Source organism: Agrobacterium sp. 16-2014-1-2a, from assembly GCF_053522705.1.
On sequence record NZ_JBNWBX010000002.1, the window covers coordinates 283,376 to 338,602 of the forward strand.

The 55,227-nt window shown below is 59.4% G+C and carries 58 protein-coding genes (1 of these 58 running past the window's edge); 31 read left to right on the top strand and 27 right to left on the bottom strand.

The features are described 5' to 3' along the window. Positions 1-218: the start of a TonB-dependent hemoglobin/transferrin/lactoferrin family receptor gene (locus ACQZ45_RS10205; protein ID WP_003513609.1), read on the bottom strand. Its footprint begins 2,023 nt before the window's first position; 218 of the gene's 2,241 nt are visible here — the first part of the coding sequence; the start codon lies at positions 216-218; its stop codon lies off the left edge, out of view. A 359-nt stretch (positions 219-577) separates the two neighbouring features. Here ACQZ45_RS10205 and ACQZ45_RS10210 point away from each other — a divergent pair, with 359 nt between their 5' ends. Then, entirely contained in the window at positions 578-1,099 is a 522-nt protein-coding gene (locus ACQZ45_RS10210; protein WP_013636634.1) for a TIGR00645 family protein, read from the top strand. A 100-nt stretch (positions 1,100-1,199) separates the two neighbouring features. Further along, positions 1,200-1,916, top strand: coding sequence for a helix-turn-helix transcriptional regulator (locus ACQZ45_RS10215; RefSeq protein WP_013636633.1), 717 nt, complete (start codon positions 1,200-1,202; stop codon positions 1,914-1,916). A 26-nt stretch (positions 1,917-1,942) separates the two neighbouring features. On the opposite strand, the gene ACQZ45_RS10220 is transcribed toward ACQZ45_RS10215, so the two are convergent. The 3 genes from ACQZ45_RS10220 to ACQZ45_RS10230 form a co-directional block, all read right to left on the bottom strand. Continuing rightward, positions 1,943-3,100 carry a DUF2333 family protein gene (locus ACQZ45_RS10220; protein WP_013636632.1) on the bottom strand — a complete coding sequence of 386 codons (1,158 nt, stop codon included), beginning with the start codon at positions 3,098-3,100 and terminating at the stop codon, positions 1,943-1,945. A 238-nt stretch (positions 3,101-3,338) separates the two neighbouring features. Continuing rightward, positions 3,339-3,791, bottom strand: coding sequence for a pseudoazurin (locus tag ACQZ45_RS10225; protein ID WP_003513601.1), 453 nt, complete (start codon positions 3,789-3,791; stop codon positions 3,339-3,341). Between the two features lie 115 nt (positions 3,792-3,906). Continuing rightward, on the bottom strand, positions 3,907-4,488 hold the full coding sequence (locus tag ACQZ45_RS10230; protein WP_003513599.1) for a thymidine kinase: 582 nt from the start codon (positions 4,486-4,488) through the stop codon (positions 3,907-3,909). Positions 4,489-4,775: 287 nt separating this feature from the next. Here ACQZ45_RS10230 and ACQZ45_RS10235 point away from each other — a divergent pair, with 287 nt between their 5' ends. The 4 genes from ACQZ45_RS10235 to ACQZ45_RS10250 all read left to right on the top strand — a co-directional run bounded on the left by ACQZ45_RS10235 (position 4,776) and on the right by ACQZ45_RS10250 (position 8,712). After that, on the top strand, positions 4,776-5,678 hold the full coding sequence (locus tag ACQZ45_RS10235; RefSeq protein WP_233283658.1) for a choline ABC transporter substrate-binding protein: 903 nt from the start codon (positions 4,776-4,778) through the stop codon (positions 5,676-5,678). A gap of 293 nt (positions 5,679-5,971) precedes the next feature. Further along, the gene (gene choW, locus ACQZ45_RS10240; RefSeq protein WP_003513593.1) at positions 5,972-6,823 is read left to right on the top strand and encodes a choline ABC transporter permease subunit; all 852 of its coding nucleotides are present in this window, start codon (positions 5,972-5,974) and stop codon (positions 6,821-6,823) included. Then, a complete protein-coding gene (choV, locus tag ACQZ45_RS10245; protein WP_003513591.1) occupies positions 6,820-7,866 on the top strand; it encodes a choline ABC transporter ATP-binding protein in 1,047 nt (348 codons plus the stop codon). The genes choW and choV overlap by 4 nt, the downstream gene beginning before the upstream one ends. Positions 7,867-8,388: 522 nt before the next feature. Continuing rightward, on the top strand, positions 8,389-8,712 hold the full coding sequence (locus tag ACQZ45_RS10250; protein ID WP_003513586.1) for an ArsR/SmtB family transcription factor: 324 nt from the start codon (positions 8,389-8,391) through the stop codon (positions 8,710-8,712). A gap of 120 nt (positions 8,713-8,832) precedes the next feature. Here the strand turns inward: ACQZ45_RS10250 and ACQZ45_RS10255 are convergent, their stop codons facing one another. Then, on the bottom strand, positions 8,833-10,008 hold the full coding sequence (locus tag ACQZ45_RS10255) for a DUF3095 domain-containing protein (RefSeq protein WP_111790660.1): 1,176 nt from the start codon (positions 10,006-10,008) through the stop codon (positions 8,833-8,835). Positions 10,009-10,295: 287 nt separating this feature from the next. Between ACQZ45_RS10255 and ACQZ45_RS10260 the strand changes: the two genes are divergently transcribed. The 4 genes from ACQZ45_RS10260 (at position 10,296) to queF (ending at position 13,441) form a co-directional block, all read left to right on the top strand. Next, positions 10,296-11,402: a branched-chain amino acid ABC transporter substrate-binding protein gene (locus ACQZ45_RS10260; protein ID WP_013636629.1), complete on the top strand. Its 1,107-nt coding sequence runs from the start codon at positions 10,296-10,298 to the stop codon at positions 11,400-11,402. Positions 11,403-11,471: 69 nt separating this feature from the next. Then, complete coding sequence (locus ACQZ45_RS10265) at positions 11,472-11,900, top strand: glyoxalase superfamily protein (RefSeq protein ID WP_013636628.1); 429 nt, start codon at positions 11,472-11,474, stop codon at positions 11,898-11,900. A gap of 156 nt (positions 11,901-12,056) precedes the next feature. After that, a complete protein-coding gene (locus ACQZ45_RS10270) occupies positions 12,057-12,959 on the top strand; it encodes a cation diffusion facilitator family transporter (protein ID WP_065702295.1) in 903 nt (300 codons plus the stop codon). Positions 12,960-12,976: 17 nt separating this feature from the next. After that, positions 12,977-13,441 (top strand): preQ(1) synthase, encoded by a 465-nt coding sequence (queF, locus tag ACQZ45_RS10275; protein ID WP_013636627.1) that lies wholly within the window; start codon positions 12,977-12,979, stop codon positions 13,439-13,441. Between the two features lie 25 nt (positions 13,442-13,466). Here the strand turns inward: queF and ACQZ45_RS10280 are convergent, their stop codons facing one another. Together ACQZ45_RS10280 and ACQZ45_RS10285 are read right to left on the bottom strand one after the other, a co-directional pair. After that, entirely contained in the window at positions 13,467-14,222 is a 756-nt protein-coding gene (locus ACQZ45_RS10280; RefSeq protein WP_113292397.1) for a DUF2076 domain-containing protein, read from the bottom strand. Positions 14,223-14,322: 100 nt separating this feature from the next. Beyond that, complete coding sequence (locus ACQZ45_RS10285) at positions 14,323-14,913, bottom strand: HupE/UreJ family protein (RefSeq protein ID WP_003513569.1); 591 nt, start codon at positions 14,911-14,913, stop codon at positions 14,323-14,325. 233 nt (positions 14,914-15,146) lie between these two features. Between ACQZ45_RS10285 and ACQZ45_RS10290 the strand changes: the two genes are divergently transcribed. Further along, positions 15,147-15,728 carry an ATP-dependent Clp protease proteolytic subunit gene (locus tag ACQZ45_RS10290; RefSeq protein WP_003513567.1) on the top strand — a complete coding sequence of 194 codons (582 nt, stop codon included), beginning with the start codon at positions 15,147-15,149 and terminating at the stop codon, positions 15,726-15,728. Positions 15,729-15,844: 116 nt separating this feature from the next. On the opposite strand, the gene ACQZ45_RS10295 is transcribed toward ACQZ45_RS10290, so the two are convergent. Next, positions 15,845-16,093 (bottom strand): pentapeptide MXKDX repeat protein, encoded by a 249-nt coding sequence (locus tag ACQZ45_RS10295; protein ID WP_003513561.1) that lies wholly within the window; start codon positions 16,091-16,093, stop codon positions 15,845-15,847. 218 nt (positions 16,094-16,311) lie between these two features. Between ACQZ45_RS10295 and ACQZ45_RS10300 the strand changes: the two genes are divergently transcribed. The 4 genes from ACQZ45_RS10300 to leuA all read left to right on the top strand — a co-directional run bounded on the left by ACQZ45_RS10300 (position 16,312) and on the right by leuA (position 20,753). Then, entirely contained in the window at positions 16,312-16,827 is a 516-nt protein-coding gene (locus tag ACQZ45_RS10300; RefSeq protein WP_003513560.1) for a sigma-70 family RNA polymerase sigma factor, read from the top strand. Beyond that, a complete protein-coding gene (locus tag ACQZ45_RS10305) occupies positions 16,824-17,468 on the top strand; it encodes an NrsF family protein (RefSeq protein WP_003513559.1) in 645 nt (214 codons plus the stop codon). Before ACQZ45_RS10300 ends, ACQZ45_RS10305 begins: the two co-directional genes overlap by 4 nt. 88 nt (positions 17,469-17,556) lie before the next feature. Continuing rightward, positions 17,557-18,744 carry a benzoate/H(+) symporter BenE family transporter gene (locus ACQZ45_RS10310; RefSeq protein WP_025594186.1) on the top strand — a complete coding sequence of 396 codons (1,188 nt, stop codon included), beginning with the start codon at positions 17,557-17,559 and terminating at the stop codon, positions 18,742-18,744. A gap of 299 nt (positions 18,745-19,043) precedes the next feature. Further along, complete coding sequence (gene leuA / locus ACQZ45_RS10315; protein WP_003513556.1) at positions 19,044-20,753, top strand: 2-isopropylmalate synthase; 1,710 nt, start codon at positions 19,044-19,046, stop codon at positions 20,751-20,753. 208 nt (positions 20,754-20,961) lie between these two features. Here leuA and ACQZ45_RS10320 read toward each other — a convergent pair whose 3' ends face one another. After that, complete coding sequence (locus ACQZ45_RS10320; RefSeq protein WP_003513555.1) at positions 20,962-21,912, bottom strand: metallophosphoesterase family protein; 951 nt, start codon at positions 21,910-21,912, stop codon at positions 20,962-20,964. Positions 21,913-21,978: 66 nt separating this feature from the next. Between ACQZ45_RS10320 and ACQZ45_RS10325 the strand changes: the two genes are divergently transcribed. Continuing rightward, the gene (locus ACQZ45_RS10325) at positions 21,979-22,470 is read left to right on the top strand and encodes an NUDIX domain-containing protein (RefSeq protein WP_019565194.1); all 492 of its coding nucleotides are present in this window, start codon (positions 21,979-21,981) and stop codon (positions 22,468-22,470) included. Positions 22,471-22,487: 17 nt separating this feature from the next. On the opposite strand, the gene ACQZ45_RS10330 is transcribed toward ACQZ45_RS10325, so the two are convergent. Further along, positions 22,488-23,480 carry a glutathione S-transferase family protein gene (locus tag ACQZ45_RS10330; RefSeq protein WP_113291211.1) on the bottom strand — a complete coding sequence of 331 codons (993 nt, stop codon included), beginning with the start codon at positions 23,478-23,480 and terminating at the stop codon, positions 22,488-22,490. 296 nt (positions 23,481-23,776) lie between these two features. Here ACQZ45_RS10330 and ACQZ45_RS10335 point away from each other — a divergent pair, with 296 nt between their 5' ends. Then, complete coding sequence (locus ACQZ45_RS10335) at positions 23,777-24,346, top strand: GNAT family N-acetyltransferase (RefSeq protein ID WP_013636617.1); 570 nt, start codon at positions 23,777-23,779, stop codon at positions 24,344-24,346. Between the two features lie 243 nt (positions 24,347-24,589). Further along, positions 24,590-25,903, top strand: coding sequence for an MFS transporter (locus ACQZ45_RS10340; protein ID WP_448742241.1), 1,314 nt, complete (start codon positions 24,590-24,592; stop codon positions 25,901-25,903). Positions 25,904-25,936: 33 nt separating this feature from the next. On the opposite strand, the gene ACQZ45_RS10345 is transcribed toward ACQZ45_RS10340, so the two are convergent. The 5 genes from ACQZ45_RS10345 to ACQZ45_RS10365 form a co-directional block, all read right to left on the bottom strand. Beyond that, a complete protein-coding gene (locus ACQZ45_RS10345) occupies positions 25,937-26,350 on the bottom strand; it encodes a GNAT family N-acetyltransferase (protein ID WP_013636615.1) in 414 nt (137 codons plus the stop codon). Between the two features lie 87 nt (positions 26,351-26,437). Continuing rightward, positions 26,438-28,525, bottom strand: coding sequence for a hypothetical protein (locus ACQZ45_RS10350; RefSeq protein WP_448742242.1), 2,088 nt, complete (start codon positions 28,523-28,525; stop codon positions 26,438-26,440). A 1-nt stretch (position 28,526) separates the two neighbouring features. Continuing rightward, a complete protein-coding gene (locus tag ACQZ45_RS10355) occupies positions 28,527-31,337 on the bottom strand; it encodes a DUF4159 domain-containing protein (RefSeq protein ID WP_448742243.1) in 2,811 nt (936 codons plus the stop codon). Next, positions 31,334-32,248, bottom strand: coding sequence for a DUF58 domain-containing protein (locus ACQZ45_RS10360; protein WP_003513542.1), 915 nt, complete (start codon positions 32,246-32,248; stop codon positions 31,334-31,336). Before ACQZ45_RS10360 ends, ACQZ45_RS10355 begins: the two co-directional genes overlap by 4 nt. 111 nt (positions 32,249-32,359) lie before the next feature. Further along, on the bottom strand, positions 32,360-33,370 hold the full coding sequence (locus ACQZ45_RS10365) for an AAA family ATPase (RefSeq protein WP_003513541.1): 1,011 nt from the start codon (positions 33,368-33,370) through the stop codon (positions 32,360-32,362). 175 nt (positions 33,371-33,545) lie between these two features. Here ACQZ45_RS10365 and ACQZ45_RS10370 point away from each other — a divergent pair, with 175 nt between their 5' ends. Genes ACQZ45_RS10370 through ACQZ45_RS10380 form a run of 3 tightly spaced genes read left to right on the top strand, consistent with a single transcriptional unit; the run spans position 33,546 to position 36,063 of the window. Then, a complete protein-coding gene (locus ACQZ45_RS10370; protein WP_013636611.1) occupies positions 33,546-34,175 on the top strand; it encodes a DUF1285 domain-containing protein in 630 nt (209 codons plus the stop codon). After that, entirely contained in the window at positions 34,172-34,810 is a 639-nt protein-coding gene (locus ACQZ45_RS10375; protein ID WP_003513539.1) for an NUDIX hydrolase, read from the top strand. Before ACQZ45_RS10370 ends, ACQZ45_RS10375 begins: the two co-directional genes overlap by 4 nt. Next, positions 34,807-36,063, top strand: coding sequence for a CCA tRNA nucleotidyltransferase (locus ACQZ45_RS10380; protein ID WP_113291208.1), 1,257 nt, complete (start codon positions 34,807-34,809; stop codon positions 36,061-36,063). The genes ACQZ45_RS10375 and ACQZ45_RS10380 overlap by 4 nt, the downstream gene beginning before the upstream one ends. Positions 36,064-36,089: 26 nt before the next feature. On the opposite strand, the gene ACQZ45_RS10385 is transcribed toward ACQZ45_RS10380, so the two are convergent. From ACQZ45_RS10385 to hemF, 3 genes are all read right to left on the bottom strand, one after another. Continuing rightward, positions 36,090-36,275 (bottom strand): DUF1059 domain-containing protein, encoded by a 186-nt coding sequence (locus ACQZ45_RS10385; protein ID WP_003513537.1) that lies wholly within the window; start codon positions 36,273-36,275, stop codon positions 36,090-36,092. Positions 36,276-36,394: 119 nt separating this feature from the next. Then, on the bottom strand, positions 36,395-36,661 hold the full coding sequence (locus tag ACQZ45_RS10390; protein ID WP_003513532.1) for a hypothetical protein: 267 nt from the start codon (positions 36,659-36,661) through the stop codon (positions 36,395-36,397). A 122-nt stretch (positions 36,662-36,783) separates the two neighbouring features. Further along, positions 36,784-37,695, bottom strand: a complete 912-nt coding sequence (hemF, locus tag ACQZ45_RS10395; RefSeq protein WP_003513531.1) for an oxygen-dependent coproporphyrinogen oxidase — start codon at positions 37,693-37,695, stop codon at positions 36,784-36,786. Between the two features lie 129 nt (positions 37,696-37,824). Here hemF and ACQZ45_RS10400 point away from each other — a divergent pair, with 129 nt between their 5' ends. Then, positions 37,825-38,100: a hypothetical protein gene (locus ACQZ45_RS10400; protein ID WP_003513530.1), complete on the top strand. Its 276-nt coding sequence runs from the start codon at positions 37,825-37,827 to the stop codon at positions 38,098-38,100. Positions 38,101-38,103: 3 nt separating this feature from the next. Here ACQZ45_RS10400 and ACQZ45_RS10405 read toward each other — a convergent pair whose 3' ends face one another. Next, positions 38,104-39,756, bottom strand: a complete 1,653-nt coding sequence (locus tag ACQZ45_RS10405) for a Na/Pi cotransporter family protein (RefSeq protein WP_065662220.1) — start codon at positions 39,754-39,756, stop codon at positions 38,104-38,106. A 172-nt stretch (positions 39,757-39,928) separates the two neighbouring features. After that, positions 39,929-40,402 carry a tRNA (cytidine(34)-2'-O)-methyltransferase gene (locus ACQZ45_RS10410; RefSeq protein WP_003513525.1) on the bottom strand — a complete coding sequence of 158 codons (474 nt, stop codon included), beginning with the start codon at positions 40,400-40,402 and terminating at the stop codon, positions 39,929-39,931. A 225-nt stretch (positions 40,403-40,627) separates the two neighbouring features. On the opposite strand from ACQZ45_RS10410, the gene ACQZ45_RS10415 reads away from it, so the two are divergent. From ACQZ45_RS10415 to ACQZ45_RS10425, 3 genes are all read left to right on the top strand, one after another. Further along, positions 40,628-40,783 carry a hypothetical protein gene (locus ACQZ45_RS10415; protein WP_421477277.1) on the top strand — a complete coding sequence of 52 codons (156 nt, stop codon included), beginning with the start codon at positions 40,628-40,630 and terminating at the stop codon, positions 40,781-40,783. 384 nt (positions 40,784-41,167) lie between these two features. Continuing rightward, positions 41,168-43,018 (top strand): ABC transporter ATP-binding protein, encoded by a 1,851-nt coding sequence (locus ACQZ45_RS10420; protein ID WP_013636605.1) that lies wholly within the window; start codon positions 41,168-41,170, stop codon positions 43,016-43,018. A gap of 253 nt (positions 43,019-43,271) precedes the next feature. Continuing rightward, positions 43,272-45,248, top strand: coding sequence for an ABC transporter ATP-binding protein (locus ACQZ45_RS10425; protein WP_003513518.1), 1,977 nt, complete (start codon positions 43,272-43,274; stop codon positions 45,246-45,248). 13 nt (positions 45,249-45,261) lie between these two features. Here the strand turns inward: ACQZ45_RS10425 and ACQZ45_RS10430 are convergent, their stop codons facing one another. Then, positions 45,262-46,194: an endonuclease/exonuclease/phosphatase family protein gene (locus tag ACQZ45_RS10430; RefSeq protein WP_065659149.1), complete on the bottom strand. Its 933-nt coding sequence runs from the start codon at positions 46,192-46,194 to the stop codon at positions 45,262-45,264. 310 nt (positions 46,195-46,504) lie between these two features. On the opposite strand from ACQZ45_RS10430, the gene petA reads away from it, so the two are divergent. The 5 genes from petA to ACQZ45_RS10455 all read left to right on the top strand — a co-directional run bounded on the left by petA (position 46,505) and on the right by ACQZ45_RS10455 (position 50,393). Then, complete coding sequence (gene petA, locus ACQZ45_RS10435) at positions 46,505-47,083, top strand: ubiquinol-cytochrome c reductase iron-sulfur subunit (protein ID WP_003513514.1); 579 nt, start codon at positions 46,505-46,507, stop codon at positions 47,081-47,083. 14 nt (positions 47,084-47,097) lie between these two features. Then, positions 47,098-48,381 carry a cytochrome b gene (locus ACQZ45_RS10440; protein ID WP_019565206.1) on the top strand — a complete coding sequence of 428 codons (1,284 nt, stop codon included), beginning with the start codon at positions 47,098-47,100 and terminating at the stop codon, positions 48,379-48,381. A gap of 22 nt (positions 48,382-48,403) precedes the next feature. Then, entirely contained in the window at positions 48,404-49,288 is an 885-nt protein-coding gene (locus ACQZ45_RS10445; RefSeq protein WP_003513510.1) for a cytochrome c1, read from the top strand. A 79-nt stretch (positions 49,289-49,367) separates the two neighbouring features. Further along, entirely contained in the window at positions 49,368-49,760 is a 393-nt protein-coding gene (locus ACQZ45_RS10450; RefSeq protein ID WP_113291206.1) for a GFA family protein, read from the top strand. A gap of 90 nt (positions 49,761-49,850) precedes the next feature. Then, complete coding sequence (locus tag ACQZ45_RS10455; RefSeq protein WP_019565208.1) at positions 49,851-50,393, top strand: adenine phosphoribosyltransferase; 543 nt, start codon at positions 49,851-49,853, stop codon at positions 50,391-50,393. A gap of 13 nt (positions 50,394-50,406) precedes the next feature. Here ACQZ45_RS10455 and ACQZ45_RS10460 read toward each other — a convergent pair whose 3' ends face one another. The 4 genes from ACQZ45_RS10460 to ychF form a co-directional block, all read right to left on the bottom strand. Next, entirely contained in the window at positions 50,407-51,042 is a 636-nt protein-coding gene (locus ACQZ45_RS10460; RefSeq protein ID WP_113291205.1) for a class I SAM-dependent methyltransferase, read from the bottom strand. A gap of 63 nt (positions 51,043-51,105) precedes the next feature. Beyond that, complete coding sequence (locus ACQZ45_RS10465; protein ID WP_003513502.1) at positions 51,106-51,573, bottom strand: MaoC family dehydratase; 468 nt, start codon at positions 51,571-51,573, stop codon at positions 51,106-51,108. After that, the gene (locus tag ACQZ45_RS10470; RefSeq protein ID WP_003513500.1) at positions 51,570-52,043 is read right to left on the bottom strand and encodes a MaoC family dehydratase; all 474 of its coding nucleotides are present in this window, start codon (positions 52,041-52,043) and stop codon (positions 51,570-51,572) included. The genes ACQZ45_RS10465 and ACQZ45_RS10470 overlap by 4 nt, the downstream gene beginning before the upstream one ends. Positions 52,044-52,364: 321 nt before the next feature. Then, positions 52,365-53,468, bottom strand: a complete 1,104-nt coding sequence (gene ychF / locus ACQZ45_RS10475) for a redox-regulated ATPase YchF (protein WP_113291204.1) — start codon at positions 53,466-53,468, stop codon at positions 52,365-52,367. 253 nt (positions 53,469-53,721) lie between these two features. On the opposite strand from ychF, the gene clpS reads away from it, so the two are divergent. Then, positions 53,722-54,033 carry an ATP-dependent Clp protease adapter ClpS gene (clpS, locus tag ACQZ45_RS10480; RefSeq protein ID WP_003513495.1) on the top strand — a complete coding sequence of 104 codons (312 nt, stop codon included), beginning with the start codon at positions 53,722-53,724 and terminating at the stop codon, positions 54,031-54,033. 11 nt (positions 54,034-54,044) lie between these two features. Here the strand turns inward: clpS and ACQZ45_RS10485 are convergent, their stop codons facing one another. Together ACQZ45_RS10485 and pth are read right to left on the bottom strand one after the other, a co-directional pair. Beyond that, positions 54,045-54,497 carry a GNAT family N-acetyltransferase gene (locus ACQZ45_RS10485; RefSeq protein WP_113291203.1) on the bottom strand — a complete coding sequence of 151 codons (453 nt, stop codon included), beginning with the start codon at positions 54,495-54,497 and terminating at the stop codon, positions 54,045-54,047. A gap of 6 nt (positions 54,498-54,503) precedes the next feature. After that, entirely contained in the window at positions 54,504-55,220 is a 717-nt protein-coding gene (gene pth / locus ACQZ45_RS10490; protein ID WP_113291202.1) for an aminoacyl-tRNA hydrolase, read from the bottom strand. Positions 55,221-55,227 lie beyond the last annotated feature (7 nt).

Sequence of the window (55,227 nt, forward strand, 5' to 3'; positions counted from 1 at the left end):
TTCTTCCTGATGTCTTCCGCCGTCGTCTGGCTTGCAAGCGGTGTGTCGGCGGCTGCATTCGCGCTTTTGACGCGCTTGCCCTTGACCACGATCTTCTCCAGCGTGGTGGTGTCGTTCGTCTGCGAAGCGGCATCCTGCGATTGCGCAGGTCCGGCAAAGGGCAGAAGAGACATGGCAGTGCACAAAAACAGCGCCGAATGTGTGCGCGAGATGGACATTAAATACCCCCGGATAAGGCGTGCGCAGAAGCTATGGCGCGCAAAAACGCGCCGCGCTTGCTGTCGCGGCTGAAACTGTTTTGATTTGTTACGGGCAAGCCGATTGCTGAGGACTAAAAAACATGATCATAACTGTCAACATATTATATATGACTTTTATCATCATGTTTTAAAGCATAACGGTGCGTGGCAAAAATGTGACGCCCCGTGAGACTGCATCCGGACCGGTGGAGAGGCGCGAAAATGCCGGGTTCCGGCCAAAGTCCCGACATTGACGCTTGCTAGGATATTCGCAGCCAGTTTAGATGGCGGAAGAATGCATGCTCCAACAATATACAAAAAAGTAATCGGATACGGAAATGAAGTCACTTGAACTGCTCGTCGAGCGGATCATTCTCTCCAGCCGCTGGCTGCTCGTCGTGTTTTATCTCGGGCTCGTCGCGGCGCTGGCGGTTTATGCATTTTCCTTCGTGCTGAAATTCCTGAAGGTCGCCAAAAACGTTTTCACTTACGACGAATCGGACATGATCCTCGCCATGCTCGGGCTGATCGATGCGGCGCTGGTCGCGAGCCTTATCGTCATGGTGATGATTTCCGGCTACGAGAATTTCGTCAGCCGTTTCGATGAGGCGGATGACGAGGTTTCGTTTCTGGGCAAGCTTGATGCCGGCAGCCTGAAAATCAAGGTCGCATCGTCGATTGTGGCGATTTCGTCGATCCACCTGCTACAGATATTCCTCAACGCCAGTCAGTATACGGATAGCCAGTTGATGTGGTTCACCATCATCCATCTGGCCTTTGTCGTCTCGGCGGTCATGCTCGGTTTCCTGGAGAAACTGATGGCCAAGCCGAAGGATAAACCCGAAAAACCGGCACTTTAGTCAAGGTGGTCCGTCCGATATGAAGGTTGCAACACTGTTTGCCCATGCCGCCTGGTCGTCGCTTCTGGGTGTCCTGCGCCCACCGCCGGGTGGCGCCTGAATGCCAAAGACGGAGCGCCAGGCCAGACTTTGCCGCGACCTTTCGGCTGCCATTGACAGACCCCAATGGCTGGCGGCGCTGCAGCAGGTGATGCAGGCGTTCAGTTATTCCTACGTGACGTTGCTGAAGCTGCCGAGCATTCGCAATGCCTATGCCCTGCCGATAGTGGTGGAAAGCAGCCTGCCGGTGTGGGTGGTGAATGCGATGACCCGGGACGGTGAACTTGCAGATTGTCCCGTCATAAAGCGCGGCGCTTCATCGATGATGCCGCAATACTGGTCTCTTGACGATAAGGACATCAACTGCGGCTCGCTGCTGGAAGTCTCAACCCTGCTGCGCGGCATGGGCATCACCTCCGGTCTTCTGGTGCCGGTGAACGGCATGGACGGAAACCGGCATCTGATGAATTTCGCAGGCGATTGCGATGTCCTGTCGCAGGGTTCGCTAAACGAGCTGTGCATGATCGCCCTTCACGCCCTGGAGGCCTATGACCGGCTTTGTCGTGCAGGCTCAAAACTCCCCTCACCACTGACGAAGCGGGAACTCGACGTGGTTCGCTGGACTGCGCAGGGCAAGACCTCCGTGGAGATTGCCGAGCTACTGTCCATCTCGGAGCACACCGTCAATACCTATATGAACAACGCCATTCGCAAGCTGGATTGCGTCAACCGCGCGCAGCTGGTGGCCAAGACAATACGCCTTGGCCTGATAAGCTGATTTTCATGCCGGTCCAAGCCGTTGACTTACCTGTCGAGAACGGAGCGGAGCTCGACGAGGTTGGAGCGAACGCGCAGAACATAAAATCCCATGGTGGCAAGGTGCGAGGGCATGATCCAACCGCTTTCGTCGCCGTTGGAAATGATCGCCGGCTGGATGCGTAGCGCCGCACGGGTCTGTCCCAGGGTGTCGTTCCAGAGATTGGTCAGATTGCGTTCGCGAATAACCTGCGCGAAGTCCGATCCGGCTGCTGATAGCACGCCGTAATAACCATAGAGCTGGCCATAGGCGAACCAGAAACGGTCGTCCGCGCGAGTGTCGAACCAGCCGCCATTATAGTTTTCCGAACGCTCGCGCAGAATGGCCGATGTCGAGCCGATATCGCCGGCAATGCGGTCGATGAACTGGATGAGGTTATCGGCGCGGGTATCGAAGACGGCCTTGCAGGCGGTGAGTTCACCGTTAAATGCCTGGAAGCTGCGGATGGCGGCGCGATAGTAGCTCGGTGTCGGTGTTTTGGGGCCAAACGGATCGAGGCCGAAATACCAGGAATATTCGCTGAACTGCATGTTCCCGCGCGCTTCCTGGAGATTGTTGTTAATACCGGATGTTCCACGAACGCGACCGAGCGTATCCACCAGTTCCACCGCGGTGCGGCGCACCGCCTGGTTCACGCCGCGCTGGAAGGACGCCTTGTTGTCCAGAAATGGCGTGCTGTCCCAGTCCATGCCGAAAAGGCCGAGACGATAGAGCAGCATGGAGGAAATCCATGCATTCTGATTGACGTTGAAATCGGTGAGATCGGCGGCGGCATCGACGATAGCCGAGCGCTGGCATACCGGTGCGGAGGTGTTTGCGGCAGCACCGGTGGCGCCGGCGGCGGCCGTGGGTGTCGCAGCCGGCAATTCCTGCCCGGGCGGCACCGTGCGTTCGGCAAGCTTGTAACGGGAAATATAATCCGGGTCGAAATTCGTCCAGACCTGCGTTTGCCAGAAGAAGTATCCGTAAAAGCCGGCCAGAAGGATGAGCACCAGAGCGATCGGACCCTTGATGATCCAGTTGCGGTCGCGGTACCAGCCGTGGGCGGCCATGAAAGGCCACAGAAGCCAGGCGACGACCAGACCGGCGGCCTTGCCGATGGCGTTGAAGGCTGCCTGAATCAAAGCGGTTATCCGGTCGATCATGTCGTCATAGTCTCCTCTGCCCGTGGGGCTGAACGCCGGAAGGAACAACCGCGGTTCGGCCATGCGCCTTTTGGCGCTTCGCAACAACCGCGGTCGTTTACTGTCTTCCAGATATGTCCCTACCCACCGGGATACAACATGATTGCGAAACTTTTCTCAACCTGCGGTCCGCGCGGGTCGTTCCCGTGTTCCGGAACTACGCGTGGAGCATGTATCGCCTGGACAAGGTGACAGGCGGTTACAGACCGAGCTTGGCAATTTCGGCGTCCAGCCGCTCCCGCGCCTTTTTCGGCAGCTTGCCGGTCTTTATGGCATCGAGATTGGCCGGTGCGGCATCGCCGACCACAACGAGGGCGACCATGCCCATGCCGAGATGCGGCGTGCATTTGACGACGTATGCGCCGTCCTTCTCGACAGTCAGTTTCACCGTCTCGTTCATCTTGCCCTTGAAGTCCGCAACGCCCTCGGGAAGCATTTCCTTGACGGCAGCCGCATCATGACCCTTGTCGACGGGCACGAAGGAAATGACGTCGCCGACAGCTGCCTTGACGGTTGCCGGTTCAAAGACCATCGCCTGGCCATCGCTGCCCTTGTTGAGCATCTTCACCTCGATTTCGGCCGACAGGGCGGGAAAGGCAAGGAGGGCAGCAGCGATGGCAAGGCTGGCGACGGTGGCAGTTTTGTTGTGCATATCTTTTGCTCCTGAGAGAAAGCACATCCCACGCGAATGTGTCCGCATGGTCTTAGCGCAGGAGCAGGGGAGCCATCCTTGCGAAAAATCAAATGCGGCAACCGGCCGCAGACGGTCAGTCGCCCTTGACCGTTTCGACCCAGTGGCGGCGGCAGAAGGAGACGTATTTTTCGTTGCCGCCGACATCGATCTGCGCGCCTTCCTTGACCACATTTCCTTCATTGTCGAAACGGGCGACCATCGTCGCCTTGCGGCCGCAATGGCAGATGGTGCGGATTTCGCGAAGCTCGTCGGCAATGGCGAGCAGTTCCCTGGAGGCCGGGAAAAGCTTGCCCTGAAAATCCGTGCGCAGGCCGTAGGCCATCACCGGAATGTTCAACCGGTCGGCAATACCGGCAAGCTGCCAGACATGGTGTTCGGACAGGAAGTTGGCTTCATCGATGAAAACGCAGGCAACGGGCGCTTCGGCATGCAGGGCCTCCACTTCGGAGAAGATATCGGTGTTTGCGTCGAAGGTCCGTGCGTCGGACGACAGGCCGATGCGCGACGCGACCCGGCCGAAGCCGGCCCGGTCGTCAAAGGCGGCCGTGAAAATCAACGTGCGCATGCCGCGCTCGTGATAATTATAGGATGCCTGTAACAACATGGTCGACTTGCCGGCGTTCATCGCCGCATAATTGAAATAGAGTTTTGCCATCGTCCACTCCCTGTACACCTTCGCGTCTTTTGACGGCGAAGGGCCGGGTTGAAAAGTGCCGCAACGGGAAAAACACAGATTTCCGCATCCCGCAGCTGTCCGTATCGCGGACTAAAAAGCCGGAGATTTTCATCGTCGTGTCGCAAACGGCGGGCCAAAGCACGCAAATGCACGCGAGTTGATTGTGTCCGGCAGATATTGATAATGGCAAGGGAACGAAAAAAAGGGAGCAAGCGATGTTTGCAAATAGAAGTCGCTGTCTGGCTTTGGCCGCAGCAATCTCCGTCATGACGTTCAATGCAGCCGGCGCTGCGGAGCCGGCAAGTTGTGGCAAGGTTCGTTTTTCCGATGTGGGCTGGACCGACATCACTGCCACCACAGCGACTGCCACGGTGCTGCTGAAGAGCCTCGGTTATGAAACCGACGTCAAGCTTCTCTCGGTGCCCGTTACCTATACATCCCTGAAAAACAAGGACATCGACGTGTTCCTCGGCAACTGGATGCCGACCATGGAAGGCGATATCGCGCCTTACCGCGACGACAAGTCGGTTGAAACGCTGCGTGAAAACCTGACCGGCGCGAAATACACGCTCGCGACCAATGCCAAGGGTGCTGAACTCGGCATCAAGGATTTCAAGGATATCGCGGCCCATAGCGGCGATCTCGGCGGCAAGATCTACGGCATCGAGCCCGGCAATGACGGCAACCGCCTGATCCTCGACATGGTCGCCAAGGACACCTTCGGGCTGAAGAGTTTCGAGGTGGTCGAATCCTCCGAACAGGGCATGCTGTCGCAGGTTGCCCGCGCGGGGAAATCCGGCGAACCGATCGTGTTCCTCGGCTGGGAACCGCATCCCATGAATACGAATTTCAAGCTGACCTATCTGACCGGCGGTGACGAGGTTTTCGGCCCCAATCTCGGCGGTGCGACGATCTACACCAATGTCCGCAAGGGTTACACCGAGGAATGCCCGAATGTTGGCGTCTTTCTCAAGAACCTGGAATTCTCCCTGCCCATGGAAAACGAGATCATGGGCAAGATCCTGAATGATGGCCTCGAGGGGGAAGCGGCGGCGACTGCCTGGCTGAAGGCCAACCCGGCCGCGATCGAACCCTGGCTTGCCAACGTCAAGACCAAGGATGGCAGCGCTGACGCCTTGCCCGCCGTCAAGAAGGCCTTGGGCCTCTAGGTTGCAGACAACGCATGTATCCGGCCTAAGCTTGTTAACAGGCCGGATACTGCAGGAAATTACGATGTCCTTTGCATGATCTCGGTCCGCGAATTTTTCTCGCATCCGGGGTCACGCGCCATCCCAGTGTCCGGTAATGCTGTTGCCGGCCGTCGTTTCTGCATTAGCGGCATTTCCGGTGAAACGGGATCACCTTCAATGCCTGTTCTTCTTATTTTTTTGCAATTCCGGGCCCAAAACCGTTACGCATTTTTACTGGAATTGCTCTGGTTCACGAAAGGTCTTGTCTTACCGTGGAATGGCTCAGCGCTCCTGAAAACCGCCTGCCCGTCGGCCGATATGCCAAGGAGGCCATTGACTGGCTGACCGGCAATCTCGCTTTTTTCTTCGATTGGCTTTCTTTCATTTTCCAAAGCGTCATTAACGCCCTGCTTTACGTTTTGCAGGCGCCGCATCCGCTGGTCATCGTCGCGATTGTGACGGCTCTTTCAGCCTGGACGAGGCGGTCGGTCGGCATGCCGGTCTTTACGGCGCTTGGTCTGCTGTTCATCATCAATCTCGGGTACTGGAAGGCGACGACGGAAACGCTGGCGCTCGTTCTTGCCTCCAGCGCCGTCTGCATGATCATCGGCATACCGCTTGGAATACTGGCGGCGCGGCGCAAATGGATCTATGCCGGCATGCGCCCGGTGCTGGATTTGATGCAGACCATTCCGACCTTCGTCTATCTCATTCCGGCGCTAGTGCTGTTCGGCCTCGGCATGGTTCCCGGTCTTATCGCCACCGTCATCTTCGCCATTCCCGCGCCCGTGCGCCTGACCCGTCTCGGCATCGTTTCGACGCCGCCGGCGCTGGTGGAAGCGGCCATCGCCTTCGGTGCCACGCCATCGCAGGTTCTGCGCAAGGTGGAGCTTCCCTTCGCTGCGCCGCAGATCATGGCGGGTCTTACCCAGACGATCATGCTTTCGCTTTCGATGGTGGTCATCTCCGCCCTCGTTGGCGCCAACGGCCTGGGGGTGCCGGTGGTACGCGCATTGAACACAGTCAACATCGCCATGGGCTTCGAAGCGGGGTTGTGCATCGTCATATTGGCGATCGTTCTCGACCGACTTTTCCGCCTTCCCGGCACGGAGCATGATCTATGAGTGATGCAATCATCTTCGGAAATGTCGATATCGTCTTCGGCGACCGGCCCGAGGCGGCGCTGGCGCTGATCGACAAGGGCAGCACGCGTGACGAGATCAACGAGCAGACCGGACTGGTCCTCGGCGTTGCGAATGCCTCGCTTTCGGTAAATGAGGGCGAGATACTCGTGCTCATGGGGCTTTCGGGCTCCGGTAAATCGACGCTGCTCAGGGCCGTTAACGGCCTTGCGCCTGTGGTGCGCGGCAATGTCAGCGTGAAGACGGCGTCCGGTTTTGTCGACCCCTATCGGGCGACGGCGAAGGCGCTGCGCGATCTGCGCATGCATACTGTTTCGATGGTCTTCCAGCAATTCGGCCTGCTGCCCTGGCGAAACGTTGCCGACAATGTCGGTTTCGGGCTGGAGCTTTCCGGGACGCCGGAAGCGGAGCGCAAGCGCATGGTGGCCGAGCAGCTTGAGCTGGTGAACCTGTCCGCCTGGGCTGACCGCAAGGTGGGGGAGCTTTCCGGCGGCATGCAGCAGCGCGTGGGACTGGCGCGCGCCTTCGCGACCGGAGCGCCCATTCTCTTAATGGACGAGCCGTTCTCGGCGCTCGACCCGCTCATCAGAAGCCGCCTTCAGGACGAACTTCTGGAGTTCCAGAGCCGGTTGAAGAAAACCATCCTCTTCGTCAGTCACGATCTGGACGAGGCATTCCGCATCGGCAACCGCATCGCCATGATGGAGGGCGGGCGTATCATCCAGTGCGGCACGCCGCAGCAGATCGTCAAGCAACCGGCTACGCAATATGTCGCGGATTTCGTTCAGAACATGAACCCGATTTCCATGTTGACCGCCGCGGACGTGATGAAGCCAGGCGTGGACGAACAAAACGGCCGGTTGAATGTGGCCGCCACCGCCCGTCCGACATCGCCGCTTATCGATATCCTCGATGCGCTCTCGAAACATTCCGGCGCGATCGGTGTTGTCGATAATGGCGCAATTATAGGCACGATTTCCGCAGACGAAATTGTGACAGGCCTCACTCGCCACCGCAAGAAATGAGAAACACTCGCATTGGTCGAGAAAACGAAAGGCCTTCCTCCCCGGAAGGCCTTTTTGTATTACCTAATGCTGGTATAAAGAAAAAGAATACCCAAGACATTATAAGTTATGCATTAAAATAATTACGAATAAAAAGCATATTGCAAACTTTGAGAAAATTGCGCAAAGTAAAACTAGATTCTGTACCTCCTTGCTAAATTTAAGGTGGTGTAAGGTAGTGGTCACGAAGCCAGACATTGGAAGACAAGATTTGTGTGCTCAATTTTTGATTGTTTTTTGCTCCAAATACTACTGAGAATGTAGCAGTTTGTTGCTAAAATGACGAAAAACAGGCGAAAGTCTGAAAATTTGATCAAGATGTCCAGGTAAATGATCAATGAAGAATAGTCTTGGAGGGGGACACGATATAAGCAAGATTTAGGTATATACAACGTATCGACTGAATTATAAAAAACACCTTTTGGACCACCTATAATAGCCACCATGACGGTCTTTCCGACTGTCATCAGGAGACTTGAGCGTATGGATAACCAATCTCTGTCGGAACATAGCATCGCCGCTGCAGACTTGCTCTCAGCGATGGCAAATCCCAAGCGCCTGATGATCTTGTGCACGCTGGTGGATACGGAAGTGCCGGTCGGTGTTCTCGCCTCCCAAGTTGGTCTCAGCCAGTCCGCGCTCTCGCAACATCTTTCGAAATTGCGTGCCCAGCGGCTGGTGAAAACAAGACGGGATGCTCAGACCATCTATTATTCCAGCAATTCCGAATCCGTCAAAAAAATCCTCGCTTCCCTCGAGGAGATTTATTGCCAGGTGCAGAAGAGCAGCAAGACTGCTGCCGCTTGATCTAACGGCCATCCCACGGCCCGGCGGTGCCATTCCGTTGAAACCGGCGCATGACGCCGGTTTTTTCTTTTTTTTGGCGTCTGGCTCGCATGTAATGCGGTGAAAAGTCGCCCGCCCCACTCACGGCGAAGACGCAGCCTGTATCTGTTGCTTTAGCCGGCTTGCCGCAGCCGCATATCCACCGTCGGCACCGTCGACGAAATGCATATGGTCCTTCGAAAGCGGGGAGGGCACGATACAGGTCATCAATGCGGCGTCCTGCTCGTGCAGGCCGAAATAGCAGGTGCCGGAGAGGCGCCCCAGCTCCAGCCGCGCACGGATCTTTTCGAGCCTCTCGGCGTCGATATCAACCGTCATTTTCAGGCCATCGTCGAATTTCCGGAAATCGGTGTTGCTGGCAACCGAGCGCCGATAGCGATCCGCATTAAACCGTCCGAGCGACAATCCCGTCATGCCTAGGAAATTCACGAGGAAGCTCTCACCGAGAATGCGGAGCGAACGGCGCACCTTGCCCCAGCTATCGTGATAGGCCGCACCTGCCCTGGCTTCCAGACCGAGGCCTTCCCGCACGAAGCCCAGTTTCGGCCCATCCTCCGGCACGGGGTGGCCTTGTCTTGCGTCCTGCGTGGCCAGATCGACGAGATCGATGACCAGCTGGCGGAATGCCGGCATATCCAGTGAGGGTCCCGGCATGGCGATGATCGACACCACCTTGCCATGGGTTGCCGGAATGGGGTTCCAGCGGCATGAAAGGCCGGTCAGGTCCGGCCGCCCGCCTGTCGCAACTGCGGGCAGGGCATATTGCCCCTCCTTCATCCGCGCCTCGGCCCAGCTGTTGCCGCCGCCCGAAAACATGGCGTAGGAAACATCCTCGCTTGCCTGAAAGCGCGCGACGCGAACATCGAAGCCGTTGTTGCGTATGTCCTCCACCGGAACAAGCGCCACACGCATCGAAAGGTCGAGATCGTCCTTCACCCAGCGCTGCACGTTCGAAAGGGCGGTGCGCGCAAGGGATATCCCGTTCGGTGGCACCGCAACGGCGGCTCCATCGCCACCGAACACGAAGGGCAGGTCGTGACGCCCGAGGCTGTTCGATATGCCTGAGATGACCGCAGCGCCCGCCATGTTAACGGACTTATATCTGCCGGTGCCGATCGCCCCTGTCGAATCGATGATATCGGCAATTGCCAGCGCCCATCCCGGCGGCAGGGCGCGATAAAGCGCCGGGTCGGCCACGTCTTCGAAATGTCGGAAGACGGGCAGACCCGTCAGAAATTCGTCATCTGCTGTTATCATGCCGCCATTATCCTCCTGCGGCGACCAAACGCCAAGCGTTTACGCCGTTGCGCTCGCCCGTTTCGATGACACGATCGAGGCTGGGCTGACGATAGATTTACCGCGAATAGACCTTATCCAGCAAAGGTGACTTGCATAAGCCATCAAACCTTCCGTATGAGTTGAAATGAAGGCTCGGAATTCAAAAATGGAACGGGTTTTCGCCGGGAGGCGTCCGCGAAGTTTCATTCGGTCGGCGCCCAAGGCGCTCATCGGGGCTGAGACCCCATTTCCAAGGAGACACCAGGATGAAACTGAAGACATTGACCAGCGTGACGCTTGCAGCGTCCTTCGCATTCGCACCGCTTGCCCATGCCGAAATCGTCATCGGCCTGATTGCGCCGCTTACCGGTCCCGTCGCCGCCTATGGCGACCAGGTCAAGAACGGCGCCCAGACGGCAGTCAATGAAATCAACAAGAAGGGCGGCATTCTCGGAGAGCAGGTCGTTCTGAAGCTTGCAGACGATGGCGGCGAGCCGAAGCAGGGTGTGTCGGCTGCAAACCAGCTGGTTGCCGAAGGCATCCATTTCGTCGTCGGTCCGGTTACCTCCGGCGTTGCGATTCCGGCATCGGACGTGTTTGCTGAAAACGGTGTCCTGATGATCACCCCCACGGCGACCTCGCCGGGCCTGACGAACCGTGGCCTTACCAATGTTTTCCGCACTTGCGGTCGGGACGACCAGCAGGCAGAAGTTGCGGCGAAATACGTTCTTGCCAAGCTTAAGGACAAGAAGGTCGCCATCATTCACGACAAGGGCGCTTACGGTAAGGGTCTGGCGGACGCCTTCAAGACCACGCTGAATGCCGGTGGCGTTACCGAAGTTCTCTATGACGCGCTGACACCAGGCGAAAAGGATCTCGGCGCGCTGACGGCCCGCCTCAAGTCTGAAAATGTCGATATCGTCTATTTCGGCGGTTACCATCCGGAAGCCGGTCTTCTGGTGCGTCAGTTGAACGATATCGGCGCCAAGGCTGCCGTTATCGGCGGTGACGGCCTGTCTAACAGCGAGTTCTGGAACATCGGTGCCAAGGCTGGTGAAGGCACGATCTTCACCAACGCCTCCGACGCCCTGAAGAACGCGGATTCCAAGGCTGCTGCCGAAGCTCTAAAGGCCGCCAACATTCCTGCGGAAGCCTTCACCCTTAACGCTTACGCTGCCGTCGAAGTGCTGAAGGCCGGCATCGAGAAGGCTGGAAGCGCAAAGGATTCCGAAGCGGTCATCACGGCTCTGAAGAGCGGTGACGCTTTTGCCACGGCGATCGGCAAGGTCACCTATGGCGAGAGTGGCGACCTGTCGTCGCAGGCTTTCTCGCTCTACAAGTGGCAGGACGGCAAGATCGTCGCAGCCGAATAAGGATAAGGCGTACCGGCCGCATCCGTTGCGGCCGGTACCATCTCCGTCGCCTGACAAGGGGCAAGCAGAATGGGCAGTGACGTGGACGCCCGGGATGCAAGCGCGGCGGGTGGGGAAAACCTTCCTCACATTGGCTTTGCGCGGATATTCCCGATTCTCAGAATTTTCGATGAGGCCAAGGCGCGGGAATTCTATGTTGATTTTCTCGGTTTCAAGGTCGACTGGGAACACCGCTTCGGCGAAAACTTCCCGCTCTACATGCAGGTTTCGCGGGCCGGAATGGGGCTTCACCTCAGCGGCCATCATGGCGACGCGACGCCGGGCTCCAATATCTTCGCCACCATGCACGGCGTGCATGCCTTCCAAAAAGAGCTGGCGGGCAAAGACTACCGCTTCCTGAAGCCTGGTGTCGAGGAATTGCCCTGGGGCGATGTCATGGAAGTCATCGATCCATTCGGCAACCGTATCCGTTTCTGTGAGCAGAAAAGCGAGGGGTGACGTCTTCGACGTGACCTCATGGGTCTTGACCTCGGCTGCGGTTTGAACGATAGGAAGCGCAAATAGCGAACCGCGTGCACGGAGACCCCGTGCGCGCGGTTCGTGCGTTTTGGCGGTCAGTTCTGCAATTCGTTCGCATCCGCACGGGGGCAAAAAATGAACACTGAAGGCAATGCACTGGTAAGGAAGCTCGCATTCTGGGGCATTCCACTTTCTTTCGGCGTGCTTGGCCTCAAGCTCGTGGCCTGGTGGGTCACAGGGTCGGTAGCGCTGCTGTCGGACGGGCTGGAATCGACCGTCAACGTTGTTGCGGCCTTCATTGCCTATTTCGTCATCCGTTATGCGCAGAAGCCCGCAGATGACGATCACCAGTTCGGCCATCACAAGGCGGAATATATCTCGGCTGTCGTCGAGGGCGTGCTGATCGTCGTCGCCGCACTTCTGATCGTGCAGGAAGCCTGGGGTGGTCTCTTCAACCCGAAGCTGCCGGAAGCGCCGGTTCTCGGTCTTGCCATCAACGCGTCAGCGGGCGTCATCAACGCCGTCTGGGCGACAATCCTCATCCGCGTCGGCCGGAAATACGCTTCACCAGCCCTCAAGGCGGATGGTCATCATATCATGTCGGATGTCATAACGTCCGCAGGGGTTCTGGTCGGTCTGGTTCTGGCGCTTCTGACGGGTTACGCCATTCTCGATCCGCTGCTCGCCATTCTGGTGGCCATCAACATCCTGTTCCAGGGATCGAAGGTCATTTTGCATTCGCTCGGCGGGTTGATGGACCGGGCGGTGGAACCGGAAGAAGACGAGGCGATCAAGAAGGCGATCGCCGAAAATTCCGTCGGCATCATCGGCGTGCATGATCTTAGAACCCGCCGCGCCGGTTCGGCCGCCTTCATCGATTTCCACGTCGTTGTTCCCGCCCCGATGACGGTGCGGGAGGCGCATGATATTTGCGACCGCCTTGAAGATGCCATAAGGGAAGTCATACCGGGTGCCAGCCTTGCCATTCACGTCGAGCCGGAAGGCGAAAAGGCGCATGGCGTCAAAGTGATCGTTTGAATAAGCAGGAGTTTTCCATGTCCGTGACGGATGTTTCCAGCCTGTCGCAGCTGGGCGCGAAGGTCGATACGCCAGAGAGCCCGGAAAAGGCCATTCTCGAAAAGGTGCCGAACGGCAATGCCGGTACCGATTACGTGGTGCGGTTCACAGCACCCGAATTCACCTCGCTTTGCCCGATGACCGGACAGCCGGATTTCGCCCATATCGTCATCGACTATATTGCCGGTGATTTTCTGGTGGAATCGAAGTCGCTGAAGCTGTTCCTGCAATCCTTCCGCAACCACGGGGCATTTCACGAGGATTGCTCGGTCTATATCGCCAGGCGGCTGGTGGAACTGTTGCAGCCGAAATGGCTGCGCATCGGCGCTTACTGGTATCCGCGCGGCGGTATTCCGATTGACGTTTTCTGGCAGACCGGACCGGTGCCCGAGGGCGTGTGGTTGCCGGATCAGGGTGTGCCGACCTATCGCGGCCGCGGCTGATCCGGCTTTTCACGGTTGAAAACGTTCAGGCGAACGACCCGTCGTCGCCTTGATCGAAATCGTCATCGGCGCTGTCGTCGTAGTCGGCCTGCTGGACATCGTTACTATTGTCCGGCTGGGAGGAACTGTCGCCGTAGTAGTTGTTGATGACGGTTTCTTCGACCGGTGCATTGTTGCCCAGCGGATTGCCGCCGCCGAATGGCGAGCCAATGCCGAGCGACGATGCGTGGTTGCCGAAAATACCGCTCAGCGAATTGGCGAGCAGCATGCCGCCGGCAACACCTGCAGCAGCGCCGAGCGCACCTTGCAGGAAACCGCCGCCGGACCGTCCGGCTCCTGCGGGTTGCTGGCTCCAGAGGCCACCGGGCTGCTGATCAGGTGCGCGGCCTGCTGGTGAGCCCCAGGGACCGGCTGTCTGGCCTGCGGTATCGTTGCGCCATGATGTCTGGGGCGGTGGCGAGACGGGCGCCGGAGCAGGTGATTGCTGTTGGCCGGTGCCGAAGATCGAACTCAGAAAACCACCCTGTGCGGCTGCTTGCGGGGCCGCATTACCGCTTTCCAGCGCATGGATGCGGTCTTCGAGCTGTTGGATGTGTGCTGCTGCCGCTTCCAGACCCTTTTCCTGAACAATCACCGCCTGGGCGAGATAATAGGGGGCTGCGGGCTGATCGCGCACGGCATCTGCGATCAATATTTCCGCCTCGCGGTCGCGCGGAGTGGCGGATGCGGCTTTTGTCCTGTCGAACAGGGCCTTGAGAAGTTGGCTTTCTTCCGGTGACATATGATGCCTCCTTACCGTGAAGCGGAAATCAACGATAAGGAGGTAGGTCCAAATTCAGGCTTTTCAAAGCGGCCGAAACTTTAAATTTCGGTAATGATCGTCACCCGCCGAAGGCAAGCGAAAGGCCCGCTATTGCCGTCAGCGCGCCGGCGGTACGGCTTGCGGCCGAGCCGAAACGGGCAATTCGCAGGCCAAGCACGATGCCCGCGAGATGCAGGATCGCGGTTGCTATCATGAAACCGATGCCGAATTGCAGGGCGCCGGCGCTGCCGAGTTCACCGCCATGGGCATGGCCGTGGAAAAGGGCAAAAGCGCCGACCACGGCCGCAGCGGCTGCCGTCGGCAGCTTTGCAGCAATCGTGACCAGCAGGCCGAGGCCGATGACGGAGGCCAGGATGGCCGGTTCGACAAACGGAAGGCCGATGCCATAAACGGCCATCAGGAAACCAATGGCCATGGTGCCGACGAAGGCGGCAGGCACGATCCACAGCGCCTTGCGGTCATTCTGCGCCATGGCGATCTGCGATGCCCAGAGACCGACGGCAACCATTGCAAGAATATGATCCGCACCGAAGAAGGGGTGGGAGACGCCAGCCATGAAGGAGCCGTGTTCTTCGGGGTTCAAATGGGCGAAAGCGGGCAGGGCGGTGGCGCCGAGCGCTGCGGCAGCAAGGCTTAGTCTTTTCAGCATGATTCCCTCTTTTGATTATCGCCGCCAGCAAGGGGATCTTGGGATTCCCGCAATCGGCGGCACTGCAATGAGGACCTGACGATACCGCGAACCCGGAGAGGCTGTCCATGCGTCATCTGCCGGGGGCGATGTTTATTGTTGGGGCGCAAACCTTGCCTTTTTTGCTCATTGCCTTACGTAACAAGTCGCACTATGTCCGAAGGGCATGCATGAATTACGCTGGAGAGCCGCTGATGAACGAAGACGAAGACGACAAGAGCAAGGAACTGCCGATCGGCAAGGAAACGGAAGCGAATCTTTTCAAGTCGCGTTCGATCTTCATCTATGGTGGCATCACGCAGGAACTGGCGCAGAAGGTCTGCACGCAGCTCGTGGCACTTGCCGCCGCCAGCGACGACGACATTCGCGTTTACGTCAATTCGCCGGGCGGCCATGTCGAATCGGGTGATTCGATCCATGACATGATCAAGTTCATCAAGCCGAAGGTTTATATCATCGGTACGGGCTGGGTCGCTTCCGCTGGCGCGCTGATCTATGTTTCGGTGCCGAAGGAACGTCGCCTTTGCCTGCCGAACACCCGCTTCCTGCTGCACCAGCCCTCCGGCGGCACGCGCGGCATGGCATCCGACATCGAAATCCAGGCCCGCGAAATCATCAAGATGAACCAGCGCCTGATCAAGATCTTCGCCAAGGCCACCGGCCAGAGCGAAGAAAAGATCGCCAAGGACATCGATCGCGATTACTGGCTCGGCGCTGAAGAAGCCAAGGGCTACGGCCTCGTCGGCAAGATCGTCGAGAGCCAGTCGGAAGTTTAAGGTTTTGATTTTTAGTTGAGAGAGCCCGTGCCGGTGGAAACCGGCACGGGCTTTTTTCATTCAGGCCGGATGATACGTGCCGCTCTCGGTCATGTGCATTGAATGTTCGGCCGGCATCACTTCATCGTGTTGCAGGCCTTCATCATGTCGGCTTTTTTCATCTTGTTCATTTCCATGTCAGCCTTGTGCATGCAGTCCTTTTTGGATGCCATGGACATGTCGCCTTTTTTCATCGTCTGCGTCTTCATGGTGTCGTTGTGCATTTTCGTCATATCGGTCTTCATGCCGTCGGCATGGGCGATGCCTGCGAAAGAAAGAACAGACAGCATGGAAGCGGTGGCGATGGTGGTAAAAATGCGGGTCATGAAAGATCTCCTCTGGACGTCATTAAATGTCCGCCGGCGTTGCACCGGGGCTCACGATTGTCCATTCGGTGGGGATCCGTGTGTCGTTACACGCTCACGCGTTTGTGACATCATATTCGGGCGAGATTCTTTTCACGCCATTATGTAACAATATCCCGCCGATTGCGAATAACCCGATAGTGACGATGACAGGCAGCCTTTCGGAAGAGACATTAAAAATGCTGATGCTGCGTTCCCTCGATGGGGACGAGGGCGCTTACAGGCATTTGCTCCATGCCCTACGCAGGCTGCTGACAGCCTATTTCGACCGGCGCATGAGGGCCGCTTCACGGGGGGATGTGGAAGATCTCGTTCAGGAAACCCTGTTGTCGCTTCACGCCAAACGCGAGACCTATGATCGAGCAAGGCCGTTTACCGCCTGGTTCTTTTCGATAGCGCGCTACAAACTCATCGATCACTACAGGGGCAGGGGTGCGCGCCAGCTTTCGGAAGTGGAACTTGATGAGACGCTGGAAGCGGGATCGTCCGTCGATCAGGTCACGGCACGTATGGATGTGGAACGGTTGCTCGACGAGTTGCCGCAGCGGCAACGCGACCTCATTCGCAGGGTAAAACTCGAGGGTCAGTCAATCGCCGAAGCGGCCCAAAAATCCGGCCAGACCGAGCTTGCGGCGAGGGTCGGCATTCACAGGACGCTTAAAATGCTGGCGGCAAAGTTGCGAGGCGAAACGTGAGGAAGACGGAAGACATCATTGAACAACTGGCAAGCGGACTCAAGCCCGTGCCTGCCTTGTCACTGGAGCGTCGGCTGGCGCTGGCCGTCCTGCCCGGCCTTGGCGTTTCGCTGTTGCTGATGCTTGCCATTCTCGGGCCGCGGGTCGACATGCACGACGCCTTGACCGAGCTGGGTTTCTGGATCAAGTCCGCCTATAACGCCCTGCTGGCCCTGACTGCGTTTTTCGCGGTCGGCCGCCTTACCCGCCCCGAGGGGAACAGCGGCTGCCTTTTCATTTGGCTTGCGCTAATTTTCGTTGTGATGGCGGCGATAGCGCTCGTACAGCTGGGGTTTGCCTTTCCGGACAATTACAGGACGCTTGTTCTGGGGTCGTCCGCGCTGCATTGCCCGTTTTTGATCGTCGCTTTCGCGCTTCCGGTATTCCTGGCGAATTTTTCAGTTCTCAAACGCTCAGCCCCGGCTGATCCAGCCTTGGCAGGTTTTGTGGCGGGCATTGCGGCGGGTGCAGCCGGAGCCTGGGTTTATTCCTGGTTCTGCACCGAAAACGGGATGGCTTTCGTACTGATCTGGTATTCGCTTGGCATTTTCATCACCGGCCTGATCGGCGCTTTTGCCGGTTCGCGTTTTCTGCGCTGGTAAAAGGCGTACCTGTTCAGCCTGCGGGCATCTTGCCAGCGGTTGGGTTTTTTGATCTTCAAGGGAAACAGAAGATCCGGGAACCGCCATGTTGATGAAAGACCTTTCCGTACAGAGCCTGTTCATGGGGTGCCTGACCGCCTTTGTCGGCTTTGCCAGTTCTTTCGCCGTGGTGTTGCAGGGCCTGAAGGCTGTCGGTGCGACGGATTTCGAGGCGGCGTCTGGGCTGATGGCGCTTTCGGTGGCGATGGGGGTTTGCGCGATAGCGCTTTCAGTCGCGACGCGGATGCCTGTCAGCATCGCATGGTCGACTCCTGGTGCAGCCTTGCTGGCGACCACAGGCGTGATCGAGGGCGGTTTTCCGGCCGCCGTGGGCGGGTTCATCATCTGCGCCATATTGATCATCATTGCCGGCCTGTTCCGGCCGCTCGGAAAGGCGGTGGCCTCCATTCCAGCGCCACTTGCCAACGCCATGCTCTCCGGGGTCATCATCGGCCTGTGTTTTGCGCCGATCAAGGCGATCGGCTTTAACCCGGCGCTCGGATTGCCGATCATTCTTGCCTGGATCGTGGTGGGAGCCTTTAAACGACTTTTCGCCGTGCCTGCGGCACTTGCCGCTTTCGTGCTGGTGATGATCTTCGGTGTCGATATTCCGGCGGGGGCGCTTGACCGTGTGGCGCAATCGCTGACGCCTCCGATGGAGTGGGTGACGCCCGTCTTCAGCCTGCACGCCGTCATTTCCATCGCGCTGCCGCTCTTCATAGTTACCATGGCGTCGCAGAATATTCCCGGTATCGCAGTGCTGAAGGTCAATCACTACGATCCGCAGCCCGGACCGCTTTTCGCGGCGACCGGCTTCTTCTCACTGCTTTCCGCACCCTTCGGCGGCCATGCAGTCAATCTTGCCGCGATTACGGCGGCGATGTGCGCTGGCGAGGACGCCCATCCCGATCCGAAACGGCGCTATTGGGCGGCGATCATCGGCGGTGTGGGCTACATCGTCTTCGGCCTGCTGGCGGGCGCGGTCACGGCTTTCGTGGCACTGGCGCCGCCTGTCCTCATTCAGGCGGTGGCGGGGCTTGCACTGGTGGGCGCCTTTTCCGGCTCTGCCGTTGCGGCTTTCAAGGATCCGGAAACACGCGAGGCTGCGGCGATCACCTTCCTCATCACCGCCTCCGGCCTTTCCTTCGCCGGTGTCTCCGGTGCCTTCTGGGGGCTGATCGGTGGCGGGTTGATGATGGCGTTGACCGGTTTCGTAAAAGGATTGAAGAGACAATAGCCCTTGCATCCAAATATTTCGCCGATTATAAGCTTGCCCATGAGCAACAGCATCGCAACCATTTCCGGCATGAGCGCGCAGATTTCTGCGATTGCCTCTCCGTGCGGTGCACTCTCGCTTCTTAGCCTCGACCTTACACGCGGTTGCCGGGTCCAGTGAGGAGCGCCCGGCGGCCGAAAGCCCGCTGGCGCAAACGCTCCTCATCTCGAAATCTCATTTTATACTGGATTTAGGCCCTTGAGGGCCGCGCATCCGCCGATGGCTCGAGAAGCACGCGGAATGCGCAAGGAGGAAGCGAAATGGACGGAAAGATCACCAATATTTCCAAAGGCATGTCGGACGCGAACGTCAAGTATCGCCCTTACCCGACCATCAATATTCCTGACCGCACGTGGCCGGGCAAGACCATCACCAAGGCGCCGATCTGGTGCTCGGTGGACCTGCGTGACGGCAACCAGTCGCTGGTCAACCCCATGGGCCACGACCGCAAGGCCCGCATGTTCAAGCTGCTGCTCGAAATGGGCTTCAAGGAAATCGAGATCGGTTTCCCTTCCGCTTCGCAGACGGACTTCGATTTTGCCCGCTGGTGCGTGGAGCAGGGCAATGTGCCTGAGGATGTTTCCCTGCAGGTGCTGGTGCAGTGCCGTCCGGAACTGATCACCCGCACCTTCGAAGCGCTGGAAGGCGCCAACAAGCCGATCATCCACTTCTACAACTCCACCTCGGAATTGCAGCGCCGCGTGGTATTCGGCAAGGACGTGCACGGCATCAAGCAGATTGCCGTCGATGCCGCCAAGATGATCACCGACATGGCGGCCAAGGCCGGCGGCGGTTTCCGCTTCGAATATTCTCCGGAAAGCTTTACCGGCACCGAGCTGGAAGTGGCGCTGGAAATCTGCAATGCCGTGGTCGAGGTGGTGAAGCCGACGGCGGATAACAAGCTGATCCTGAACCTGCCTTCCACAGTCGAAATGGCCACGCCGAACATCTATGCCGACCAGATCGAATGGATGTGCCGCAATATCGACAATCGCGAAAACGTCATCATTTCGCTGCATCCGCACAACGACCGCGGCACTGGCATCGCTGCGACGGAGCTGGCTCTGATGGCCGGTGCGGACCGCGTCGAGGGCACGCTGTTCGGCAATGGCGAGCGCACTGGCAATGTCGACGTCGTGACGCTGGCGCTGAACATGTATACGCAGGGCGTCGATCCTGAGCTGGATTGCCGCGATATTGAGCGCATCAAGGCGGTGTACGAATATTCGAACGAGATGACGATCCCCGAGCGCCACCCTTATGTCGGCGAACTGGTCTATACGGCGTTTTCCGGCTCGCATCAGGATGCGATCAACAAGGGTATGAAGGCGATCAAGGTTGCCAATCACCCGGTATGGGAAGTGCCCTATCTGCCGATCGATCCGAAGGATGTCGGCCGCTCCTACGAAGCGATCATCCGCATCAATTCGCAGTCCGGCAAGGGCGGAATCGCCTATATTCTCCAGCAGGATTACGGCATCAACCTGCCGCGCAACCTGCAGGTGGAGTTCCGCGAAGACATCCAGCGCATCACCGATGAAGAAGGCGTGGAACTGCCGGCCAAGCGCATCTACGAGCGCTTCATGGAGCGTTACGTGACGCAGCCGAATGCGCGTATCAAGTTCGTCGATCACCACACCTATCCGGCGGGCGATTTCAAGGGCGTGCGCATTGTCGCCGCCGAAATCACTGATAACGGTGAGGTGAAGCGCATCGAGGGCAAGGGCACCGGTCCTATCGACGGGTTCATCAATGCGCTGTCGGTCTATCTCGGCATCGATCTGTCGGTGAATGACTATTCCGAGCATTCGCTGCAACATGGGTCCAATGCTTCCGCCATTGCCTATGTCGAGATGGAGCATCCGGGCGGAAAATTGTTCGGCGCCGGGGTGAATACGAATATTGTTGGCGCTTCGCTGGAAGCGATTGTTTCGGCGGCCAATCGGGTGCTGGAAGAGCGAGCTAGGTAAGTGGGGGTTTGAGGGTGGGTTTACCCCCCTCTGTCCTGCCGGACATCTCCCCCACAAGGGGGGAGATCGACCTGAGGCACGGTCTCGCCCATCTCAACGCTCAGAATGAATTGACGAAAGAGCGTCTTGCCGATCTCCCCCTTGTGGGGGAGATGCCCGGCAGGGCAGAGGGGGTGAGCCACAGACTCTAACCTCAACACTCCGGAGTTTATCCCCCCAGCCGCGAAAACCCCAACGGCCTACCATTCTCATAAAATACCCTGATATCTTCAAGCCCGATACCCGTTCCGGTGTCGTTGAGACTGTGGCGTTCGCAGGCGACGTTCCAGGTGCCAGGGCCACCGGAAATATGGAAGAGATTATAGGCCGCGCGCGGTTTTTCGCCGCCCGGTCCCTGGCTGGCGGAGGCGATGCCGACGACCGGGATGTGCTCTTGCCCGTGGTGAGTGTTCAGCCAGTATACGGTGTTCAAATGGGTGTGGCCATGCAGCACGAGTTCGGCGCCGCCAACGCCAAGCGCTGCCGCGAAACGGCGAATGCCGAACATGCGCTTATGCGCAGCCGCCGCACCGCGGATCGGTGGGTGATGGATCATCACCACGCGGAACAGCCCTTGTTCACCGGCTTTTTTTAAGAGTTCCGCGGTTGCGCGTGCTTGACGGTTGCCGAAATAGCCGGTGGCCGAGAAGGGCGGCGTTGCAATCGAGGTGGAGCAGCCGATCAGTGCGACGGGACCGCGCACGCGCATGTAGGGGAAAATCTTGCGGTCATCGTCCCATTCTGCCGGGTCGCCATCGCCACGCACATAAGGATACCAGGCGCGCATGGCCTTGTCGTGCGCGCCGGAAACATAGGCGTCATGATTGCCGGGAACGACCGAGATCTTTTCAGGGTCGCCGACTTCTTCCAGCCAGTCGGCGGCGGCACGAATTTCAATGCCTGTCGCAAGATTGACGAGATCGCCGGTAATAGCCAGATGATCCGGCGATTTGGCTTCGAGATCATCGAGCAGCTTTTCCAGAGTGTCGGTGAAAAGGTGCTTGCGGCGGTTGCGGTGCCAGTTGACGAAACCGGTGATACGCTTGGATGCAAGTTCCCGGAAAGTGAGTTTTGGCAATGGCCCGAGATGGACGTCTGAAATATGCGCAAGTTTGAACATGGCGGCAGAGATAACCTATGATATGCGGCACGTCCAATAAAAGCCTGCCGGCAAGGAGAAACCAGGGTGAATGACGAGAGAACCGAGCGGCAGGCCCGTCCGTTCCACACGCGTATCCTTATCCGCCTGCTTCATTTCGTTTTTCTGTTCACACGCGGTGCCACCCTCGGTGTACGTGCGCTCTGCTTCGATGATGCGGGACGGATTTTTCTGGTGCGGCATACCTATCTGCCCGGCTGGTATCTGCCCGGCGGCGGGGTGGAACGCGGTGAAACGCTGCTGATGGCGCTCAACAAGGAAATCCGCGAGGAAGGCAATCTCGAGGCTGCGTCGATCCCCGAGCTTGTCCATGTCTACCTCAATCTGGAAGGCAGCAACCGCGATCATGTGGCGCTCTACCGGCTTCAGGTCACCCAGACCACGCCAAAAAAACCGGATCATGAAATCACCGAAAGCGGTTTTTTCGATCTCTCGGACCTGCCGGAAAATGTGACGCCGGCCACCCGCCGCCGCCTTGCCGAACTTTCCGGCAAAGCGGCGATTGCCGACTACTGGTAGCGGCGGCGTCTCTGCCGTCAGGCAAGCGTCTCACGGCCATGGGCCATGGTAAGGTCCAGTTCCGGGCCAACGGGCACGATACCTGTCGGGTTGATGGTGAGGTGGCTGCGGTAATAATGTTCCTTGATGTGGCGGATATCGACTGTGTCCGGCACGCCTGGTGTCTGGTAGAGGTCGCGGAGGTAACCCGTGAGATGCGGGTAATCGTGAATGCGGCGGATGTTGCACTTGAAGTGGCCGACATAAACAGGGTCGAATCGCACCAGCGTGGTGAAGAGACGCCAGTCTGCTTCCGTCTTTTCTGCACCGAACAGGAAACGGCGGTCCTCCAGCCGGTCTTCCAGCATATCAAGCGTTTCAAACACCTTCACGGCATTTTGCTGATAAGCATCCTGGGTGGTGGCGAAACCGGCCTTGTAGACGCCGTTGTTGACGGTGTCGTAGATAACGTCGTTCAGCGCATCGATGTCGGCGCGCAGTGCTTCGGGATAATAATCCGCCGCCGATCCGGTGAGGTCGTTGAAGGCCACGTTGAACATGCGGATGATTTCGGCCGATTCATTGGAGACGATGGTGCCGTGTTCTTTGTCCCACAGTACCGGCACGGTCACCCGTCCCGAATAGTTGGCATCCGCTTTGGTATAGACCTGCCAAAGTGCGGAGAAGCCGAAGAGGTGGTCCTCGGTTGCACCCGGAGTGCGTTCGCCTTCCGGTCTGAACTCCCAGCCGTTTTCCAGCATCAGCGGATCGACGACGGAGACGGAAATCAGGTCTTCCAGCTTTTTCAGTTTACGGAAAATCAGGGTGCGATGCGCCCAGGGGCAGGCGAGCGACACATAGAGGTGGTAGCGATCCTTCTCGGCCTTGAAGCCACCTTCGCCGGAAGGCCCGGGCGCGCCATCCACCGTTACCCAGTTGCGAAATTGCGAGGCGCTGCGCTTGAAGTGCCCCTTGGTTTCCTTGGTGTCGTACCAGACGTCTTTCCATACGCCTTCCACCAGCATGCCCATGATGATCTCCTTGATTGTTTCCTTGACCGCAATCCTAACCGTTTAGCGCGGTGCCGCGAACCCGTGGCGCATTGAACAATGCGTTTCCGGTCTCGCATGGGCTGAATGGGATAGTGCCGAGATTTGTTCTGGACGGGTGGGAATTTTCCTGATAATTGCGATTTTCACAAATCTGAGGAAATCGTAGATTATGATCGAAACACGGATGCTCCGACGACGCTGACGCTCCTGAACGCCTTTACCGGCGCAGCCGTCATCTATTGTCGCATCCGCATTTTGGAAGTTTCGGTCTCTTCATGTCCAAGCACGATCTTGTCTACCTCACCGAGGACGCGTCGCACGACGCCATCATCGAAATCATCAACGAAGAAGCATTCGGCCCCGGTCGGCACACCCGTGCCGCCGCGCGTATTCGCGAGCAGGGTCCGCATGACCGGTCGCTGTCCTTCGTCTGCGCCGATGATGGCGAGACGATCGCTTCGGTGCGCATGACGCCGGTTCTGGCCGGTGGGGTGAAAGGCCATATGCTCGGCCCGCTTGCCGTGCGGCCTTCGCACAAGAACATGGGCATCGGTCGTGAACTCGTCCGGATTGCTATCGCTGCCGCCCGGCGGAAGGGTTCGGAGGCCGTCATTCTGATTGGCGATCCGCCCTATTACATGCCGCTTGGTTTCGAAAAGGTCGCCTACGCCGCGCTTGATTTTCCAGGCCCGGTGGATCCGAACCGGGTGCTGGTCGTGCCTGTTGGTGACGACGTGCACCAGCGGCTGAAGGGCAAGATCGGCTGGCGCAAATGCGAGGCCGCCATGCCTGCAGCCCAGGCGGAAGACGACGGCTTCGAAGAGCCTCTTCGGGTTTACGGCTGACGGATTTCGTTACGTCGGATTTCCCGCCCTTCACCAGTGCGCACTTTTTCCCTCATTCCTGTGACAGGCACAGAAATGAGGGAAGGGGCGTTGAGTCGCCCATACACTGGCCGGTTATTTCGCTAAAGATGACGGGACGGTGCTCTGCCTTGAAACCATGCATCGTACTTCGCAAAATTCAATTCCGTTTCTTTCCCCTATGCGATAGCACTCGATAGTCGATTTCGGCACGGGGGCGAGCATATGACGGCAATCACCATGAACGATGCGCTGGAACGCGCAGGTGCGGGCGCCTATCAGCGGCGGTTGATGGGTATTTTCGGCCTCGTCTGGGCAGCGGATGCCATGCAGGTGCTGGCGGTCGGCTTCACCGCCGCCTCGATTGCCCTAACGTTTGGCCTGACTGTTCCGCAGGCCCTTCAAACCGGAACGGCCTTCTTCTTTGGCATGCTTTTAGGTGCTGCCGGTTTCGGGCGTCTGGCGGACCGTTACGGTCGCCGCCGTGTGTTGATCGTCACCGTGGCCTGCGATGCCGTGTTCGGTGTGCTTTCCGTCTTTGCGCCGAACTTTGCCATTCTTCTTGTCCTGCGCTTTTTGACGGGTGCGGCTGTCGGCGGCACCCTGCCGGTGGATTATGCGATGATGGCGGAATTCCTGCCCGCAAAGAACCGGGGGCGCTGGCTGGTCATGCTGGAAGGCTTCTGGGCCATCGGAACCCTGATCGTGGCGCTTGCAGCGTGGGGCGCCAGCCTTGCCGGTGTTGCCGATGCCTGGCGTTATATTTTCGCGGTGACGGCTTTCCCAGCCGTTGTGGGTCTGGGTTTACGGTTCATGGTGCCCGAATCGCCGCTTTACCTCGTGCGGAGAGGCCGATCGGACGAAGCCAAGGTCATCGTCAACCGTATGCTGGCGGTAAACGGCCGCGCGCCACTCGATGCAGGGACAGGGCTTTTTCAGCCGGAGGTTTCAAAAGGGCAGGGGATATTTTCGCCGGCGCTCAGACAGCGCAGCATCATGATCCTTGCCATCTGGTTCCTTGTCTCCGTTTCCTATTATGGCGTCTTCACATGGATGCCGGCAAAACTGGCGGGAGACGGTTTCGGCTTCGTGCGCGGTTATGGTTTCCTCGTGCTGGTGGCACTGGCGCAAATCCCCGGCTATGCGCTTGCCGCCTATGGCGTTGAAAAATGGGGCCGCAAGCCGACGCTGATCGGTTTCTGCCTGCTGTCCGCCCTCGGTTGCCTGCTCTTCACGCTCGCTACAGGCGGCGCAATGATCGCCACGTCGCTTCTGATCATGAGCTTTGCGCTGCTCGGCACCTGGGGTGCGCTTTATGCCTTCACGCCCGAATTGTACCCGACGGAATCGCGTGCGACCGGCATGGGGGCTGCGGGCGCCATGGCAAGGCTGGGCGGCCTTCTGGCGCCGTCGTTGCTGGGTTATGCCATCGCGCAGGGCTTCGGTTTCGCCATCGGCATTTTCGCCGGGCTGCTGGTGCTGGCTGCGATTGCCGCAACGATGATCAACGCGGAAACGCGGCGGGTGGCGCTCACCTGACACTGCTGCGCCAACCGCTTTCTTTCGAACGGATTAGAACCGCTTTTCAAGCCATGTGATCGCCTGGCCGCTGGAGAGCGGGGCAAGCGAGCCGATCTTGGTGAAACCGCAGCGCTCATAAAGCCTCAGCGCATCCGGGTTCATCGTGTCGATATAAGCGCCCATACAGCCGCGCTTTTTCGCTTCCTCTTCCGCCATGCCGAGAAGCTTCGCGCCTGTGCCTTGACCGCGTAAGGTCTCGGGGATGAAGAGAAGCTGCACATAAAGCCAGCCGCGGCCGGTATAGCCGACAAGACCGCCGGTGACGGTGTTCTCATCGTCGCGGATTGTGATGATGAGTTCGCGTTTGTCGCTTTCGCCAAAACGGGCGAGATTATAGGCCACCAGGGGATCGCGGATGGCCTTTTCAGCTTCTGCATCCGCGATGTCGCTCAAAACGAAATTCATGATTATCTTTCCCAGGTCGCCGAGCGGCGGCGGTTTCTCGTTTGCACTGCGAGACGTGAAAGCGCCTGAGCTTCCACCGGGAAGTTCCTACCGGCCCTCACGCCACCAGAGCGCGGAGAAAGCAAGGAGCAGGGCGGCAAGCCCGGCAAAACCGGCAAACAGCGGTAGGGTGTTGACACCTTTCAGCACCGTCTCGTCGGTCATGCGTATCAGCATGCGATCCTCATCGGCAACCCTGATATCGCCCCTGACAGGCAGGATATCGGGTAGTACCACGCGGCCCGAATTGTCGGCGACACGGTGCACGCTGCCCTTGGTGGCGTCGGCAAGCGGCTTCAGCGTTTCGGTTGTCGAAATCATTGCCTTGAATTCCGGCGCATCCACCGCGCCGACATGGACGAGCGTAGTGAAATCGCCGTTCTTGATTTCGAACAGGCCGGTCTCGTCCATGCGACGCTCGATCTTGTAAAGACCGGGCTCGGTGTTGTTGAAGGCCATGTTTTCGGTTTTACCCGAGGGGAAATGCACGCTTGCCTGACCGGGGTCGTCGCCGATGGTCTGGCGGGTAATTTGCAATGTGCGGCCGTTGGCGCGCGCCGTCAGCGCCTCTTCCTCAAGCTCCGGTTCCTTCATCAGCCAGTGGGCGATGCGCCGGTAAAGTGCCACATGCGGGCCGCCGCCTTCGTAGCCACGCGCCCAAAGCCAGCCCTGATCGGAAAGCAGCATGGCGACACGGCCTTCACCCTGGCGGTTCAGCACCAGCAGCGGGTCCTGCCCGTCACCCAGCATCACGGTCTGGCCCTGCGGCGGCTCGACGCTGACGGTGCGGAACCAGCGGCCCCAATGCGGCGGCTCATCGCCCGACCCTTCCAGCCCACGGGTAACGGGGTGTTTCTTGCCCGCTTCCGAGAGGCGAGGATAAAAGGCGGACTGATGCACCTGGCCTGTCGGCTGGGCCGGCAGCACGGATGCAAGCGGCGTCATGGCGATCGAATCCTGACCGGCATGTTCCGGGCCGGCTGCGATCAATAGCGCGCCGCCCTTTTCGACATATTGCGCGATGTAATCGTAATAGAGGATCGGCAGCACGCCGCGATGCTGGTAGCGGTCAAAGATAATGAGGTCGAAATCCTCGATCTTTTCCACGAACAATTCGCGTGTGGGGAAGGCGATCAGCGACAGTTCGTTGATCGGCGTACCGTCCTGTTTTTCCGGCGGGCGCAGAATGGTGAAATGCACCAGATCAACCGAGGCGTCGGATTTCAGGAGGTTGCGCCAGGCGCGCTCGCCGGCATGCGGCTCGCCGGAGACCAGCAGCACGCGCAGGTTCTGCCGGATACCTTCTATCAGGTGAACCGCACGGTTGTTCGCGGCCGTCACTTCGCCGGGAAGCTTGGCGACGGAAAATTCCATGACATTGTTGCCGCCGCGCGGAACCTTGAAAGTGAAGGGTGTCGGCTGGCCGGGTGTGGCCTGCAAGGTGGCGATTTCTTCGCCGTTCATCTTCACGGTTACTTCCGCCGAACCACCACCTGCGGCTGCACGGCCATCATCGAAGACGCGCAGCGTCAGTTGCTGTTCCTCGTTGACGATGCCAAAGCGCGGCGCGCGGACAATCTCGATACGGCGGTCGAATTCATCGGCCTTGCCGGTGATCAGCCCGTGGAGGGGAGCGCGGAAACCAAGCGCCTGTTCGGCATTGGGCAGAGCATTCGGAATATCATGGATCTGGCCATCGCTGAGGAAAATCGCACCGCCGACGCGGGAGGGCGAAACATCAGAGACGGCGGAGGAGAGGGCCGAGAAAAGCTGCGTCGAAGGTGAATCGCTCTCACCATCATCACGCACTTCCACGATGCGCGGTTCGATGCGCGGGAAGCGCGACAGCCGGTCTTTCAGCGCGGCAAGCGCCGTATCCGTCATCTGCGGTCGGTCCTGCACGTCCTGGCTCTGCGATCGATCGACGATAACGGGGACGATTGTGGAGAGAGGCTCGCGTTCCTCCTGCGTCAAAAGCGGATTGGCGATGGCGGCAAGCAGGGCGACAAGCGCCAGCCCGCGCAGCCATGCGCCGCGCACGCCGCGCCACAGGCCGATGAAGGAGAGAAGAAGGGCGGCGACGGCCAGAACGGCAATCACGATCCACGGCAGGAAGGGGGCGAATGTCAATGTCATGTCACTGCCCCAACCGTTCGAGAAGTGCGGGAACGTGTACCTGATCGGCCTTGTAGTTGCCGGTCAGCATATACATCATGATGTTGACGCCAGAGCGAAACGCACGTTCGCGCTGCAACTCGTCCGGCGGCACAGTGGGCAGCACCGGTGCGCCCTGCGCATCGACGGCCCATGCGCCGGCAAAATCATTGCCTGTTATCATGATCGGCGTCACGCCATCGCCGGAGGAGGAGAGGCCGGATGTCGTCTTCGCCGCCCCTTGGCGCGATTCCACCCAGAGCGGCGAGCCGTTGTAACGGCCGGGGAAATTGGTGAGCAGGTAGAAAGACCGCGTCAGGACGTGGTCTTCCGGCACGGGCTCCAGCGGCGGAATATCGATATTGGCGAGGATCGCCTGCAAACGTTCGCCATTGGGGCTGGTCGCGCCAGTGTCGAGCGACGAAAACTGATCGCGCGTGTCGAACAGAACGGTGCCACCGGCGCGCATATAGGCATCGATGCGCGATATGGCAGCGCTCGACGGCATGGGGGCGGAGGCCGACACCGGCCAGTAGATGATCGGGTAAAAGGATAATTCATCCTTGGATATATCGAGGCCGACCGGCTGGCCGGGCTCCAGCGTCGTGCGCCAGGTCAGGAATTCGCTCAATCCCTGTAAACCCTGCTCGGAAATGCGGTCGACATCGTCCTCGCCGGTGCGGACATAGGCGAGATGCGTCGTGTCCAGCCGCTCGAAAATCTGCTCGTCACCGGGTTTGGGGTCGTCGGCGCGCGCATCGCTCGGGGACATCGCGGCGAAGGCGCCAATGGCCAGCAGCACGGTGGCAGCTGTGGCGCTGCGGGCTTTCGGCAAGCGTGCGAAGGCGCCGTTCATAAAGAGCACGATGAGACTGTCGGCAATCAACATCAGGAAGGCGGCGATGAACAAGGCCGGGCGCAGCGATTTCGCCGTTTCGCCGATCAGTGCTTCGCTGGTGGTGTTGACACCGGCGAGCGAGGTATCGAGCGGGCGAAGCGTGGCGCCAGCCGGTAGAAGATTGAGAGCCACGAAACCATCCTCTGTGCCATAAAGGCCGGGGGGATTGTCGAAACCGGTGCGGGGAGCCTGACCGGGGCGCATTTCCAACGGCCGGGCGGAGCCGACATCGGCTGACAAAGCACCTTCGGCCGTCAGTAGCCGGAAGGGCGGTAATGCTGCGGCCGGGGCATTCGCGGAGGTGGAAGCACCGCCTGCCTTGGACAATTGCACGATACGGCGCAACATATCGACGAAGTGGCCTGATATCGGCAGATCGGACCAGCTTGCCTCGGCGCTGACATGGAACAGCACGATGCGGCCCGCCTCGACATTGCGGGTGGTGACGAGTGGCGTGCCGTCGGCAAGGCTCGCCCAGGTGCGCTCGGCAAGGTCGGGTGTCGGTTCGGCCAGAACCTGCCGTTTTACGAGCACGCCATCGGCCTTCGGCATTCCGGCAAAGGCGCCGAAATTCGGGAAATCGGCAAGCGGCTGTGGCTCGGCCCATGAGAGCGCGCCGCCAAGCGCGCGTTCACCCTGCCGCAACGTCACCGGCACCAGCGGATCATTGGTGGGGGCTGCGGCAAGGCGCGGTCCGGCAAAACGGATCAGCGTGCCGCCGGCGGCAAGCCAGCGCTGCATCGGCTCATAGGTCTCCTGCGGCAGACGTCCGATATCGGCCATGACGATAACGGAAGGATTGGATTGCAGGATTTCCGGGATTGCCTGCGCAAGATCTGCCTGTCGTTGCGGGATGAGATCGACAAAAGGCTGAAGGGCGCGGCTGATGTAATAAAGCGGCTGCAGCAGCGGCTGGAAATCATTGCCGGTTTCACCGGCCAGCAGCGCCACGCGGCGGCGGCGGAAACCGTCATCCAGAAGATGCACCGCGCCCGCCGTCGAAACTGCCTCGATGGAGAGGCGGGCGAAGTCGTTGCGCAATTCGAAAGGCGCTTCCACCGTCGCGGTCGTTTCCGCTTCGCCGGGGGCGAAACTGGCGGTGCCAGTGGCAAGGATGCGGCCCTGGCTGTCCTGCGCATTGACGGTCAACCGGCTGGGGGAGGCCGTGTCGAGCCGCGATAGCGTGACACTCATCGCATCGGCATTGTTGGCGGCGCCGGTAATGGCGGCGATGGATTTCCCATCACCCGTGACGATGCGGAACTCGGCAGCTGAGAGGCTGGCCAGCGTTTTGAGTGCGCTTTCATCCTGCGCGGTGGCAACGCCGTCGGCAATATAGGCGAGCGTGCCGGGGGAGGTGCCGTTGAGCGCCTCGGTAATGGCTTCCGCCGTGCGCACGCGGTCGGGCGCAAGCGGCTTCGGCTTGGCGGCGGCGAGCTTGTCCAGCGCCACCGCCGTGGTGGCCGGCACGGCGTCGTGTTCGGCATCTGCGGTGAAGCTGATGGAAACGGGGCGATCAGCCCTTTCCGCATCGCCGATCAGGGTCTGAGCGGTGTCGACGCGTCTCTGCCAATCAGTTGCGGAGGCCCAGCTATTATCGACCACAAGCACCAGGGGACCATTGCCGGCAATGCTGTTGTTGCGTGGGTTCACCACCGGATCGGCCAGCGCGAAAATCACGGCGGCGGCGAGCGCGATGCGCAGCAATGTCAGCCACCACGGGCTTTTCGAGGGCGTTTCCTCGCGCTTCAGCACGGTGGCCAGAATTTTCAGCGGCGGAAAAACCTCCGCCTTGGGGCGCGGCGGGGTGAGGCGCAGCAGCCACCAGATGGCTGGAAGCGCCAGAAGGCCGAAGAGAATATAGGGGCTGATGAAGACGAAGGGCAATGCGCTCATCGGTTGCCACCGCCTTGCGCGGGCGCACCGGACAAATACATGTGAACAGCCACAAGCGCCTCGGAGGCGAGATGATCGGTGCGGTGAAACACGAAATTCCAGCCTAGACGGCGCAGCGAAGAAGACAGCGCTTCTCGGCGGGCGAGATAGGCGCGAGTATAGTCCTCGCGAATGGTTTCTGCGCGACCGGAGACGAGTTTTTCACCGGTTTCCGGATCGGTAAATTCGGTGCGGCCCGAATAGGGGAAGGTTTCTTCGGCCGGATCGGCGATTTCCACCACATGGCCGCGCAAGCCGCGCCGCGCGAGTGGCGAAATCCGCTCCATCACGTTTTTCGCATCGTCGAGAAAATCGCCTATGAGGACGATGTCGCTTGCACCGCGGATCATGCCCGTTTCCGGCATGCCTGTGGTTAGCGGCGCATGCATGATGGCGGCAGCCAGACGTTCGGCGGCGTTTCTGGCCGAGATGGGCTCCATGATACCGGGACAACCGATACGCTCGCCCGAGCGCGCAAGGATTTCCGCCAGCGCCAGCATCAGCACCAATGCGCGGCTTTCCTTGGAAACAGAGCCGAGGGTGGATTTGAACATCATCGACGGCGACATGTCGGCCCAAAGCCAGATGGTGTGGGCGGCTTCCCATTCGCGATCGCGCACATAGGTGTGGTCGTCGCGGGCCGAGCGTCGCCAGTCGATGCGCGACAGGCTCTCGCCTTCGGCATAGGGGCGGAACTGCCAGAAATTCTCGCCGATGCCGCGCTTGCGCCGGCCGTGCCAGCCGGCGGTGACGGTGTTGGCGATGCGCTTTGCCTCGACCATGCAGTCCGGCACCAGTGCGGCACGCTGGCGCGCGCGCGCCAGGACTTCGCTACCCGGTGTCTTATCTACGATCTGGCCGATGGATGCCACAGGCACTCCTTTCGAGAAAGCTTAGGCAGATGTCAGAGCGGCGGGCCGCTCCGAGTTTTTGTCGAGCATCGGATTTTCCGAAAACAGCGTCACACTTTTCGGTCCGATGCCTTAGTTCTTCGCCTGCTCCACAAGGGCTGCGATGACATCGCGCACCGACATGCCTTCGGCGCGGGCGGCGAATGTCAGCGCCATGCGGTGCTCCAGCACCGGTTCGGCCAGCGCATAGACATCGTCCAGCGACGGCGCGAGCCTGCCTTCGTAAAGCGCACGGGCGCGTGCCGTCAGCATCAGGGACTGGCCGGCGCGGGGACCCGGGCCCCAGACAACGTGTTTGTCGGTCAATTTGTTGCCGTGGCCGGGGCGGGCAGAGCGGACAAGCGAAAGGATCGCGTCCACAACCTTGTCGCTGACCGGCATCTGGCGGATGAGCGCCTGGATTTCCATCATGCGTTCGGCGTCGATTACCTTGCGTGCCTCGCCCGATGCGGTGCCTGTCGTGTCGAGCAATATCTGGCGTTCGGCGGCAAGCTCGGGATAGCCGACATCCACCTGCAGCAGGAAGCGGTCGAGCTGCGCTTCAGGCAGTGGATAGGTGCCTTCCTGTTCCAGCGGGTTCTGGGTTGCGAGAACGTGGAAGGGTTTCGGCAGGTCGTAACGCTGGCCGGCCATGGTGATGTGATATTCCTGCATGGCCTGCAGCAGTGCGGACTGCGTGCGCGGGCTGGCGCGGTTGATTTCATCCGCCATCAGCAATTGCGCAAACACCGGACCTTTTATGAAACGGAAGGAGCGCCGCCCGTTTTCATCCTGATCCATGACTTCGGAGCCGAGAATATCCGATGGCATGAGGTCCGGTGTGAACTGGATGCGGTTGGCATCGAGCCCGAGAACCGTTCCAAGCGTGGTGACGAGCTTGGTTTTGGCAAGGCCAGGAACGCCGACAAGCAAGGCGTGGCCGCCCGAGAGTATGGCGAGAAGCGTGTTCTGCACCACTTTTTCCTGGCCGAAGATGACCTTGGATACCTCCGCGCGGATCGCGGCAATATCCGAAAGCGCCTTTTCGGCCGAGGCGACGATGGCTTTTTCGTCGAGGGTTTCGCCGGTATTCATCACGCCCATGTCGCTCTCCTCATACCTTTGCCGCCGACCCATTCCTGCCCCGATCTTGATCGCCATTGGCCGGGGCGGATTTCGCGCTGCAACTAGCTTATTGCTCTCTTGGCCGCTGACAAGCGCCATTCGAATGACTATGTCGTGACTTAGTATTTCCTTATCGGCAAAGCGAGACTCGAATATGGCAGCGGAGACGATAAATTCGGCAAGCGATGCAGCAGGGCTGGCGGCGATGATTTCCCGCGCCGCCGAGCAGACCGGCGACGCCAAACGTGGACCTGCGCCGGTGGAGCGCTGGAATCCCCCCTTTTGCGGCGATCTCGACATGGAAATCCGCGCAGACGGCACCTGGTTCTACATGGGTACGCCCATTGGCCGGGCGCCGCTGGTGCGGCTGTTTTCCACGGTCCTGCGCAAGGATGACGACGGCAAGACCTATCTTGTAACTCCTGTGGAAAAAGTCGGCATCCGCGTGGTGGATGCTCCTTTCGTGGCCGTCGAGATGAAGGTGACGGCGGGCGAGAAGGATGGCGGGCCGCTGCTGACCTTCCGCACCAATGTCGGCGATGTGGTGGAGGCCGGGCCGGAGCATCCGCTACGCTTTACGATTTTCGGAGAAAACCGCGAATTGAAACCCTATATTCTGGTGCGCGGCAGGCTGGAGGCGCTCGTCTCGCGGGCGGTGATGTATGATCTCGTGGCACTCGGCGAGGTGATCGATGTGGACGGCGTCGAGATGTTTGCGGTGCGCTCGGGCGGGGTTGTCTTTCCCGTGATGCCCGCCAATGAACTGGAACGGCTTTCGCAATGACAATGACGACAACCCGCCTTGAAACTTTTACCGCCGCCGATTTCCGCCGCCGGGTGCTGGAGGAAGGCGAGGGCGTGGCGGAACGCGAGAATGGCGATCATCTGCTCAATCCGGGCGTGGTGCTTTCGGGAAACGGCATAAGGCTAAAGGACGCCGCCGTGCTGGTGCCTGTCATCGACGACGGCAACGAAGCGCGGGTGATCTTCACCCAGCGCACCGCAACCCTGCGCAAACATTCCGGCCAGATTTCCTTTCCGGGCGGTGGCATCGATGCCGGGGACCGCACACCGGAAGAGGCGGCCCTGCGCGAGACGGAAGAGGAGATCGGCCTCTCGCGATCTTTCGTGGAAACAGTCGGGCGTCTGCCGGATTACATTTCCGGTACCGGTTTTCGCATCAAGCCGGTGCTGTCGGTCGTTCGTCCCGGCTTTGACCTGACGCTCAATCCCACGGAAGTGGATGAGGTTTTCGAGGTGCCGCTGTCTTTCCTGATGGACCCAGCCAATCACGGGCGCGGCAGTCGCATCTTTCAGGGGAAGGAGCGGTTTTTCTACGAAATGCCCTATGGCGAGCGCTACATTTGGGGCATTACGGCGGGCATCGTACGGACGATTTACGAGAGGTTTTATTCATGAGCAGCCTTGCCGGGCGGGACTGGTTTGAAAAGCCGGCGCTGAAGCGCATCTTCGCGCTGTTGAACGCCGATGGCGGCGAGGTGCGGATCGTCGGCGGCGCCGTGCGCAATGCACTGATGGAACAGCCGGTCGTCGATGTCGATATGGCGACGACGCTTACCCCCGATGTGGTGGTTGAGCGCGCCAAGGCGGCGGGCATCAAGGCGGTACCGACCGGCATTGAACACGGCACGGTGACGCTGGTGATCGACGGCGAGGGTTTCGAGGTGACGACGCTGCGCCGCGATGTCGAGACCAATGGCCGCCATGCGCAGGTCGCTTTTGGCACAGACTGGCAGATCGATGCCGAACGGCGCGATCTCACCATCAACGCACTTTACGCTGACGAGAAGGGCAAGATCATCGACCTCATCGATGGCCTTCCCGACATTGAAACCGGCACGGTGCGTTTCATCGGCGATGCGGCAATGCGGATTTCGGAAGATTATCTGCGGATTCTTCGCTTCTTCCGCTTTTTCGCCCATTATGGTTCCGGTCGTCCCGATGCCGATGGCTTGCGCGCCAGTGCGCGAGCCAAGGACAAGCTGGGGACGCTCTCGGCCGAGCGGGTGTGGAGCGAGCTGAAAAAGCTGCTTTCCGCGCGCGATCCCTCCCGCGCCTTGCTGTGGATGCGGCAATCCGGCGTGTTGGCGCAAATTCTTCCCGAAACGGAAAAATGGGGTATCGACGCCATTCACGGGCTGGTGGCAACCGAACAGGCGCTTGGCTGGACAGTTGACCCGATGCTGCGGCTCGCTGCGATAGTGCCGCCCGACAGGGAGAGGCTAGCGGCGCTTGCTGCGCGGCTGCGGCTGTCCAAGGCTGAAGCTGCATATCTCGCCCACTGGGCTTCCGCGCCGGTGATCGAGCCGGAGATGAAGGAGACGGCGCTCGACCGGCTGCTTTACCGGCAGGGCGTTGACGGTGTGAAGACGCGGCTGAAACTGGCGCTTGCCTCGGCCCGCGCCGACCTTTCAGGCGGTGAGGCGGCGATGCAGAAAGTCGCGCGGCTTTCGACGCTGCTGACGAGAGCGAATAAGTTCCACAAACCCGGCTTTCCGCTGAGCGGCGCTGATGTGATGGCCGCGGGCGTGGAGTCCGGTCCGAAGGTAGGCGAGGTGCTGAAAAGCCTCGAAGAAAAGTGGATCGACGTCAATTTCTCGCTAGACCGGGCAGCGCTGACCGCCCGGCTGAAGGATATGCTGGAGAATTGAGATCGCAGTGCCGGAGGCGTTGCGGCTCAGGCCGCGTTTGCCTCGTCGCGGATGCGGGATTTGATGTTTTCGATCATGTTTTCGCGGATGATGGTTTCGCCGTGGGCCGATCGCATATGTTCCACGGTGCGGCGTACGACTTCCGCGTCGTCATCCGCGCGGGTGTGCCAGGCACAGCCGGGCACGAGCGTTCCACATTCAAACAGTCTCATGGTCTTGCCTCCCTGTTTTAGACAGAGGGACAGCCTGCAAATGCCTGCTGTCCCTCTGACAAGAAACGAACGGTCGCCGCTAATGTTCCAGAGCGGCGTCCGCTGACCCTGTTCAGGCCCTATTCGGGCATCGCCCAGCACTGGAAAACAGAGGATGTGCCGGCTGCCGGGATTTTTGTACGAGGCATTTCGTCATTGTCGGCCCGCGTCACCGCTTTTCCGGCAAGCGTGCGTTTTACTTGTTCGACATAAAAGGAATGCGGCAGTTCGCGATCGCCGGTGGCACGCATTTCCGCTGCCATGCGGTCGATCAAATCAGGGGTATCGATGGAATGCGAGGCTCCCTCAGCGGAAGCGGATATAGGCATGCTGTTCGAAGTAATCATGACGATAGCTCCTCCAGTACGTCTGCACGCAGGAGATTATCATTGCCTTTATTTTTCCATAAGTCCTAATTTGCGCGATTTGCGCCCAAATTCCTGACGGGCGTCAAATTTACGTGAGTATTTCAGGGCCAGCGGACCACGGGCGGCAGGGAAGACAGAATCGATTCGACATTGCCGCCGGTCTTGAGGCCGAAGATCGTGCCGCGGTCGTAAAGCAGGTTGAATTCCACATAGCGGCCACGGCGAATAAGCTGCTCGTCGCGGTCCTCTTCCGTCCAGGGCTGGTTGAAGTTGGACCGCACGATTTTTGGGTAGACCAGGTTGAAGGCGCGGCCAACATCCTGCACGAAGGCGAAATTGGCGTCCCAGCCGCCCTTTTCCTCTTCCGGGTGCAGCCAGTCGAAAAAGATGCCGCCGGTGCCGCGCGGCTCGTTGCGGTGCTTGAGGAAGAAGTACTCGTCGCACCACGACTTGTAGCGCGGATAGTCGGCCACGGGATGGCGGTTACAGGTGATCTCGAAGCCGCGGTGGAAAAGCTGGGTGTCCGGATCCTGTTCCGTCCGCCGGCGTCCAAGCACGGGCGTCAGGTCCGCGCCGCCGCCGAACCAGTGGCTGGTGGTGACGACCATGCGGGTATTCATATGAACAGCCGGCACATTGGGATTGACCGGATGGGCGATCAGCGAAATGCCCGAGGCCCAGAAGCTGGGGTCTTCTTCCGCACCCGGTATCTGCTGGCGGAATTCCGGCGAGAACTCACCATAGACGGTGGAGGTGTGGACGCCGACCTTTTCGAAGACGCGGCCCTCCATCATCGACATCTTGCCGCCGCCGCCCGCGCCATTGTCGCGCAGCCAGTCCTTCTGCACGAAGCGTCCCGGTTCCTGATCGGCGAGCGGGCCGCTCAGCTCGTCTTCAAGGGTTTCGAAGGAGGTAACGATGGTGTCGCGCAGATGCTGGAACCAGGCCTGGGCGGCGGCCTTCTTGTCTTCTATGTCCTCGGGCAAGCCCTTCGGCAAAGATGGCCGTTCCATGCATGTTCTCCTTTGGTGAAGTCGATTCCCTGTCGCATCTAGCAGGTGCTGGCCTTGCGCACAAATTCGACTCGCCAAGTTCACATGCGGGCACTATCTTTAGCGATGTAGGTGCCAGAGGTGAATATCATGACGAAATTTGCCGGACCGCCGCCCCTGGACGGGCTGAAGCGCAGGATCGCCAATCACCGCAAGGCGCGTGAAAGTGACGGCGGCGATCCGATGCGCAACGGCATGTTCGTGCGGCAGACCTTTTGTCTCAACCGTGAAGAAGCCCGTGCCAAGGCGCGCGAGTGGTTCGACAGTTTTCCGAAGGCCGCCTATTGGACCGAAGTGGAAAGCTGGCGGCAGCTGGAAGGCGACCGCATCGAATTCACCATGCGGCGGCTTCCTTCGGCAGACTAAGCTTTAAGCACGCGGTTCGGCGTAACGCAGGCGGCTTTCGATCAAAACGCCGCTTTCATCCAGAATGGGATGCGCCACAGACACGATATGGGCGTTTATGCGCTTCAGGTCGCGCAGCATGTCGAGATGCAGTGAACTCGTCTGCATGCTTTCCGTCAGCCCATCGCGCAGCCGCTCCAGATGGCGGTTGGACGACTGTTTTTCGAGGCGGCGTATATCCACCTTGCTTTCCATCAGCCGGCGGGCGAGATCGAAATCGCCGGTCACCAGAATGCTCTGGGCGGCCCGCAGATTTTCGATTGTCATGTCGAACAGCGTCTTCAACTCCTCATAACCGTCGTCGGAAAATTTGAAGCTGTTCAGCACCTTCTTGCGGATCTGCTCGCAAATGCCTTTTTCGATGATGTCGCCGATATGTTCGAGATTGATCGCGTAATCGATGATGGCGATCGAACGGCGCGCTTCGTCGTCTGCAAGCCCTTTGCGCCCCAGTTGGGAAAGATAGACCTTCACCTCCTGCTGACGGCGATCGACCTTCTTTTCGAGCAGGGACACTTCCTGAAGGGGTGCCAGATCATTATGCTTGAAGGCGTTTTCGGCGCGGATCAGCATGCGCTCGATAGCATCGCCGACGCTCAAGACCTCACGCGTGGCATTGGCGAGCGCCACAACAGGCGTATCCAGCGCCTGCTGATCGAGGAAATTCGGGCCATCTTCGGCTTTCGGATCGCCCGGCACCAGCTTTGCCATCAGGTCGGATATGAGGGCTGAGAACGGCCAGGCAACCGCTGCCAGAATGACATTGAAGATGAGATGCGCATCAACAGGCAATTTGGCGGGCGAAAGCGGCAATTGCTGCAAAAGCGTTGCGCCATAGGATGCGAGTGGCATGGCGATGAGGCAGCCGATGGTGCGCACCACAAGGTTGCCGATGGTGATGCGCCGCGCCGAGGCCGGGCCGGAGAGCGTGGCGATGACCGGCGGAATGGCGCCGCCGAGATTGGCGCCGAGAATGAGAACGATGATGAGACCGGCGGACAGCGTGCCGGTAGCAGCAAGCGACAGGATAAGCACCACGACAGCGAGGCTGGAGGAGGAGACGAAGGCCAGCACGGCGGAGAAGATCAACGCGACGGGCCATGCGCCATCAAGCAGACCGATGAAGACGCCAAGGGCTGGCGAGGCACGCATCGGTTCGGTCGCGCCGCTCAACAGATGCAATGACAGAAGCATCAGGCCGATGCCGATGACGGCGGTTCCGCCACCTTGTCGGGCGTTTGAGCTACCCTTTTTGAGCACGATACCGGAGAGGATCAGCAGCGGCGACAGCCACTCCACACCGGCCGCGACAATCCAGGCGGTGACGGCGGTGCCGACATTGGCGCCGAGCAGCACGACCTGCGCCATGCGCGGCTTTATGAGATCGCGTTCTGCGAAGGAGGCGACGGTAAGCGCGGTTGCCGTCGAGCTTTGCAGCGCGACAGTGGCGAAAAAGCCGGAAAAGAAGGAACGCGGGCCGCTCTGGGTGCCGGTCGCCAATACACTTCGCAGTTTCATGCCGAAGGCACGGGTAACCCCGTCCTTGACCTGGGCAAGACCAAAGAGCAGCAGCGCGACTGCGCCGAGAAGGTTGACGATGACAATGGTGGATTGCATGCGACGTCTCCTCACACCCGCCGGCGGATGGCTGCGGCGAGGGCGATTTTTGTTGTCCGGCTAATAAGTATAGGAGCCTGAACGCCTTCGGTACAGGCCGGGTTGCGACAGTTTTGAAGCAAAAACGGTCAATTTTTGTATTTGCACGAAAAAATGGCGCTAAAAAAGGCGCTTAAGACCATGCGGTCTGGCGCAAAGCCTCGCCGGTGATCATCGCGGCGGACATTGCGACGTTGATGGAGCGCTGCCCCTCGACCATCGGGATGATGATTCGCTCCTGCGCCTTCTCATGCACGTGGTCTGGCACACCAGCACTTTCACGGCCGAAAAGCAGGATATCGTCGTGGCGATAGGCGATTTTCGTATAGGGCAGGGCGGCCTTGGTGGAGGCGAGAACGAGGCGGCGGCCGGTGGTTGCGCGCCACTCCTCAAACCGGTCCCAGCTGACGTGGCGCGTCAGCGCCGCCGCTGCGATATAATCCATGCCTGCCCTTTTCAGGTTTCGGTCGGAAATATCGAAACCGGCCGGCTCGATGATATCGACGCCGAGGCCGAGACAGGCCGCCAGCCGCAGGATCGTGCCGGTATTGCCGGGAATATCCGGCTGGTAGAGGGCAATCCTGATTTCGGGTCTGATATCGCTCATGGTCTTCTCACCGCGTTTGGAATGCCGGAGCGCTTATCACGGGCGGCGGGTTTGTGACAGATGCAGCCCGAGAAGACCGTTTCGAAGAGTGCCGTATTCATTCGCGTGACACACAGTCGGGCTACCCATTAACCAACGTGTCGTCAGGCCGATCCGGCATATCCGGTTGCGTCGGATCGGCGTTGTTTCGATCCGGGTTCCGCGCAGCAAAAACAGGAAGATATCATGTCCGAACGGGTGAATTTCGTCCATTTGACCGATCTGCATGTGGGCAATCTGCAGGTGCAGGATGATGATCTTTATTCCGACACCTCGGCCACGCTGGCCGATACTCTGGCGCAGATCAAGGCGCTCGGGCAGGCGCAGGACGCCGCCGAGTAAGCTGCGCATCCAGGCCTTACAACGGGCGGAGACCCTCGCGGGTCATCTCCGCCCGTTCGGCAGAATTGGTCGCAATCGAGAGCTTTTCTGACGCGTTCGGCATCTTTGCGGCTGGTCAACGATTAATTTTTGCGCTACAAGGCGACATCTTCAACACCAGCTAGGGAGGTTCTGATGCAAAATGACATTCGTATTCGCCTCCCGGCCCCAGTAGTGCTGCTGCTGGCCTAGGTGTTACCCCCCCGCGGTTCGACCGCGTTTCCCATAGTTTGATTCGTCATGTGGCTGTTGCGGCCATATCCAATACTTTTCTGTTCCGTCGTGAGCCATATTTGCGTTTGCTCACGTTTCACGATGGGGCGATTGCTTGCCGGAGCTTGGCCTATGTTTGGCTGGTTTGAAAAACGCCTTGATCCTTTTCCCTCTTCGGCGCCGTCTGTGCCGCCGAAGAAGCTTTTGCCGTTCGTGTGGCATTATGTGCAGCCCGCATGGCCGTGGCTCCTGCTGCTTGGCCTGATGTCCATGGGCATCGCCGTTGCGGAGGCCATGCTCTACAAATTCCTCGGCAGCATCGTTGACTGGCTTTCCACGGCCAATCGCGAGACGTTTTTTGCCGATGAGGGCTGGCATCTGATGGTCATGGCTGGGCTGGTGCTCTTCCTGCTGCCACTGATGGGCGCGATCCACACCATGACGATGCACCAGACGCTTGCCGGCAATTTCGGCATGATCGCGCGCTGGAAGATGCATCGTTTCCTGCTGCGCCACTCCATGAACTTTTTCGCCAACGAATTTGCAGGCCGGGTTTCGACCAAGGTGATGCAGACTGCACTGGCGATCCGCGAAGTGGCGCTGAAGGTGATCGACGTGTTCGTCTACGCTATCAGCTTCGTCGTCTCGATGCTGTTCATGGTTGCTGCCGCAGACTGGCGGTTGGTCATTCCGCTGCTGGTGTGGCTCGGCATCTACATGGGTATCCTCACCTATTTCGTGCCGAAACTCGGCCGGCTCGCACAGGAGCAGGCTGATGCGCGCTCGATGATGACGGGGCGTATCGTCGACAGCTATACAAACATCTCGACGATCAAGCTGTTTTCGCATGCGGGCCGCGAGGAAAGATATGCGCGTGAGGGCATGAACGTGTTTCTCGGAACCGTTCACCGCCAGATGCGCAAGATTTCCGGCTTCAACATCCTGATCGACCTCAACAATGCGGTCGTGCTGTTTTCCACGGCCTCGCTCGGTCTTTATTTCTGGATGCAGGGTTCGGTCACGGCCGGCTCGGTTGCCATTGCCATAAGCCTTGCCATGCGCGTCAACGGCATGTCGCAATGGATCATGTGGGAAGTCACCTCGCTGTTCGAAAACATTGGCACCGTCTATGACGGCATGTCGATGATGACGAAGCCGCACGACATCGTCGATGCTCCGAAGGCGCCTCAGCTTGCGGCACCGCAGGGCGCGATCCGTTATGATAACGTCCGCTTCCACTACGGCAAGAACAAGGGCGTGATCGACGGGCTGACGCTGGATATCAAGCCGGGCGAGAAGGTCGGGTTGGTCGGGCGTTCCGGTGCGGGCAAGACGACGCTGATGAACCTGCTTCTGCGTTTCTACGATCTGGAAGCGGGCAAGATCACCATCGACGGGCAGGACATCTCCAAGGTGTCGCAGGACAGCCTGCGCGAGTTGATTGGTGTGGTGACGCAGGATACCTCGCTGCTGCACCGTTCGATCCGCGACAACATCGCCTATGGCCATCCCGAGGCCACCGACGAGCAGGTGATCGCGGCGGCAAAGCGGGCGAATGCCTGGGACTTCGTGGAAACGCTTGTCGATATGCATGGCCGCCAGGGTCTCGATGCCCAGGTGGGCGAACGCGGTGTAAAGCTGTCCGGTGGCCAGCGTCAGCGTATCGCCATTGCCCGCGTGTTCCTCAAGAACGCGCCGATCCTGGTACTTGATGAGGCGACCTCAGCGCTCGACTCGGAAGTCGAGGCGGCGATTCAGGAAAACCTGTTCTCGCTGATGGAAGGCAAGACGGTTATCGCGATCGCCCACCGTCTGTCGACGCTGACCGAAATGGACCGGCTCATCATCCTCGACAAGGGCCAGATCGTGGAATCGGGCAGCCATGCGGAACTGGCAGCGATGGGCGGTATCTATGCCGATCTATGGCGGCGACAGTCCGGCGGCTTCATCGCCGACCACGAAGCGGAAGTGGCTGCCGAGTAAGGAGAGCTCGAAGGGCGGGAAGCATGGTTTCCCGCCCTTTCGTTTGCGGTTCACGTTTATCTATGTAGGCGAGTTAAACCTCTCCTCCGTCATGCCGGCCTTGAGTCGGTTTCCAGTAACGGCCGCGTCTGCGCCGTGAAAGGAGTCTCCGCGATCAAAAACTTGAATCGCGCTTTACCCCGGATCTAGTCCTTGGTGACGGAGTGAGGATGCTGCGAGTGCGCAAAATCCAGGTGGGTCTATCCAGAGCCCGGTGGAACATTCTTCGCCCTTTTTCATTTCCCGAACGTTACCGAAATATAATCTCTTCCCGAACGCTCTGCGGCTGTTCCCGCTCCGGGAATCCGCCTATATCCGGATCATGGTCATTACCCGCATCTTCGAGTTTTTCGAGAACTGGATAAAGCCCTTCGCCCGCAAGGACGATTTGCGGCCGCCGGAAAAGACGTCCGGTTTCATCTGGTTCTATATCTCGCAGGCCAAGGCGCCGTTTCTTGCCATGCTGGTGCTGGGCGGGTTGACGGCTGCCATTGAGGCTGCGCTTTTCTGGTTCGTCGGGCGACTGGTCGACATTCTCTCGACCGTCAAGCCGGAAGAGGGCTGGGCTGGACTGCTGGCAGCCCATGGCGGCGAACTCGTCGGCATGCTGGTGTTGATCGGCATCGTGCGTTTTATCGTCACCATGGTGACCGCGCTGGTGGACCAACAGATCATCACGCCCGGCTTTTACAATCTGGTGCGCTGGCAATCCTATATGCATGTGGCGCGGCAATCGCTGACCTTTTTCCAGAATGATTTTTCCGGCCGCATCGTCACCAAGGTCTGGTCGGGCGGGCAGGCGGCAGGCGATCTTGTCACCTCGCTGATGGAAAGCGTCTGGTTTGTCGGCATCTACTCCGTCTCGATGCTGCTGCTGATCGGCGGGCTGGACTGGCGGCTTGCCGTCGTCGTCCTCGTCTGGGTGCTGATCTTCTCGCTGCTGGCGCGTTATTTCGTGCCGCGCATCCGCTCCCATTCGAAAGAAACGGCGGAGGCAGCCTCCATGCTTTCCGGCCGGATGGTGGATGCATACAGCAATATCCAGACGCTCAGGTTGTTCGGGCGCGACGATGCCAATGACCGCTACATGCGGCAGGGCTTCGATATCTTCCAGAATGCCACGATGACGTTCACGCGGTTCATCACCGGTGTGCGCGCCTCGATGGCGCTGCTGTCTGGTGTGATGATCACGTCGATGGCGGCGCTGTGTATCGACCTTTGGCTGTCCGGCAAGATCAGTTCCGGCGCTGTCGCCTTCACGCTGGCACTGGTTCTGCGCCTCAACTTCCTGCTCGGGCGATTGATGACGCAGTTCAACGGCATCATGCGCAATTTCGGCACGGTGCAGAATGCGGCTGAGCTGATTTCGCAGCCGATCGGCCTCGTGGACGCGCCGGATGCGACAGTGCTGGACGTGAAAAGTCCAAGTATCCGCTTCGAAAACGTCAGCTTCCATTATGGGCGGGCGAACGGGGTCATCGACAATCTTAATCTCGATATCAAGGCGGGGGAGAAGGTCGGCATCGTCGGACGCTCCGGCGCGGGCAAATCCACCCTCGTCAATCTGCTGCTGCGGTTTTACGATGTCGAGAAAGGCCGTATCCTCATTGATGGGCAGGATATCGCCAAGGTCACCCAGGAATCACTGCGCGCCCATATCGGCATGGTCACGCAGGATACGTCGCTGCTGCACCGTTCTATCAGAGACAACATCATGTTCGGGCGCACGGATGCCACCGAAGCGCAATTGCTGGAGGCGACGCGCCGGGCCAAGGCGGATGAGTTCATTGCACGGCTGGAAGACCAGCGCGGCCGCACGGGTTTCGACGCGCATGTCGGCGAACGCGGCGTGAAATTGTCCGGCGGCCAGCGCCAGCGCATCGCCATTGCCCGCGTGATGCTGAAGGATGCACCGATCCTCGTCCTCGACGAGGCGACGTCTGCGCTTGATTCGGAAGTAGAAGCGGCGATCCAGAGCAATCTGGATGAGTTGATGCAGGGCAAGACAGTGCTGGCCATCGCCCACCGTCTTTCAACGATTGCTGCTCTCGACCGGCTGATCGTCATGGATCAGGGCCGTATCGTCGAGCAGGGCAGCCATTCAGATCTCGTCTCGCAGGGCAGACTTTATTCGGAACTCTGGGCGCGACAGTCGGGCGGTTTCCTTGCTGTGGACGAGGCTGCCCAATAGGGCCTGTCGGCAGCTATTTCCCGATCATGAAATCCGCCATCAGGCCGAAATGATTTGAACCGAGGCTGTCGGGCAGACGGGTGGTTTTCAAGAGCGTGGCCGGTTCGCGGGCGAAGATATGGTCGATGGCGATGCCGAAGCGACCTGCCTTCGTCGGCCATGTGGCGGGTTCCCATGGCGCTTTCTTCAGGTCGTTGGCGGCGAGGAAGTCGCGCATGTCGGGAGCGATGCTGGCCGAATTGAAATCTCCGGCCAGAATGAGCGGCCCGGTAACGCGAAAGAGAATTTCGCTGACTTCGTCCAGCTCGTCCCGGTGATAGTCGTCGAAATAGGGTTTGGTGATGTGACCTGCGGCGAGCGTCAGCTTCGTGCCGTCGAAATCGATGCTGGCGATGGCGAAACGGTCGCGGCGCAGATCGCTGAGGCTATGGAAACGGCCCTCCAGCAGCGGTCGCTTCGACAGGATCAAAAGATCACAGGTCGGTGTTCCCGCATAGCAGCCAAGCCTGTGGGGGTAGGTTTGCTGCAGACGCGGCAGAACCGATTCCAGCGCAGCCGCCTCGAACAGATAGACAGCATCCGCGTCTGATTCGAGAATCCTGTCGGCAATCGCATCCGCATTGGCGGCGTTATCCATCAATACGTTGAAGGACAACAGCCGGAAGGGTCTGGCGCCAGGTGCCGCATTGGCGCTTGTCGAGAATTCCATGAGCATGGCGACGGCGTGGATGGCGAGTGCAAGCGACCAGATGATGAGGAAAGCGGAAATCGCGTCACGCGTCAGCCAAAATACCAAGCATGACAGCAGGATACAGACGAAGGCAATGTGAAGCTGGAAACTGGTGACGAAGGCTAAAAGCCAGAAATCCGTCACATAACGCAGGCTGGCGATGAAAAGTACGGCAGCCACGACCGTGGAGACCATGCACGAGAGCTTCGCCGTCATCCGAATCCCTGCTTTCCAAGCTCTCCCTTGATGTCTCGTAACATGCCGCAAGGGTGGGCACAATGTTGCCCGCTTGCCGGGGCTTAGGAAAAAATGAGAAACAAATCCGCCCCTTCTGGCAGAATTACGGCAGCTTTGTGTGCTTTGCTCTTGCCAAGTCAGTCAATATTTTGCGATCAAACAGAATGACGCGGTTTCTCAAACGCCGCGAGGATGACCGAGACGGTGGGACGGAGATTGTCTTGGATCAAATCATAGCGGGAGGACTCATGCGATTTACGGCAAAAACAGCGCAGAGGATGGTGTAGCGGTGAGCGAGCACGTAACCAATCACGACGCCTCGGGTGAACCGACCCGTCGCGATTTTCTTTATCTAGTAACCGGAATGACGGGCGCCGTTGGTGCCGCCGCAGTGGCATGGCCCTTTATCGACCAGATGCGTCCAGACGCATCGACGCTGGCGCTTGCCTCCATCGAGGTGAACGTCGCGGCGGTCGAGCCGGGCATGTCGCTGACCGTGAAGTGGCGCGGCAAGCCGATTTTCATCCGTAACCGCACGGAAAAGGAAATCGGCGAAGCCAATGCGGTCGCTCTTGCCGATCTCAAGGATCCGGTGGCGCGCAACGCCAACATTGCCCCCGACGCGCAGGCGACGGACATTGACCGTTCCGCCGGTCAGGGCAAGGAGAACTGGATCGTCATGATCGGTTCCTGCACCCATCTCGGTTGCGTTCCGCTCGGCCAGGCCGGCGATTTCGGCGGTTGGTTCTGTCCCTGCCATGGCTCGCATTACGATACGGCGGGCCGCATACGTAAGGGTCCGGCGCCGCAGAACCTCGCCATCCCGACATTTGCATTCACATCCGATACCGTGATCAAGATCGGATAAGGGGACAGATATTTATGAGTGGTCATTCCAGTTATCAGCCGTCCACCGGCATCGAGAGGTGGATCGATTCGCGGCTTCCCTTGCCGCGCATGATCTATGACAGCTTCGTTGCCTATCCTGTCCCGCGTAATCTGAACTACGCCTACACATTCGGCGCTATGCTGGCTGTCATGCTGATCGTGCAGATCCTCACCGGCGTCGTGCTTGCCATGCATTATGCCGCTGAAACGACGGTTGCCTTCAATTCCGTTGAAAAGATCATGCGCGACGTCAACCACGGCTGGCTGTTGCGCTACATGCACGCCAACGGTGCGTCGTTCTTCTTCATCGCGGTTTACCTGCACATCGCCCGTGGACTTTATTACGGCTCCTACAAGGCGCCACGCGAAATCCTCTGGATTCTCGGCTGCGTGATCTACCTACTGATGATGGCGACGGGCTTCATGGGCTACGTGCTGCCGTGGGGCCAGATGTCCTTCTGGGGCGCCACGGTCATCACCGGCTTCTTCTCGGCGTTCCCGGGCATAGGTGAGTGGATTCAGCAGTTCCTGCTCGGCGGCTTTGCGGTGGACAATCCGACGCTCAATCGCTTCTTCGCGCTCCACTACCTGCTGCCCTTCATGATTGCGGGTGTCGTCATCCTGCATATCTGGGCGCTGCATGTGACCGGCCAGACCAATCCGACCGGTGTGGAAGTGAAGAGCAAGACCGATACGGTGCCCTTCACGCCCTATGCGACGTTGAAGGATGCACTCGGTGTTTCGGTGTTCCTCATCGCTTATGCGTGGTTCGTCTTCTACATGCCGAACTTCCTCGGCCACCCTGATAACTACATCATGGCGGATCCGTTGAAGACACCGGCGCATATCGTGCCCGAATGGTACTATCTGCCGTTCTACGCGATGCTGCGCGCCATCACCTTCAATATCGGGCCGATCGATTCCAAGCTCGGTGGCGTTCTCGTCATGTTCGGCGCAATCATCGTGCTGTTCTTCCTGCCCTGGCTCGATACCTCGAAGGTTCGCTCCGCCGTCTATCGTCCCTGGTACAAGCTGTTCTTCTGGCTGTTCGTGGTCAACGCCATCCTGCTCGGCTGGCTGGGTTCGCGTCCGGCGGAAGGCCTTTATGTCATCATGTCGCAGATCGGCACGCTTTATTACTTCGGTTTCTTCCTCGTCATCATGCCGATCCTCGGTCTGGTCGAAACGCCGCGGCGTATTCCGAATTCGATTACCGAGGCCGTTCTGGAAAAGAACGCCGCCAAGAAGACTGCCGCGCCAGCGGCCGCCCAAGTCTGAGCGCGAAGGAAGGATGACGACAATGAAGAAGCTTGTAACGAGCATCGCGCTTATCGCTGCCATCGGCTGTTCCGCCGCCGCTTTTGCGGCGGAGGAGAGCCACGATCTCGCCACCAAGACCGAGCATGCGATCGCCGGCGGTCACTTCCCGGTCATCAAGCCCGAGGAGCAGAGCTGGTCTTTTGCCGGACCTTTCGGCAAATACGACAAGGGCCAGCTGCAGCGCGGCCTGAAGGTCTACAAGGAAGTCTGCTCTGCCTGCCATTCGATGAGCCTCGTTTCCTTCCGCACGCTGGGCGATCTCGGTTATTCGGAAGAGCAGGTGAAGGCCTTTGCTGCGGAATATGAAGTGCAGGACGGGCCGAACGCCGACGGCGAAATGTATAATCGCAAGGCTGTGCCTTCCGACCATTTCCCCTCGCCATTCCCGAACCACGAAGCGGCTGCTGCTGCCAATGGCGGAGCTGCACCACCGGACATGTCGCTGCTTGCCAAGGCGCGCGGCGTGGAGCGTGGCTTTCCGCAGTTCGTCATCGACATGATTCCGATCATCGGCGGTTATCAGGAAGGCGGCCCGGACTACATCCATGCGCTGCTGACCGGATACCAGGACGCGCCCGCCGGCGTTGAAGTGTCGGAAGGCACGCATTTCAACCCGTATTTCGCCAGTGCCGTGGCGCTGAAAATGGCGCCGCCGATCAGTGCCGATCAGGTGACTTACGACGACGGTGCGCCGCAGACGGTGGATCAATATTCCAAGGACGTGTCCGCTTTCCTGATGTGGGCCGCAGAACCGCATCTGGAAGCACGCAAGCGCACCGGCTTCATGGTCATGGTGTTCCTGTTCATCTTCACGGCGCTGATCTATCTCACCAAGAAATCGGTCTACGCCAACAAGGAACATTGAGCGGCTTCAAATGCCTGCAATCATTGGCCCCCATGGTCCTGCCCTGGGGGCCTTTTCATGTGTCGAAGGAGGATGAGAAATGGTGAAAGTCCGGAGCGGTGGCTGCCTGTGCGGTTCCGTCCGTTTCGAGGCCACGGGTGAACCCGGCAATCCGCACAGCTGCTCCTGCGATATCTGCCAGCGGCATTCCGGCGCTTCCAGCCTTGCCTGGGTGGAGTTTGCGAGCGATGCAGTGGTCTGGACGGGAGAGGGCGGTGCGCCCATGGTTTTCCGGTCTTCCGATTATTCCAGCCGTGCGTTTTGCGCAGTCTGCGGCAGCACGCTTGGCGCCATCGACGATGCACCGACTGTCGCCCTTGTTTGCGGCTCTTTTGACGACAGAAATGACAAGGCGCTACGGCCTCTGTCGCATTCCTTCGCGGATGTATGCCCGGTCTGGGCGCGGATCGAGGGAATGTCGGGGCAGGAATGAGCGGCGGTCCTTTTTAGTTGGTCCGCAGCCACCAAGTTGATAGGGTGGCCCGAACCTTCTGATCCATTTCCCAATCTAACTGGAAATACCATGACCGTTATCGCTTCGGAGCTTTCCGCTGCCATCCGTTCCATTCCCGACTACCCGAAGCCGGGCATCATCTTCAGGGACATTACGACTCTGCTTGGCAATCCGCGCGCTTTCCGCCGTGCCGTGGACGAGCTTGTGCAGCCCTATGCGGGAACGAAGATCGACAAGATCGCCGGCATGGAAGCGCGTGGCTTCATTCTGGGTGGAGCGGTGGCGCACCAGCTTTCCGCCGGTTTCGTGCCTATCCGCAAGAAAGGCAAGCTGCCGCACACCACTGTGCGCGTGGCCTACAGCCTTGAATATGGTGTCGACGAAATGGAAATGCATGTGGATGCCGTGCAGCCGGGCGAAAAAGTCATTCTGGTCGACGACCTGATCGCGACTGGCGGCACCGCCGAAGGTGCGGTGAAACTCTTGCGGCAGATGGGCGCGGAAATCGTTTCGGCCTGCTTCGTCATCGATCTGCCCGATCTCGGCGGCCGCAGGAAGCTGGAAGATCTCGGTGTCGAAGTGCGGACACTGGTGGAGTTTTCGGGGCATTGAGGCCGGTTTCCGGCTAGGAATGTTGCGACATGCCGGTGTTTTGTCCGGTCTTTCGTAGTGCGATCCATGTCCAGTGGACGCCCATGGCGCGATTACCCGCCTGAATGGAAGCAACTTCTACCTGTCGTATCAACCTGAACCCCAGACGGGCTGCATTGCCCGTCGTTTCCGCTGGTGAAATGGGAAAAGCACGGCGGCCTTCGGGTGCAGGGCCGTGACGCAGGGACATGATCAGCAATCCGCCCTCTGCCGTCATCTCCGAGAGGCTTTCCATGGCGGTCTGCCGTGCCTCGTCATCGATATGGTGCCAGACGCCGCACAGCGTAACCAGATCGAACGGGCCGTGGCGGCGCGCTTTCATCAGATCGGGCAAACAGTCGTCAAGCCAGGTTATCTTGTGCGAGAGGTGCAATCTCTTTCCGGGTTCACGCAGTTCCTTGACCGGCTCTATCGCCAGAACATCATGGCCGCATTCGGCAAACCAGGCGGCATCGCGACCGGTGCCGCTGCCAATATCCGCGACGCGGGCCGGTGTGACCGGCAACAGATCGATGACCGGTGCGTAGATTTCCCGGCAATCCAGTCCATCGAACCTGGCAATCAGGTCCGGCGTTGCCGCTTCAGCATAACCCTGTAGGATATCGTTCATTCTTGCCTTCCCGCCGCGACGCCGATTCCGAGGGTATCGCGCGCGGGCTATCTAGGCCAGCCGCTATTCGAACTCCAGAACCCCGCTCTGGAAGGTCATCACGGTTTCTCCGGACTGGTTCACGCCCTCGTTGAAGGTGGTGTTCAGCCAAACCCCGGCTCTTGATTCCAGCGGTCGGGCATCGAGCAATGTGACGAAATAGGTCACGTCGTCTCCGGCGAAAACCGGCTTTTTCCATTTGAGTTCACGAAAGCCGGGGGAGGGGCCAAGTTTCGGCGGTTCAAGGCCAAGTTGTTTCAGCCTCTTCACTTCCTTGCCCCAATGGGAAAGGAAACATTTCATCCAGCCAGCGCCGGTGTGCCAACCGGAAGCGCAGAGCGCGCCGAAGACGCTGTTTTTCGCCGCTTCGGCATCGAGATGAAAGGGCTGCGGATCGAAATCGCGGGCGAAACGGACAATGTCTTCGGCGGAAAAATGCAATGTGTCGAGGGTGACCCGTTCGCCGATCGGGGAAAGTTCTGCCAGTCTCATGCCGCAAGGCCTCCGTCCGCACGCATCAGAAACATCACGGTGTTTTCGCCGTGCGATACCAGAACGCCGCGCTGGTTATAAAGCTCATGGCGAAACTTCACGAGGCCGATGCCGGGGCGTGAGCTGGAGGTGCGCTGTTCCAGAACAATGGATTTTCCCGAAAGCGTATCGCCAGCCAGAACCGGCTTTTTCCAGTCGACATAATCGATGCCGGGGCTGCCTTGCGATGTCGAATCGCTGATATAGCTCTCCGCCATCATTCGCATCAGCAGGGCGCAGGTGTGCCAGCCGGATGCCGCCAGCCCGCCGAGAATGCTCTGGCGGCCAGCCTCTTCGGATAGATGCATGGGCTGGGGGTCGAACTCGCTGGCGAATTCGATGATTTGTGCTGCAGAAATCGATTGCGGTCCCAGGGGAAATTCCCGTCCAACGGAAAAATCCTCATAGGCATATGTCGCGACCGGCGCCATGGCTTCCTCCCTTGCCTAGTCGATGTCACCGGCATCTAAAATGATTTTTCCCTTTACGTAAAGGTCAAATCGAGAGTGCGTTTGCGGCATAGGGAGATGCTGTTGAGAGAGCGAGTGCGGCATGCTGCCTTCTCCCAGTGGAGGAGAAGGTCGCGATAGCGGAATGAGGGGCAAGGGTCGTGAGATTCGCCAGCCTTGCCTCCTCATCCGATCCTCCGGGCTATCTTCCCCCGCCGGGAGAAGAAACAAGCCACAGGTCTGTGTCACTTCGGTCAGCGCGTCAAAAGACGCGATGTGACCGCCGCCGCGCTCAAGACCAGATCAGGTATTAAAGCGGAAGTGGATGACGTCGCCGTCCTGGACGACATATTCCTTGCCTTCGTCGCGTCCCTTGCCGGCTTCCTTGGCACCAACTTCGCCCTTGTAGGCGATGTAGTCGTCATAGGCGATGGTAAAGGCGCGGATGAAGCCACGTTCGAAATCGGTATGGATGACGCCGGCGGCAGCGGGCGCTTTGGTGCCGCGCACGATCGTCCAGGCGCGCGTTTCCTTCGGGCCGACGGTGAAATAGGTGATGAGGTCGAGCAGGTGATAGCCGGCGCGGATCAACCGGTCGAGACCGGCTTCGGTGAGCCCGAGGGCCGAGAGGAATTCTTCGGCTTCATCGGCCGGAAGCTGCGCGACTTCGGCCTCGATCGCCGCCGAGATGATCACGCATTCGGCGCCCTGTTGCTTTGCCATCTCCGCGACAGCCGCGGTGTGCTCGTTGCCGGTGGATGCCTCGGCTTCCGAGACGTTGCAGACATAAAGCACCGGGTGCGACGTCAGGAGATTGAGGCCCTTGAGGATTTCGATTTCCTCGTCCGCCAGTGTCTTCAAAAGCAGACGTGCCGGTTTTCCGTCGTTTAGCAGAGCAATTACGGCTTCCATCACCGGCAGTTGGGCCAATGATTCCTTGTCCTTGCTGGTGGCGCGCTTGCGCGTCTGCTCGACACGGCGTTCCAGGCTTTCGAGGTCGGCGAGCATCAGTTCCGTCTCGATCGTGTCGGCATCGCCAACCGGATTGATGCGGCCTTCCACATGGGTGATGTCGTCGTCCTCGAAGCAGCGCAGCACATGCACGACGGCATCGACTTCGCGGATATTGGCGAGGAACTTGTTGCCGAGACCTTCACCCTTCGATGCGCCGCGCACCAGGCCGGCAATGTCCACGAAGGAAATGCGGGTCGGAATGATTTCCTTCGATCCGGCAATGGCCGCGAGCTGCTGCATGCGGGGGTCCGGCACGGCAACTTCGCCGGTGTTGGGCTCGATGGTGCAGAAGGGATAGTTGGCGGCCTGCGCGGCCGCCGTTTTCGTCAGCGCGTTGAAGAGGGTGGACTTGCCGACATTCGGCAGCCCGACGATACCGCATTTGAAGCCCATGGCTTGAAACCTGTCCGTTTGAAAGAATTCGTTGAGGAGCCTTTTGCGGAAAGGGCAGGGCAAGGTCAAGCCCGGGGGCCGATTTGGGCGGGCAAAGCCCCGCGAATGGCGCGGAATTTTGCGCGAGTACGGGGCCGGGGTTGTCGATGCTGCGGTTGCGGCGCAATATGCGCCGGTCGAGCAACCGATCTTTCGTCATCAACGGGGATTTTCCCCATGGGCTACAATTGAGTGACAATCACGGGCGACAATGATGAGTGACAGTCCTGTTGATCTCAAACCGAAACCGAAAGTCAAACCGAAGCTGGAGCGGCCTAAGCTCTACAAGGTCATTCTGCTGAATGACGACTATACGCCGCGCGACTTCGTCACCCTGGTGTTGAAGGTCGTCTTCCACATGGGCGAGGACACCGGCCACCGGGTGATGATGACGGCGCATCGCTTCGGGAGCGCGGTCGTCGTTGTCTGCGAGCGCGACATTGCCGAGACCAAGGCCAAGGAGGCGAACGATCTTGGCAAGGAGGCCGGGTTTCCGCTGATGTTCACCACCGAGCCGGAGGAGTGACGGCTTTATGCTCAATCCCGCCGGATCTGAAAACCCGTCTTGTTCTGAATGAAACCACAGCTTTCGTAGAAGGCGTGCACCTCAGGACGCTGCCGGCCGGTCAGCAGCATCACCTTGTAGCAATTTGCGGCAAAGGCGGTCTCGATGGCGTGGCGCACGACTGCGCGGCCATATCCCCGGCCGCGACGGCTTTCCAGCGTCACCACATTTTCGATGAAGGCATAGGGACGGGCAGCGCGCGTCAGGTTCGGGATGACGAGAAGCGTGGCGGTTGCAACGGGTTCCTGGTCTTCCATGGCAAAGAACACGGTGAGGCCGGGTTGGCCGAGCATGGCGGCGAAAACCGTGCTTGCCTCTTGCGCCGTCAGTTGCGGGTCGGAAGGGTTCAGCGCCTGGTAAAGTTCGAGCAGTTTCGGCAGATCGCCCGGGCCAGCTTCGCGAAGGCTCATGGTCTCTGAAGACATCTGCGCTCAATCCTTCTTGCCGAACATCCGCTTCAGCATCTCTGCCATCGGCCCGGTTTCCGGCAGTTTTTTCGGTTGGGCGTTGTTGCGCGCCTGATGGATGTGGGATTGCGCGGCGGGCTTGGCCGCCTTGGCCGGTTTTTCCGTTTCCGGCTTGCTGCCGGTGGCAAGCGCCAGCTTGTTCATCAGCTGCGAATCCTCCGATTTCACCAGCATGGCGGCATTGTCGGCAATGGCGTCCAGCAGCGGATCGAGCCAGACGCGGTCGGTCTTGGCGAAATCACCGAGAACGTGGCCATGCACCCGCTCCTTGTCGCCGGGATGGCCGATGCCGAGACGCAGGCGGCGGTATTCCTTGCCGCAATGGGCGTCGATCGATTTCAGGCCATTATGGCCGCCATGGCCGCCGCCGGTCTTGATGCGCGCGCGGCCTGCAAGCAAATCGAGTTCATCATGGATGACGATAGTGTCTGCCGGTGCAAGCTTGAAGAAACGCATGGCCTCGCCGACGGATTCACCCGACAGGTTCATGTAGGTGAGGGGCTTCATCAGCAGAACTTTCTCACCGCCTATTTCGCCTTCGGAAATCTCCGCCTTGAATTTCCGCGCCCAGGGCGAGAAGGAAGGCAGGCGCTGCAGCGCATCCACGGCCATGAAGCCGATGTTGTGACGGTTTCCCGCATATTGGGCGCCGGGGTTACCAAGGCCTGCGATGATCTTCATGGGGCAT

Coding starts and splice junctions, on each gene's coding strand:
- ACQZ45_RS10210 (WP_013636634.1), top strand. CDS start 578: ATGAAGTCACTTGAACTGCTCGTCGAGCGGATCATTCTCTCCAGCCGC.
- ACQZ45_RS10215 (WP_013636633.1), top strand. CDS start 1,200: ATGCCAAAGACGGAGCGCCAGGCCAGACTTTGCCGCGACCTTTCGGCT.
- ACQZ45_RS10220 (WP_013636632.1), bottom strand. CDS start 3,100: ATGATCGACCGGATAACCGCTTTGATTCAGGCAGCCTTCAACGCCATC.
- ACQZ45_RS10225 (WP_003513601.1), bottom strand. CDS start 3,791: ATGCACAACAAAACTGCCACCGTCGCCAGCCTTGCCATCGCTGCTGCC.
- ACQZ45_RS10230 (WP_003513599.1), bottom strand. CDS start 4,488: ATGGCAAAACTCTATTTCAATTATGCGGCGATGAACGCCGGCAAGTCG.
- ACQZ45_RS10235 (WP_233283658.1), top strand. CDS start 4,776: ATGACGTTCAATGCAGCCGGCGCTGCGGAGCCGGCAAGTTGTGGCAAG.
- choV (WP_003513591.1), top strand. CDS start 6,820: ATGAGTGATGCAATCATCTTCGGAAATGTCGATATCGTCTTCGGCGAC.
- ACQZ45_RS10250 (WP_003513586.1), top strand. CDS start 8,389: ATGGATAACCAATCTCTGTCGGAACATAGCATCGCCGCTGCAGACTTG.
- ACQZ45_RS10255 (WP_111790660.1), bottom strand. CDS start 10,008: ATGATAACAGCAGATGACGAATTTCTGACGGGTCTGCCCGTCTTCCGA.
- ACQZ45_RS10260 (WP_013636629.1), top strand. CDS start 10,296: ATGAAACTGAAGACATTGACCAGCGTGACGCTTGCAGCGTCCTTCGCA.
- ACQZ45_RS10265 (WP_013636628.1), top strand. CDS start 11,472: ATGGGCAGTGACGTGGACGCCCGGGATGCAAGCGCGGCGGGTGGGGAA.
- ACQZ45_RS10270 (WP_065702295.1), top strand. CDS start 12,057: ATGAACACTGAAGGCAATGCACTGGTAAGGAAGCTCGCATTCTGGGGC.
- queF (WP_013636627.1), top strand. CDS start 12,977: ATGTCCGTGACGGATGTTTCCAGCCTGTCGCAGCTGGGCGCGAAGGTC.
- ACQZ45_RS10280 (WP_113292397.1), bottom strand. CDS start 14,222: ATGTCACCGGAAGAAAGCCAACTTCTCAAGGCCCTGTTCGACAGGACA.
- ACQZ45_RS10285 (WP_003513569.1), bottom strand. CDS start 14,913: ATGCTGAAAAGACTAAGCCTTGCTGCCGCAGCGCTCGGCGCCACCGCC.
- ACQZ45_RS10290 (WP_003513567.1), top strand. CDS start 15,147: ATGAACGAAGACGAAGACGACAAGAGCAAGGAACTGCCGATCGGCAAG.
- ACQZ45_RS10295 (WP_003513561.1), bottom strand. CDS start 16,093: ATGACCCGCATTTTTACCACCATCGCCACCGCTTCCATGCTGTCTGTT.
- ACQZ45_RS10300 (WP_003513560.1), top strand. CDS start 16,312: ATGCTGATGCTGCGTTCCCTCGATGGGGACGAGGGCGCTTACAGGCAT.
- leuA (WP_003513556.1), top strand. CDS start 19,044: ATGGACGGAAAGATCACCAATATTTCCAAAGGCATGTCGGACGCGAAC.
- ACQZ45_RS10320 (WP_003513555.1), bottom strand. CDS start 21,912: ATGTTCAAACTTGCGCATATTTCAGACGTCCATCTCGGGCCATTGCCA.
- ACQZ45_RS10330 (WP_113291211.1), bottom strand. CDS start 23,480: ATGGGCATGCTGGTGGAAGGCGTATGGAAAGACGTCTGGTACGACACC.
- ACQZ45_RS10335 (WP_013636617.1), top strand. CDS start 23,777: ATGTCCAAGCACGATCTTGTCTACCTCACCGAGGACGCGTCGCACGAC.
- ACQZ45_RS10340 (WP_448742241.1), top strand. CDS start 24,590: ATGACGGCAATCACCATGAACGATGCGCTGGAACGCGCAGGTGCGGGC.
- ACQZ45_RS10345 (WP_013636615.1), bottom strand. CDS start 26,350: ATGAATTTCGTTTTGAGCGACATCGCGGATGCAGAAGCTGAAAAGGCC.
- ACQZ45_RS10350 (WP_448742242.1), bottom strand. CDS start 28,525: ATGACATTGACATTCGCCCCCTTCCTGCCGTGGATCGTGATTGCCGTT.
- ACQZ45_RS10355 (WP_448742243.1), bottom strand. CDS start 31,337: ATGAGCGCATTGCCCTTCGTCTTCATCAGCCCCTATATTCTCTTCGGC.
- ACQZ45_RS10365 (WP_003513541.1), bottom strand. CDS start 33,370: ATGGGCGTGATGAATACCGGCGAAACCCTCGACGAAAAAGCCATCGTC.
- ACQZ45_RS10370 (WP_013636611.1), top strand. CDS start 33,546: ATGGCAGCGGAGACGATAAATTCGGCAAGCGATGCAGCAGGGCTGGCG.
- ACQZ45_RS10375 (WP_003513539.1), top strand. CDS start 34,172: ATGACAATGACGACAACCCGCCTTGAAACTTTTACCGCCGCCGATTTC.
- ACQZ45_RS10380 (WP_113291208.1), top strand. CDS start 34,807: ATGAGCAGCCTTGCCGGGCGGGACTGGTTTGAAAAGCCGGCGCTGAAG.
- ACQZ45_RS10385 (WP_003513537.1), bottom strand. CDS start 36,275: ATGAGACTGTTTGAATGTGGAACGCTCGTGCCCGGCTGTGCCTGGCAC.
- ACQZ45_RS10390 (WP_003513532.1), bottom strand. CDS start 36,661: ATGATTACTTCGAACAGCATGCCTATATCCGCTTCCGCTGAGGGAGCC.
- hemF (WP_003513531.1), bottom strand. CDS start 37,695: ATGGAACGGCCATCTTTGCCGAAGGGCTTGCCCGAGGACATAGAAGAC.
- ACQZ45_RS10400 (WP_003513530.1), top strand. CDS start 37,825: ATGACGAAATTTGCCGGACCGCCGCCCCTGGACGGGCTGAAGCGCAGG.
- ACQZ45_RS10405 (WP_065662220.1), bottom strand. CDS start 39,756: ATGCAATCCACCATTGTCATCGTCAACCTTCTCGGCGCAGTCGCGCTG.
- ACQZ45_RS10410 (WP_003513525.1), bottom strand. CDS start 40,402: ATGAGCGATATCAGACCCGAAATCAGGATTGCCCTCTACCAGCCGGAT.
- ACQZ45_RS10415 (WP_421477277.1), top strand. CDS start 40,628: ATGTCCGAACGGGTGAATTTCGTCCATTTGACCGATCTGCATGTGGGC.
- ACQZ45_RS10420 (WP_013636605.1), top strand. CDS start 41,168: ATGTTTGGCTGGTTTGAAAAACGCCTTGATCCTTTTCCCTCTTCGGCG.
- ACQZ45_RS10430 (WP_065659149.1), bottom strand. CDS start 46,194: ATGACGGCGAAGCTCTCGTGCATGGTCTCCACGGTCGTGGCTGCCGTA.
- ACQZ45_RS10440 (WP_019565206.1), top strand. CDS start 47,098: ATGAGTGGTCATTCCAGTTATCAGCCGTCCACCGGCATCGAGAGGTGG.
- ACQZ45_RS10445 (WP_003513510.1), top strand. CDS start 48,404: ATGAAGAAGCTTGTAACGAGCATCGCGCTTATCGCTGCCATCGGCTGT.
- ACQZ45_RS10450 (WP_113291206.1), top strand. CDS start 49,368: ATGGTGAAAGTCCGGAGCGGTGGCTGCCTGTGCGGTTCCGTCCGTTTC.
- ACQZ45_RS10455 (WP_019565208.1), top strand. CDS start 49,851: ATGACCGTTATCGCTTCGGAGCTTTCCGCTGCCATCCGTTCCATTCCC.
- ACQZ45_RS10460 (WP_113291205.1), bottom strand. CDS start 51,042: ATGAACGATATCCTACAGGGTTATGCTGAAGCGGCAACGCCGGACCTG.
- ACQZ45_RS10465 (WP_003513502.1), bottom strand. CDS start 51,573: ATGAGACTGGCAGAACTTTCCCCGATCGGCGAACGGGTCACCCTCGAC.
- ACQZ45_RS10470 (WP_003513500.1), bottom strand. CDS start 52,043: ATGGCGCCGGTCGCGACATATGCCTATGAGGATTTTTCCGTTGGACGG.
- ychF (WP_113291204.1), bottom strand. CDS start 53,468: ATGGGCTTCAAATGCGGTATCGTCGGGCTGCCGAATGTCGGCAAGTCC.
- clpS (WP_003513495.1), top strand. CDS start 53,722: ATGAGTGACAGTCCTGTTGATCTCAAACCGAAACCGAAAGTCAAACCG.
- ACQZ45_RS10485 (WP_113291203.1), bottom strand. CDS start 54,497: ATGTCTTCAGAGACCATGAGCCTTCGCGAAGCTGGCCCGGGCGATCTG.
- pth (WP_113291202.1), bottom strand. CDS start 55,220: ATGAAGATCATCGCAGGCCTTGGTAACCCCGGCGCCCAATATGCGGGA.